Origin of the sequence: Streptomyces luomodiensis (genome assembly GCF_031679605.1) — a bacterium.
Lineage (GTDB): Bacteria > Actinomycetota > Actinomycetes > Streptomycetales > Streptomycetaceae > Streptomyces > Streptomyces luomodiensis.
Window position 1 is genome coordinate 7,281,174 of sequence record NZ_CP117522.1, and the last position, 57,418, is coordinate 7,338,591.

At 73.6% G+C, this 57,418-nt stretch carries 45 protein-coding genes and 1 pseudogene (2 of these 46 only partly in view); 21 read left to right on the forward strand and 25 right to left on the reverse strand.

Features of this window, described 5'->3' with window-relative positions; translation table 11 throughout:
- On the forward strand, window positions 1–1,464 hold the 3' portion of the coding sequence (locus PS467_RS30750) for an amino acid permease (RefSeq protein WP_311040002.1). Its footprint begins 9 nt before the window's first position; only the last 1,464 of its 1,473 coding nucleotides appear in the window; its start codon lies off the left edge, out of view; its stop codon occupies window positions 1,462–1,464.
- Window positions 1,465–1,641: 177 nt separating this feature from the next.
- Here the strand turns inward: PS467_RS30750 and PS467_RS30755 are convergent, their stop codons facing one another.
- A complete protein-coding gene (locus tag PS467_RS30755) occupies window positions 1,642–2,052 on the reverse strand; it encodes an NTP pyrophosphohydrolase (RefSeq protein ID WP_311037931.1) in 411 nt (136 codons plus the stop codon).
- A gap of 69 nt (window positions 2,053–2,121) precedes the next feature.
- On the opposite strand from PS467_RS30755, the gene PS467_RS30760 reads away from it, so the two are divergent.
- The gene (locus PS467_RS30760) at window positions 2,122–3,168 is read left to right on the forward strand and encodes a PLL family lectin (protein WP_311037932.1); all 1,047 of its coding nucleotides are present in this window, start codon (window positions 2,122–2,124) and stop codon (window positions 3,166–3,168) included.
- Between the two features lie 430 nt (window positions 3,169–3,598).
- On the opposite strand, the gene PS467_RS30765 is transcribed toward PS467_RS30760, so the two are convergent.
- The 5 genes from PS467_RS30765 to PS467_RS30785 all read right to left on the reverse strand — a co-directional run bounded on the left by PS467_RS30765 (window position 3,599) and on the right by PS467_RS30785 (window position 10,194).
- On the reverse strand, window positions 3,599–5,728 hold the full coding sequence (locus PS467_RS30765; RefSeq protein ID WP_311037933.1) for a 3-hydroxyacyl-CoA dehydrogenase NAD-binding domain-containing protein: 2,130 nt from the start codon (window positions 5,726–5,728) through the stop codon (window positions 3,599–3,601).
- On the reverse strand, window positions 5,725–6,942 hold the full coding sequence (locus PS467_RS30770) for a thiolase family protein (protein WP_268974930.1): 1,218 nt from the start codon (window positions 6,940–6,942) through the stop codon (window positions 5,725–5,727). Before PS467_RS30770 ends, PS467_RS30765 begins: the two co-directional genes overlap by 4 nt.
- Window positions 6,943–7,112: 170 nt before the next feature.
- On the reverse strand, window positions 7,113–8,390 hold the full coding sequence (locus tag PS467_RS30775; protein WP_311037934.1) for an HRDC domain-containing protein: 1,278 nt from the start codon (window positions 8,388–8,390) through the stop codon (window positions 7,113–7,115).
- A gap of 125 nt (window positions 8,391–8,515) precedes the next feature.
- A complete protein-coding gene (locus tag PS467_RS30780) occupies window positions 8,516–9,175 on the reverse strand; it encodes a LuxR C-terminal-related transcriptional regulator (protein WP_311037935.1) in 660 nt (219 codons plus the stop codon).
- A 287-nt stretch (window positions 9,176–9,462) separates the two neighbouring features.
- Window positions 9,463–10,194 (reverse strand): DUF3000 domain-containing protein, encoded by a 732-nt coding sequence (locus tag PS467_RS30785; RefSeq protein ID WP_311037936.1) that lies wholly within the window; start codon window positions 10,192–10,194, stop codon window positions 9,463–9,465.
- A 91-nt stretch (window positions 10,195–10,285) separates the two neighbouring features.
- Here PS467_RS30785 and hemE point away from each other — a divergent pair, with 91 nt between their 5' ends.
- Window positions 10,286–11,380 carry a uroporphyrinogen decarboxylase gene (gene hemE / locus PS467_RS30790; RefSeq protein ID WP_311037937.1) on the forward strand — a complete coding sequence of 365 codons (1,095 nt, stop codon included), beginning with the start codon at window positions 10,286–10,288 and terminating at the stop codon, window positions 11,378–11,380.
- A 71-nt stretch (window positions 11,381–11,451) separates the two neighbouring features.
- Here hemE and PS467_RS30795 read toward each other — a convergent pair whose 3' ends face one another.
- The 4 genes from PS467_RS30795 to PS467_RS30810 form a co-directional block, all read right to left on the reverse strand.
- Entirely contained in the window at window positions 11,452–12,843 is a 1,392-nt protein-coding gene (locus PS467_RS30795) for an FAD-dependent oxidoreductase (RefSeq protein WP_311037938.1), read from the reverse strand.
- A 63-nt stretch (window positions 12,844–12,906) separates the two neighbouring features.
- Window positions 12,907–14,358 (reverse strand): MFS transporter, encoded by a 1,452-nt coding sequence (locus tag PS467_RS30800; protein ID WP_311037939.1) that lies wholly within the window; start codon window positions 14,356–14,358, stop codon window positions 12,907–12,909.
- A gap of 322 nt (window positions 14,359–14,680) precedes the next feature.
- A complete protein-coding gene (locus tag PS467_RS30805; RefSeq protein ID WP_432280655.1) occupies window positions 14,681–15,481 on the reverse strand; it encodes an IclR family transcriptional regulator in 801 nt (266 codons plus the stop codon).
- Window positions 15,478–16,659 (reverse strand): 4-hydroxybenzoate 3-monooxygenase, encoded by a 1,182-nt coding sequence (locus PS467_RS30810; RefSeq protein WP_311037940.1) that lies wholly within the window; start codon window positions 16,657–16,659, stop codon window positions 15,478–15,480. The genes PS467_RS30805 and PS467_RS30810 overlap by 4 nt, the downstream gene beginning before the upstream one ends.
- Window positions 16,660–16,745: 86 nt before the next feature.
- On the opposite strand from PS467_RS30810, the gene PS467_RS30815 reads away from it, so the two are divergent.
- The 3 genes from PS467_RS30815 to hemQ all read left to right on the forward strand — a co-directional run bounded on the left by PS467_RS30815 (window position 16,746) and on the right by hemQ (window position 21,246).
- Entirely contained in the window at window positions 16,746–18,686 is a 1,941-nt protein-coding gene (locus tag PS467_RS30815) for an IclR family transcriptional regulator domain-containing protein (RefSeq protein WP_311040004.1), read from the forward strand.
- A gap of 366 nt (window positions 18,687–19,052) precedes the next feature.
- Window positions 19,053–20,525: a protoporphyrinogen oxidase gene (hemG, locus tag PS467_RS30820; RefSeq protein WP_311037941.1), complete on the forward strand. Its 1,473-nt coding sequence runs from the start codon at window positions 19,053–19,055 to the stop codon at window positions 20,523–20,525.
- 4 nt (window positions 20,526–20,529) lie between these two features.
- Window positions 20,530–21,246: a hydrogen peroxide-dependent heme synthase gene (gene hemQ, locus PS467_RS30825; RefSeq protein WP_268974943.1), complete on the forward strand. Its 717-nt coding sequence runs from the start codon at window positions 20,530–20,532 to the stop codon at window positions 21,244–21,246.
- Between the two features lie 67 nt (window positions 21,247–21,313).
- On the opposite strand, the gene PS467_RS30830 is transcribed toward hemQ, so the two are convergent.
- From PS467_RS30830 to PS467_RS30840, 3 genes are all read right to left on the reverse strand, one after another.
- On the reverse strand, window positions 21,314–23,158 hold the full coding sequence (locus tag PS467_RS30830; RefSeq protein WP_311037942.1) for an alpha/beta hydrolase: 1,845 nt from the start codon (window positions 23,156–23,158) through the stop codon (window positions 21,314–21,316).
- Window positions 23,159–23,873: 715 nt separating this feature from the next.
- Window positions 23,874–24,935, reverse strand: coding sequence for a TIGR04222 domain-containing membrane protein (locus PS467_RS30835; protein ID WP_311037943.1), 1,062 nt, complete (start codon window positions 24,933–24,935; stop codon window positions 23,874–23,876).
- Between the two features lie 5 nt (window positions 24,936–24,940).
- Entirely contained in the window at window positions 24,941–26,401 is a 1,461-nt protein-coding gene (locus PS467_RS30840; protein ID WP_311037944.1) for an MbnB/TglH/ChrH family RiPP precursor modification enzyme, read from the reverse strand.
- A gap of 300 nt (window positions 26,402–26,701) precedes the next feature.
- Between PS467_RS30840 and PS467_RS30845 the strand changes: the two genes are divergently transcribed.
- On the forward strand, window positions 26,702–28,753 hold the full coding sequence (locus PS467_RS30845) for a transglycosylase domain-containing protein (protein ID WP_432280656.1): 2,052 nt from the start codon (window positions 26,702–26,704) through the stop codon (window positions 28,751–28,753).
- Window positions 28,754–28,854: 101 nt separating this feature from the next.
- On the opposite strand, the gene PS467_RS30850 is transcribed toward PS467_RS30845, so the two are convergent.
- Both PS467_RS30850 and PS467_RS30855 read right to left on the reverse strand, forming a co-directional pair.
- On the reverse strand, window positions 28,855–30,153 hold the full coding sequence (locus PS467_RS30850) for a polysaccharide deacetylase family protein (RefSeq protein WP_311040006.1): 1,299 nt from the start codon (window positions 30,151–30,153) through the stop codon (window positions 28,855–28,857).
- Window positions 30,154–30,254: 101 nt separating this feature from the next.
- Complete coding sequence (locus tag PS467_RS30855) at window positions 30,255–31,652, reverse strand: hypothetical protein (protein ID WP_311037945.1); 1,398 nt, start codon at window positions 31,650–31,652, stop codon at window positions 30,255–30,257.
- Window positions 31,653–31,804: 152 nt separating this feature from the next.
- On the opposite strand from PS467_RS30855, the gene PS467_RS30860 reads away from it, so the two are divergent.
- The gene (locus PS467_RS30860; protein ID WP_311037946.1) at window positions 31,805–33,088 is read left to right on the forward strand and encodes a molybdopterin-dependent oxidoreductase; all 1,284 of its coding nucleotides are present in this window, start codon (window positions 31,805–31,807) and stop codon (window positions 33,086–33,088) included.
- Window positions 33,089–33,117: 29 nt separating this feature from the next.
- Window positions 33,118–33,684, forward strand: a complete 567-nt coding sequence (locus PS467_RS30865; RefSeq protein ID WP_432280764.1) for a hypothetical protein — start codon at window positions 33,118–33,120, stop codon at window positions 33,682–33,684.
- Window positions 33,685–34,119: 435 nt separating this feature from the next.
- Here PS467_RS30865 and PS467_RS30870 read toward each other — a convergent pair whose 3' ends face one another.
- From PS467_RS30870 to PS467_RS30880, 3 genes are all read right to left on the reverse strand, one after another.
- Window positions 34,120–34,878: a methyltransferase domain-containing protein gene (locus PS467_RS30870; RefSeq protein WP_311037948.1), complete on the reverse strand. Its 759-nt coding sequence runs from the start codon at window positions 34,876–34,878 to the stop codon at window positions 34,120–34,122.
- Window positions 34,875–35,498 carry a TIGR04282 family arsenosugar biosynthesis glycosyltransferase gene (locus PS467_RS30875; RefSeq protein WP_311040007.1) on the reverse strand — a complete coding sequence of 208 codons (624 nt, stop codon included), beginning with the start codon at window positions 35,496–35,498 and terminating at the stop codon, window positions 34,875–34,877. The genes PS467_RS30870 and PS467_RS30875 overlap by 4 nt, the downstream gene beginning before the upstream one ends.
- Window positions 35,499–35,707: 209 nt before the next feature.
- Entirely contained in the window at window positions 35,708–36,430 is a 723-nt protein-coding gene (locus tag PS467_RS30880; protein WP_311037949.1) for a glycosyltransferase family 2 protein, read from the reverse strand.
- A gap of 116 nt (window positions 36,431–36,546) precedes the next feature.
- On the opposite strand from PS467_RS30880, the gene PS467_RS30885 reads away from it, so the two are divergent.
- Together PS467_RS30885 and PS467_RS30890 are read left to right on the forward strand one after the other, a co-directional pair.
- Window positions 36,547–37,440, forward strand: a complete 894-nt coding sequence (locus tag PS467_RS30885) for a response regulator transcription factor (protein ID WP_311037950.1) — start codon at window positions 36,547–36,549, stop codon at window positions 37,438–37,440.
- The gene (locus PS467_RS30890; RefSeq protein WP_268974954.1) at window positions 37,433–38,548 is read left to right on the forward strand and encodes a sensor histidine kinase; all 1,116 of its coding nucleotides are present in this window, start codon (window positions 37,433–37,435) and stop codon (window positions 38,546–38,548) included. The genes PS467_RS30885 and PS467_RS30890 overlap by 8 nt, the downstream gene beginning before the upstream one ends.
- Before the next feature lie 824 nt (window positions 38,549–39,372).
- Here PS467_RS30890 and PS467_RS30895 read toward each other — a convergent pair.
- The gene (locus tag PS467_RS30895) at window positions 39,373–40,425 is read right to left on the reverse strand and encodes an NAD-dependent epimerase/dehydratase family protein (protein ID WP_311037951.1); all 1,053 of its coding nucleotides are present in this window, start codon (window positions 40,423–40,425) and stop codon (window positions 39,373–39,375) included.
- A gap of 309 nt (window positions 40,426–40,734) precedes the next feature.
- Between PS467_RS30895 and PS467_RS30900 the strand changes: the two genes are divergently transcribed.
- The 3 genes from PS467_RS30900 to PS467_RS30910 all read left to right on the forward strand — a co-directional run bounded on the left by PS467_RS30900 (window position 40,735) and on the right by PS467_RS30910 (window position 43,569).
- Complete coding sequence (locus tag PS467_RS30900) at window positions 40,735–41,649, forward strand: class I SAM-dependent methyltransferase (protein WP_311037952.1); 915 nt, start codon at window positions 40,735–40,737, stop codon at window positions 41,647–41,649.
- Window positions 41,650–41,878: 229 nt separating this feature from the next.
- Window positions 41,879–42,622: a glucose 1-dehydrogenase gene (locus PS467_RS30905; protein ID WP_311037953.1), complete on the forward strand. Its 744-nt coding sequence runs from the start codon at window positions 41,879–41,881 to the stop codon at window positions 42,620–42,622.
- A gap of 323 nt (window positions 42,623–42,945) precedes the next feature.
- A complete protein-coding gene (locus tag PS467_RS30910) occupies window positions 42,946–43,569 on the forward strand; it encodes a hypothetical protein (protein WP_311037954.1) in 624 nt (207 codons plus the stop codon).
- A 107-nt stretch (window positions 43,570–43,676) separates the two neighbouring features.
- Here PS467_RS30910 and PS467_RS30915 read toward each other — a convergent pair whose 3' ends face one another.
- Window positions 43,677–44,486: an aminoacyl-tRNA hydrolase gene (locus tag PS467_RS30915; RefSeq protein WP_311037955.1), complete on the reverse strand. Its 810-nt coding sequence runs from the start codon at window positions 44,484–44,486 to the stop codon at window positions 43,677–43,679.
- 104 nt (window positions 44,487–44,590) lie between these two features.
- Here PS467_RS30915 and PS467_RS30920 point away from each other — a divergent pair.
- The 3 genes and pseudogenes from PS467_RS30920 to PS467_RS30930 all read left to right on the forward strand — a co-directional run.
- Window positions 44,591–45,412 (forward strand): annotated as a pseudogene (locus tag PS467_RS30920) (ABC transporter ATP-binding protein); the annotation flags it as partial.
- A 554-nt stretch (window positions 45,413–45,966) separates the two neighbouring features.
- Window positions 45,967–46,635, forward strand: a complete 669-nt coding sequence (locus PS467_RS30925) for an ABC transporter (protein WP_311037956.1) — start codon at window positions 45,967–45,969, stop codon at window positions 46,633–46,635.
- A gap of 10 nt (window positions 46,636–46,645) precedes the next feature.
- Window positions 46,646–46,798 carry a hypothetical protein gene (locus tag PS467_RS30930; RefSeq protein ID WP_268974965.1) on the forward strand — a complete coding sequence of 51 codons (153 nt, stop codon included), beginning with the start codon at window positions 46,646–46,648 and terminating at the stop codon, window positions 46,796–46,798.
- 20 nt (window positions 46,799–46,818) lie between these two features.
- Here PS467_RS30930 and PS467_RS30935 read toward each other — a convergent pair whose 3' ends face one another.
- Window positions 46,819–48,225, reverse strand: a complete 1,407-nt coding sequence (locus tag PS467_RS30935; protein WP_311037957.1) for an alkaline phosphatase PhoX — start codon at window positions 48,223–48,225, stop codon at window positions 46,819–46,821.
- Window positions 48,226–48,838: 613 nt separating this feature from the next.
- Complete coding sequence (gene zapE / locus PS467_RS30940; protein WP_311037958.1) at window positions 48,839–49,966, reverse strand: cell division protein ZapE; 1,128 nt, start codon at window positions 49,964–49,966, stop codon at window positions 48,839–48,841.
- A gap of 67 nt (window positions 49,967–50,033) precedes the next feature.
- Here zapE and PS467_RS30945 point away from each other — a divergent pair, with 67 nt between their 5' ends.
- From PS467_RS30945 to msrB, 4 genes are all read left to right on the forward strand, one after another.
- The gene (locus PS467_RS30945; protein ID WP_311037959.1) at window positions 50,034–50,873 is read left to right on the forward strand and encodes a pyrimidine reductase family protein; all 840 of its coding nucleotides are present in this window, start codon (window positions 50,034–50,036) and stop codon (window positions 50,871–50,873) included.
- Between the two features lie 76 nt (window positions 50,874–50,949).
- Window positions 50,950–51,426 (forward strand): indole-3-glycerol phosphate synthase, encoded by a 477-nt coding sequence (locus PS467_RS30950; RefSeq protein WP_311037960.1) that lies wholly within the window; start codon window positions 50,950–50,952, stop codon window positions 51,424–51,426.
- A 263-nt stretch (window positions 51,427–51,689) separates the two neighbouring features.
- Window positions 51,690–53,111 (forward strand): UDP-N-acetylmuramate--L-alanine ligase, encoded by a 1,422-nt coding sequence (gene murC, locus PS467_RS30955; protein WP_311037961.1) that lies wholly within the window; start codon window positions 51,690–51,692, stop codon window positions 53,109–53,111.
- 14 nt (window positions 53,112–53,125) lie between these two features.
- Window positions 53,126–53,533 carry a peptide-methionine (R)-S-oxide reductase MsrB gene (gene msrB / locus PS467_RS30960; protein WP_311037962.1) on the forward strand — a complete coding sequence of 136 codons (408 nt, stop codon included), beginning with the start codon at window positions 53,126–53,128 and terminating at the stop codon, window positions 53,531–53,533.
- 167 nt (window positions 53,534–53,700) lie between these two features.
- Here the strand turns inward: msrB and treZ are convergent, their stop codons facing one another.
- From treZ to PS467_RS30975, 3 genes are all read right to left on the reverse strand, one after another.
- The gene (gene treZ / locus PS467_RS30965) at window positions 53,701–55,458 is read right to left on the reverse strand and encodes a malto-oligosyltrehalose trehalohydrolase (protein WP_311037963.1); all 1,758 of its coding nucleotides are present in this window, start codon (window positions 55,456–55,458) and stop codon (window positions 53,701–53,703) included.
- 144 nt (window positions 55,459–55,602) lie between these two features.
- A complete protein-coding gene (locus PS467_RS30970; protein WP_311037964.1) occupies window positions 55,603–56,511 on the reverse strand; it encodes a GNAT family N-acetyltransferase in 909 nt (302 codons plus the stop codon).
- 335 nt (window positions 56,512–56,846) lie between these two features.
- Window positions 56,847–57,418 carry the 3' portion of a lytic polysaccharide monooxygenase auxiliary activity family 9 protein gene (locus tag PS467_RS30975; RefSeq protein WP_311037965.1) on the reverse strand. It continues 538 nt past the right edge of the window, so 572 of the gene's 1,110 nt are visible here — the last part of the coding sequence; its start codon lies off the right edge, out of view — the gene reads right to left on this strand; its stop codon occupies window positions 56,847–56,849.

Consider the following 57,418-nt stretch of genomic DNA (forward strand, 5'->3'; position numbering starts at 1 on the left):
AAGTCGATCGAACAGTCCATCAGGGACACCGAGGAGCCCGAGCACGCCCTGACCCGGTCGCTGTCCGCCCTGGACCTCACGGTCTTCGGCGTCGGCGTGATCATCGGCACCGGCATCTTCGTCCTCACCGGAGCCGTCGCCAAGCAGCAGGCGGGCCCCGCGACCGCGCTCGCCTTCATCGTCGCGGGCATCGTCTGCGGGCTGGCCGCCCTCTGCTACGCCGAGTTCGCCTCGACCGTGCCGGTGGCCGGGTCCGCGTACACCTTCTCGTACGCCTCACTGGGCGAGCTGCCCGCCTGGATCATCGGCTGGGACCTGGTGCTGGAGTTCGCGCTCGGCACCGCCGTGGTCGCGGTCGGCTGGGCCGGCTACATCCGCTCCCTGCTGGCCAACGCCGACTGGCGGTTGCCCAGTGCGCTGTCCGGCCCCGACGTGGCACACGGCTTCTCCTTCGACGTGCTCGCCGCCGCGCTGGTGCTGGTGATCACCGCGATCCTCGTCCTCGGGATGAAGCTCTCCGCACGCGTCACCTCGGTGGTCGTCGCGATCAAGGTGGCCGTGGTGCTGCTCGTCATCATCGCGGGCTCCTTCTTCATCGACCCGGCCAACTACCACCCCTTCATCCCCGAGGCCAAGGGCACGATCTCGGGTTCCGGATTCGGCGCGCCCCTGATCCAGCTGATGTTCGGCTACCAGCCGACGACCTTCGGCGTCGAGGGCATCTTCACCGCCGCCGCCGTGGTCTTCTTCGCCTTCATCGGCTTCGACGTCGTGGCGACCGCGGCGGAGGAGACCAGGCACCCCCAGCGGGACATGCCCCGCGGCATCCTCGGCTCGCTCCTCATCTGCACCGCGCTCTACGTCGCCGTGTCCATCGTGGTCACCGGGATGCAGAAGTACACCCGGCTGTCCGTGGACGCCCCGCTCGCCGACGCCTTCAAGGCCACCGGACACCCCTTCTACGCGGGCGTCATCAGCTTCGGCGCGGCGGTCGGGCTCACCACGGTGTGCATGATCCTGCTGCTCGGCCAGAGCCGGGTGTTCTTCGCGATGAGCCGGGACGGGCTGCTGCCCAGGTTCTTCTCCCGGGTGCATCCGCGCTTCGGCACGCCGTACCGCTCGACGATCCTGCTCGGCGTGCTCATCGCCGTCGTCGCGGGGTTCACCAGCATCTCCCAGCTGGCGGCCCTGGTGAACATCGGCACGCTCTTCGCCTTCGTCGTGGTCGCGCTCGGTGTGCCCATCCTCCGCCGCACCCGGCCCGACCTGCCCCGCGCCTTCCGCACGCCCTGGGTGCCGGTGCTGCCGATGCTGTCGGTGGCCGCCTCGGTGTGGCTGATGCTCAATCTGCCCGCCGAGACCTGGCTGCGGTTCGCGGTGTGGATGGTCATCGGCCTGGTCGTCTACTTCCTGTACGGCCACCGCCACAGCCGGGTGAATGAGGTGGGTGCGCGTACGGAGTAGGGCGGTTCGCGAGACGCCGGGCAGGGGCTTGCGGCGAGACGTCCGGCGGGGGCTTGGGAGGGACCCATGACGAGACGTCCGGCTGGGGCCTGGCAGGGACCCATGACGAGACGTCCGGCAGGGGGGGGCCGGGCACGGGCCTACGACGACACGTCCGGCACGGGCCTGGGCAGGGCCCTATGACGAGACGTCCGGGCGGACCGTCCGGGGGCCCGTCACCTGCGCGCCCAGGTCCATGACCCGCGCCCGCAGCCCCCGGTCCGCCGTCACCACCAGGCAGTCGCGCCCCTTTTCGCGGGCGTCCGCCACCACCGCCACGATGTGGTCGTCGCCGCTGCCCGGCGCGTCCTCCACCCGTACGTCCCCCGCCGGCTCGACCCCGCGCGCCGCGCCCTCGACGACCATCACGATGTCCACCGGAGGGCGGGTGGCCCAGTCGGGCACGCCCGGACGGGGTGGGAGTCCGGCCCCGGGAAGGCCGGCCAGACGGTCGCGGAGCCGCTCGGCGGCGCCGCGGCGGTCGCGCCACCAGCCGTCGGGGACCGAGCCGATCACATTGGCGGCATCGACCACCACAAGGCCATCCATAGTCCGAGCAAATTACTATGGACATCGTTCATTCGGAGGTAACGGCTCGGGGAAGGTTGGCAGCGAGCCATGGCGTTGCGGTTGCTCCGCGGCAAGGACGGCAGGCTCACGGCCTACGCGCAGGTGGCGGGCGGTGTCGCCCGCTGGACCGAGGACCGCCCCGGCGGATCGTCCTGGACCGGACCGTGGCTGATCGAGGTCCCCGGGCTGTCTCAGGTGACGGTCGCTCAGGGCGCCGACGGCTACGCCCATCTGCTGGGGACGCGGCGTACGGAGGACAAGGACGGGCCGCGGGTCGACATCGTCCACGCCACCCAGTTCCAGACCGGGCGTCCCCTGACCGCGTGGCACTCCCTGGGCACCCCGCACCCCAAGGACCGCGCCAAGGCGCGGCGGATCGGCCCGCCGGCCGCGGCCCTGGACTCCACCGGCGCGCTCCGGGTCTTCGTCCGCAACGCCGGGGGCGGGGTGAGCGCGCGGCGGCAGGACCCCAAGGGGACATGGGAACGCTGGACCGACTGGAAGGGCACGCACCTGCTGGACGGCCTGTCGGCGGCCGCGACCGCCGACGGCCGTCTGGAACTGTTCGCACCGGCCGGGAAGGGCGCCGCGCTGCGCTGGTACCAGCCCAAGCCCGGCGCCGCCCCGCAGCGGGGCGAGGACATCCCCGCCGACGCCCAGCCGGATTCGGCGTCCGCGGTGGAGAGCAGCCCCGGCACCCTCACCCACTACTGGCGCGACGCCCACAGCGGTGAGGTCCTGGCCTGGCGGCCGGACGCCCCGGCCCCCGCACGGCTGGGCGGGGCGACGGGCACCGGCCCGGTCGCCGCGGTGCGCGCCGTGGTCGACGGCCACGACTGCACCGTCCTGGCCCACCGGGACACCGCGACCGGCGCGCTGGCGGTCGCCGCCTACCCCTGCGAGGACGAGGCGGCGGGGGTGTGGTGGACACCCTCGGGCGAGCCGGGCGCCCACACCCCGGCACTGGCGATCGACGGGCGGGGCCGGGTGGTGCTGGCCGCGCTGGGGCTGGACGGAGGTCTCCTGGTGGCCCGTCAGAAGACCGACGAGGCCGGACTGGCACTCGAGGCGTGGACCCGCGTGGGACGCGGCTGAGGGGACGCGGCGGCGTCGCCGGGTGCCGGGCTCGTTGGGGTGGGCGCCGGGGGCGGCTTCCGTGCTCGGTGGCAGAGGCTCCGCCGGACTGCGGGCAGGCCGCCCCTCCGGGTACCCCCTAAATAACGCTTGATCTGACGCAACTATTTTGTCAATCAGTTTCCAGAGGGGTGCCCTACCCCCTGCTGTCCGGCATTGGCCTCGGCCCCCGGACATGGAAGCCGCCACCGGCGCTCGCTCCCACCGGCCCAGCTCCCGGCGGCGAGCGCCCGGCCTGGCACCCGGCAGCAACGCCCTTGTACGAGGTCGGTCCGCTGGAGGGAGGGCCGCCGGAGCGGCACGGGTGCCGACGGTGTGAGCGCGGAACGCAGGGGCGCCGGGCGGGCCGATTTCTCGGGCTCACCCGGCGCTCCGTCGCACCGCTTTGTCGTTACGCCGGGACGCTCGCCACGCCCGGAGCCAGGAACGTCTTGCCGTTCACCCGCTCCGAGATGCCCTCGCGGTCCAGGTACGGCGTGATGCCGCCCAGGTGGAAGGGCCAGCCCGCGCCGGTGATCAGGCACAGGTCGATGTCCTGCGCCTCGGCGACGACGCCTTCCTCGAGCATCAGGCCGATCTCCTGAGCCACGGCGTCCAGCACCCGGGCGCGCACCTGCTCCTCGGTCAGGACGGTGTCGCCCTGCTGGAGCAGCGCGGCGACCTCCGGGTCCAGCTCCGGCTTTCCGGAGTCGTGCACGTAGAAGCCGCGCTTGCCCGCCTCGACCACGCGCTTGAGGTTCTCCGAGACCGTGAAGCGGTCCGGGAACGCGCCGTGCAGCGTCTCGGAGACGTGCAGCCCGATCGCCGGGCCGACCAGCTCCAGCAGCACCAGCGGGGACATCGGCAGCCCCAGCGGCTCCACCGCGCGCTCGGCGACCTCGACCGGGGTGCCCTCGTCGATGACGTTCTGGATCTCGCCCATGAAGCGGGTCAGGATCCGGTTGACCACGAACGCGGGGGCGTCCTTGACCAGGACGGCGGTCTTCTTCAGCTTCTTGGCCACGCCGAAGGCGGTGGCCAGCGCCGCGTCATCGGTCTTCTCACCGCGGACGATCTCCAGCAGCGGCAGGATCGCGACCGGGTTGAAGAAGTGGAAGCCCACGACCCGCTCGGGGTGCTTGAGCTGGGACGCCATCTCGGACACCGACAGCGAGGAGGTGTTGGTGGCGAGGATGGCGTGCTCCGGCACGACCGCCTCGACCTCGGCGAACACCTGCTGCTTGACGCCCATCTCCTCGAAGACGGCCTCGATGACGAAGTCGGCGTCACCGAAGGCGGCGGCCTTGTCCAGCGACCCGGTCACCGCGGCCTTGAGCCGGTTGGCCTTGTCCTGGTTGATCCGGCCCTTGAGCAGCAGCTTGTCGATCTCGCCGTGGACATAGCCCACGCCCTTGTCGACGCGCTCCTGGTCGATGTCGGTCAGCACGACCGGCACCTCCAGCCGCCGCGCGAACAGCAGCGCCAGCTGCGAGGCCATCAGGCCCGCGCCCACGACGCCCACCTTGGAGACCGGGCGCGCCAGCGACTTGTCCGGGGCGCCGGCCGGGCGCTTGCCGCGCTTCTGCACCAGGTTGAAGGCGTAGATGCCGCTGCGCAGCTCGCCGCCCATGATCAGATCGGCGAGCGCCTTCTCCTCGGCCTCGTAGCCGCGGGCGAGGTCGCCGTTGCGGGCGGCGTCGATGATCTCCAGCGCGCGGTAGGCGGCCGGGGCCGCCCCGTGCACCTTGCTGTCGGCGATGGCCCGGCCGCGCACGATGGCCTCGTGCCAGGCGTCACCGCGGTCGATCTCGGGCCGTACGACCTCGATCTCGCCCTTGAGGACGGAGGCGGTCCAGATCAGCGACTGCTCCAGGAAGTCCGCGCCCTCGAAGATCGCGTCCGCGATCCCGAGCTCGTAGACCTGCTCGCCCTTGAGCTGCTTGTTCTGGTTGAGGGAGTTCTCGATGATGACCGAGACCGCGCGGTCGGCGCCGATCAGGTTCGGCAGCAGGGTGCAACCGCCCCAGCCGGGGACCAGGCCCAGGAACACCTCGGGCAGCGAGAAGGCGGGCAGGGCCGCGGAGACGGTGCGGTAGGAGCAGTGCAGCCCGACCTCGACGCCACCGCCCATCGCCGCGCCGTTGTAGTACGCGAAGGTGGGCACGGCCAGGTTGGCCAGCCGCTTGAAGACGTCGTGGCCGCCCTTGGCGATGGCCAGCGCGTCCTCGTGGCGCTTCAGCAGCTCCACGCCCTTGAGGTCGGCGCCCACGGCGAAGATGAACGGCTTGCCGGTGATGCCGACACCGGTGATCTCGCCGTCCGCGGCCTCCTTCTCGACCTGGTCGATCGCCGTGTTGAGCTGGGCGAGCGAGGCCGGGCCGAAGGTGGTGGGCTTGGTGTGGTCCAGGCCGTTGTCCAGCGTGATGAGCGCGAACCGGCCCGCGCCCTGGGGGAGATCGAGGTGGCGGACGTGCGCCTGCGTCACGACCTCGCCCGGGAACAGCTCGGCCGCTCCCTTGAGAAGCTCTGCGGTGTTGGTCACTTGTTCCCCTCGAAGTGCGGGTTCTCCCAGATCACGGTGCCACCCATGCCGAAGCCGATGCACATGGTCGTGATGCCGTAACGGACCTGCGGCTGCTCTTCGAACTGCCGGGCCAGCTGCGTCATCAGCCGCACACCGGAGGAGGCCAGCGGATGGCCGAAGGCGATCGCGCCGCCGTACTGGTTGACGCGCGGATCGTCGTCCGCGATGCCGTAGTGGTCCAGGAACGACAGGACCTGGACCGCGAACGCCTCGTTGATCTCGAACAGGCCGATGTCCTCGATCGACAGACCGGCCTTGGCGAGGGCCTTCTTGGTGGCCGGGACCGGGCCGTAGCCCATCACCTCGGGCTCGACGCCCGCGAAGGCGAAGGAGACCAGGCGCATCCTCACCGGCAGCCCCAGCTCCCGGGCGACGTCCTCGGCGGCGATCAGCGAGGCGGTGGCGCCGTCGTTGAGCCCCGCGGAGTTACCGGCGGTGATCCGGCCGTGCGGGCGGAACGGGGTCTTCAGCGAGGCCAGGCCCTCCAGTGTGGTGCCCGGCCGCATCGGCTCGTCGGCGGTCGCCAGGCCCCAGCCCAGTTCCCCGCCCTCGGGGCTGGTCCGGCGCACCGAGACCGGCACCAGGTCCTGCTGGATCTTGCCATTGGCGTACGCCTTGGCGGCCTTCTCCTGGCTGCGCACCGCGAACTCGTCGGCGCGTTCCTTGGTGAGGTGCGGCAGCCGGTCGTGGAGGTTCTCCGCCGTCATGCCCATGAACAGGGCCGACTCGTCGACCAGCTTCTCGGAGACGAAGCGGGGGTTGGGGTCGACGGCCTCGCCCATGGGGTGGCGGCCCATGTGCTCCACACCGCCCGCGACGACGGCGTCGTACGCGCCGAAGGCGATGGACCCGGCGGTCGTCGTCACGGCCGTCATCGCACCGGCACACATCCGGTCGATGGCGTAGCCGGGGACCGACTGGGGCAGCCCGGCCAGGATGCCCGCGGTGCGGCCGATGGTCAGCCCCTGGTCGCCGATCTGCGTCGTCGCGGCGATGGCCACCTCGTCGATGCGCTCCGGCGGCAGGTCCGGGTTGCGGCGCAGCAGCTCCCGGATGCACTTGACGACCAGGTCGTCGGCGCGGGTCTCGTGGTAGATGCCCTTCGGGCCCGCCTTGCCGAATGGGGTCCGGACGCCGTCGACGAAGACGACGTCCCTAGCGGTACGAGGCACGTTGGCTCTCCTCCAGGTGCGGGATGGCACTGCTGCGGGCACGCCCGGGGGCGCGCCGTCACACCCTCATGCTACTTATGAGTAACCAAGCTGCCCAGTCCTCGCGACCGGAGGGTTGAAGGTCACAGCCGTGGACCGGCGGCGCCCGCCGCCGGTCCACGCGCGTCACATCACACCGGGGGCACCAGCAAGGCGGCCGTCAGCGCCGGGGTCACCTGGTCGATCTGCCAGGCGCGGGCGCCGTGACCAGCGAGAACGGAGGCGACCGCGTCCGCCGTCGGCTCGGCCGGCGGCTCCCAGCACAGCCGCCGGACGGTGTCCGGGGCGATCAGGTTCTCCTGGGGAAGATTCAGCTGTTCCGCCAGTTGGGTGACGGCCGCGCGCGCCGCGGCGAGCCGTGCCGCCGCGGCCGGGTCCTTGTCCGCCCACGCCCGGGGCGGGGGCGGCCCGGCCACCGGCTGGCCCGGCTGCGGAAGGTCGGCTTCCGGCAGGGCCCGCGCCCGGTCCACCGCGGCCTGCCACTGCTCCAGCTGACGCCGGCTCATCCGATGGCCGAAACCGCTCAGCGCGGCCAGCGCCCGGACGTTCGCGGGCAGGGCCAGCGCGGCCTCCACGATCGCCGCGTCGCCCAGCACCTTGCCCGGTGAGACATCGCGGCGCTGGGCGATCCGGTCCCGGGCCGTCCACAACTCGCGCACCACGGCCATCTGCCGGCGCCTTCGGATCTTGTGCATCCCCGACGTCCGCCGCCAGGGGTCCTTGCGCGGCGGGGCGGGCGGGGCCGCGGCGATGGCCGCGAACTCCTGGTGCGCCCACTCCAGCTTGCCCTGCCGGGTCAGCTCCTCCTCCAGCGCGTCGCGCAGGTCGACCAGCAGCTCGACATCGAGCGCGGCGTAGTGCAGCCAGGGCTCGGGCAGCGGACGGGTGGACCAGTCGACGGCGGAGTGGCCCTTCTCCAGGGCGTATCCGAGGATGTTCTCGACCATGGCGCCCAGCCCCACCCGGGCGAAACCGGCCAGCCGGCCCGCGAGTTCGGTGTCGAAGATCCGGGACGGGATCATGCCTATGTCACGCAGACACGGCAGATCCTGGGTCGCGGCATGCAGCACCCACTCGGCGTCGGCGATCGCGGCGCCCAGACCCGACAGGTCGGGGCAGCCGACGGGGTCGATCAGTGCGGTCCCCGCTCCGGCCCGGCGCAGCTGGACCAGATAGGCCCGCTGCCCGTAGCGGTAGCCGGAGGCGCGCTCGGCGTCGACGGCCACCGGGCCATGGCCCGCGGCGAAGGCCGCGACGACCTCGGCGAGCGCGTCCGCGTCGGCGGTGACGGGCGGGATGCCCTCACGCGGCTCCAGCAAGGGGACCGGCGCCGGGGGGAGGTCGTCCGGGGGGGCGCCCCCGGTGGTTCGCAGTGTCGTCTCTGCTGCGGTCTCTTGGGCGTCGGTCACCTGTCAAGGGTAGCTGTGTGCGGCGGTAACGCAGGGCGCCCGTCGACGGAACGTTCCGTCGACGGGCGCGGGGACCGCCCCTTCGGAGGCGAACCGGGCCGGTGAGGGGCGCCGGGCGGTACAGCTCAGTGGATGATCCCGGTGCGCAGCGCGACCGCGACCATTCCGGCCCGGTCGCCGGTGCCGAGCTTGCGGGCGATCCGGGCGAGGTGACTCTTCACGGTGAGTGCGGACAGGCCCATCGAGACGCCGATGGCCTTGTTGGACTGGCCCTCCGCAACCAGCCTCAGCACCTCGACCTCGCGGCCCGACAGCTCCCGGTAGCCGCCCGGGTGGCCGGGGGCGCCCGGCGGGCGACGGTGCATCCGGGCGGCGGCGCCGAGCGGGGTGGCGCCGGGACGGCCCGGGATGCCGAGGTTGGTGCGGGTGCCGGTGACGACGTAGCCCTTGACGCCACCGGCCAGCGCGTTCCGTACGGCGCCGATGTCATCGGCGGCGGACAGGGCCAGCCCGTTGGGCCAGCCCGCGGCGCGGGTCTCGGACAGCAGCGTCAGGCCGGAGCCGTCGGGGAGGTGGACGTCGGCGACGCAGATGTCGCGCGGGTTGGCGATACGGGGACGGGCCTCCGCGATGGACGACGCCTCGATGACGTCGCGCACCCCGAGGGCCCAGAGGTGACGGGTGACGGTGGAACGAACGCGGGGGTCGGCGACGACGACCATGGCCGTCGGCTTGTTCGGGCGGTAGGCGACCAGGCTGGACGGTTGCTCGAGGAGAACAGACACCAGGCCTCCTGGGAAGTTGTGGGACGGGTCACCACGTCCTTCGGCACCGATACGGTCCGGCTTTAGAGAATGATCACGATTTGGTGAGTAACAATTCGGGCAATTAGGACGACTGATCGATCAGGCTTGGTCTTTGGGGCTCGTTCTCCCCCAGCTACCGCTGGGAGGTGCCCCCGGCCTGAAGACCCGAGAACCCGGGGACTCCGCGGCGCCCTGCGGTTCAGCCAGTCACCGTAAGGAGGTGCCTCCCGGCCGGAAGGCCTCAGCGCCCGGGACCGCTACGGCACTCAGCGTGCCTGGGGGCCGCGTCGCTGGGGCAGGGAGACGACCCCCGCCTCGGTGGTCCCTGCCGGGGGCAGGCCGGCGATCTGGCACAGGAGGTCGCACCAGGCGGCCAGATGCGCCGCGGTGTCCGGCGCGCCCGGCGGTTCGGTGGTGCCCTCTGCCGTCGGCTCCGGGGGGCGCGGGCCGGGGTGGGCCGGTTCGGGGGCCGGGTGGTCGGACGGGGTCCAGGAGGCCCGGATCTCGATCCGGGTCGACGGCTCCCGCTCGCCCATCGCGCCGAAGTAGTGCGAGCTCGCCCGGGTGACCGTGCCGCTGGGCGCCCCGTAGGACAGGCCGCGTGCCTCCAGGGCGCCGGTGAGCCAGGACCAGCACACCTCGGGCAGCAGCGGATCCGCCGCGATCTCCGGCTCCAGGTCGGCGTGGACCAGCGTGACCAGGCGGAAGGTGCCGCGCCAGGCGTCGTGTCCGGCCGGGTCGTGCAGCAGGATCAGCCGCCCCTCGGCCAGCTCCTCGTCGTCGCCGGACGCGCCGGTGACCACCGCCTCCAGCGCGTACGAGTAGGGTGCGAGCCGACGCGGGGGTGGGGTCGGGTCGAGCTCCACCTCGGGCCGCACCCGCACGCCGCGCAGCGCGGCGACGGCATGCCGGAAGGCGGGCGGGGTGTCCGCACCGCCCGCGTCCGTGCCGTCAGGGCCGTCAGCACCGTTCGAGAGGTGTCCTTGAACCGCTGCCATGCCCGGAAGACTAGGCGCAGTGAGGGCCCCAACCGGGGAGGAACACCCGGGTTGGCGGGTCACTCGTTCGGCCCGTGCGAAGATTTGGGGCATGAGCGCCAATGAGGGGCCCTCGGGCCAGCAGCAGACCGGCCGCGCCGCGGCCCGTGCCACAGCCGATTCGGCTTTTCTGCGGGCGTGTCGCCGGGAACCGGTGCCCCACACGCCGGTGTGGTTCATGCGGCAGGCGGGGCGCTCGCTCCCGGAGTACCGCAAGCTCCGTGAGGGCATCGCGATGCTCGACTCCTGCATGCGGCCCGACCTGATCACCGAGATCACCCTGCAGCCGGTGCGCCGGCACCGGGTGGACGCGGCGGTCTACTTCAGCGACATCGTCGTACCGCTCAAGGCCATCGGCATCGACCTCGACATCAAGCCCGGTGTCGGGCCGGTCATCGCGCGGCCGATCCGCACCCGGGCCGATCTGGAGCGGCTGCGTCCGCTCGACCCGGACGATGTGAAGTACGTCACCGAGGCCGTCGGCGCGCTCGTCGGCGAACTCGGCGCGACCCCGCTCATCGGCTTCGCGGGCGCCCCCTTCACGCTCGCCAGCTATCTGATCGAGGGCGGCCCCTCGCGCAACCACGAGCACACCAAGGCGCTCATGTACGGCGACCCGGCGCTCTGGGCCGCCCTGCTCGACCGGCTCGCGGACATCACCTCCGCCTTCCTGAAGGTGCAGATCGAGGCGGGCGCCTCGGCGATCCAGCTCTTCGACTCCTGGGCGGGCGCCCTGGCCCCCGCCGACTACCGCCGCAGCGTGCTGCCCGCCTCCGCGAAGGTCTTCGAGGCCGTCGCCGGATACGGTGTGCCGCGCATCCACTTCGGTGTGGGCACCGGTGAGCTGCTCGGGCTGCTCGGCGAGGCGGGCGCGGACGTCGTCGGCGTCGACTGGCGGGTGCCGCTGGACGAGGCCGCCCGGCGGGTCGGCCCCGGCAAGGCGCTCCAGGGCAACCTCGACCCCGCCGTGCTCTTCGCCCCGCGCACGGCCGTCGAGGCCAAGGCGGACGAGGTGCTGGCGGCGGCCCGCGGGCTGGAGGGGCATATCTTCAACCTCGGCCACGGCGTTCTGCCCAGCACCGACCCGGACGCGCTGACCCGGCTCGTCGAATACGTGCACACCAGGAGCAAGGGCGGCGCGGACTGACCGGGGCCCCGAGCGGCTCCCGGGGCCGCTCCGGCTCCGGGCACGGCCTCGATACCGCCCGCGCGGCGGGCTCAGCGGCGCTCGGCCTGCCGTACCGTCGCCGCCGCCTTGCGCGCCGCCACCAGCACCGGGTCCCACACCGGGGAGAACGGCGGGGCGTAGCCCAGGTCCAGCGCGGTCATCTGCTCCACCGTCATCCCGGCGGTCAGCGCGACCGCCGCGATGTCGACCCGTTTGCCCGCGCCCTCGCGGCCGACGATCTGCGTGCCGAGCAGCCGTCCGGTGCGCCGCTCGGCGAGCATCTTCACCGTCATCGGCCGGGTGTCCGGGTAGTACCCGGCCCGGCTGGTCGACTCGATGGTGACCGTCTCGAACTTCAGCCCCACGGAGGTCGCTTCGGCCTCCAGCAGCCCGGTGCGGGCGATCTCCAGATCGCAGACCTTGCTGACGGCGGTGCCGACGACACCGGGGAAGGTCGCGTAGTCGCCGCCCACGTTGGAGCCGATGACCTGGCCGTGCTTGTTGGCGTGGGTGCCCAGCGGAATGTGCCGGGTGCGACCGGACACCAGATCGAGGACCTCGACACAGTCGCCGCCGGCCCAGATGTTGTCGTAACCGCGCACGCGCATGGCCAGATCGGTCAGCAGCCCGCCGTGGTCGCCCACTGGCAGCCCCGCCTCCTGGGCGAGCCCGGTCTCGGGGGCCACGCCGAGGCCCAGGATCACCAGATCGGCGGGGTATTCGTCGACCTTGGTGGCCACGGCCCGCACCCGGCCGTCCTCGCCCGTGACCACCTCGGTGACCTCGGCACCGGTCACGGTGTCGATGCCGAGCCCCGACATCGCCTCGCGCACCAGCCGCCCCATGTCGGGGTCGAGCGTGGACATGGGCTGCTCACCGCGTTCGAGGACGGTGACCCGGCAGCCGCGCCGCATGAGCGCCTCGGCCATCTCCACCCCGATGTATCCGGCGCCGATCACGACCGCCCGCTCGACCCGGGTCGACTCCAGGGTCTCCAGCAGCGCCCGCCCGTGCTCCAGGGTCTGCACCCCGTGCACGCCGGGCGCGTCGATCCCCGGCATGGCGGGGCGGCGCGGCCGCGCGCCGGTGGCGATGACCAGGTCGTCGAAGCCGTGCCAGCGCTCGCCCGTACCGCGCGGATCGAGGTCCCGCGCCAGGACCCGCTGCCCGGCGAGGTCGATCTCGACCACCTCGGTGTGCGTCCGTACGTCGATCCCGCGGCCCCGGTGCGCCTCGGGCGTACGGGCGACCAGCTCATCGGGGCCGTCCACCAGCTCGCCGACCCAGTAGGGGATGCCGCAGGCCGAGTACGAGGTGAACGGGCCCCGCTCGAAGGCGAGGATCTCCAGCTCGCTCCGGCTCCTGAGCCTGCGCGCCTGCGACGCGGCCGACATGCCCGCCGCGTCGCCCCCGATGACCACCATGCGCCGTGCCGCCGCCATGTTCGCCCCTCCACCACTGGATGTCCGGCTGTCGTGGGACCAACCTATGCGCGTGCGGCGTGCCTATGCGCGTACGGCGTGCTCCCGGATCAGCACGTACAGCACGGCGCTCAGGAGCATCAGCGCGCCGTCGATGTACACCGCGTGCGTCCAGCTGCCGTAAGTGTCGAAGAGGGTGCCGCTGAGCGCCGGGCTGATCACCGCGCCGATCTCCCCGACCAGGTTGAACAGGCCGAAGGCCGCGCCCCGTTCGGTGGCGCCGACCACATCGCTCAGCAGTGCGTGCGCCATCGGCTGGAGCGCGTTGAAGAACAGGCTGGTCACGAAGAGCAACACGGACATCACCCAGAGGGAGGGCTTGTCATGGGTCTGCAGATACGCGGCGAAGACCAGCACCAGCACCCCCTGGACCACGGTGAACGCGATCAGCAGCGGCCGCCGCCCCCACCCCCGGGCCTTCGCCCGGTCCGAGAGCCGGCCCCCGACGGGGAAGCCGAGGATGCCCGCGCCCGCGTTGAAGGTGGCCACCAGCGCGGCGTTCTGGAACGAGCTGTGGGCGGCGTCCGCGACGATCGACACCGACCAGAAGCTGAAGAACCACAGATTCCACATGACCGCGATGAAGGCGAAGCTGAGCAGCAGCACATTGCGGTTCCGCGAGACCGCGCCCAGCCGCGTGCTCCGCCGGGTGAAGATCGCCCCGATCAGCAGGAACGCCAGTACGCACTCCAGGACGGCCACGCCCCAGCTCGGCATCCCCGCCCCGTCGGCGATCAGGTAGACCACCATGACCGCGGCGCACAGCACCACCGAGATCCCCAGCAGCCGCAGGGTGGAGCCGGTGGCCTTGAGCGGGCCGCCGATACGGCGCATATAGACCGCGGTGGCCCAGCCGAACGCCAGCGTGGCCCCGCCCAGCACCAGGAACGGCATCCGCCAGGCGTCCTCCGCGCCGAACGCCGCCCCGCCCCAGTCGATCAGATACGGCGCGCTGATGGTCGCGACCGTCAGCCCGATGGACAGTCCGGTGATGGCGACGCCCATGCCCAGACCGGCCTTGGCGGGCGGGGTGCGCTGGGCGATCAGCGAACGGTCGTTGGAGTAGAAGACGCCCTCGCCGAGCCCGGTCAGCACCCGCAGCACGACGAAGGCGATCAGCCCGGTCATCATGCCGCTGGCCAGGGTCGTGACCCCCGCCCACAGCAGCGAGACCGCGAGCATCGTGCGGTGCCCGAAGCGGTCGCCGAGATAGCCGCCGGGGAACTGGGTCAGCATGTAGCCCGCGAAGAAGAGGCTGCCGATCAGACCGCCGAGCGCGTGCGGATGGCTCGCGGAGCCCAGCATGCCGTGGTCGTGGTCGATCAGCCAGGTGACGACCGGGCCGGTGATGGTGCGGTCGGCGTAGCTGAAGAGCCAGCCGCCCAGCAGCATGGCCCACAGGGTGTGGTACGGCTGCCAGCCGCCCCGGGAGGTCGCCCGCCCCTGCGCGGCGGGCTCGGCGGTCACTTCGGGCATGTCCCGGGGTCCCCCTTCGGGCGCGGGCTGCACGCTCGACGGCGCGGTGTGTGCCACACAGAATGTGGCCGGGCACCCGCCCCGGCAAGACGCGCTCCGGGTTCTTTCAGTGACCGGAAGCCTTGGTGACGAGGGGTTGACCCGGAGCCCACGGTCACTGTGGCCCGTCCGGCGCCGGGCGCCGGGCCTCTCGGCTCCGGTCTTCCGGCCGGTCTCAGCCTTCCTGCCGGCCCCGGCCGGGACGCTTTCGCTCCGAGAGCCCCGGCGGTGTCCGCGCATGCGTCCGGCCCACCGGACGTCATCGGGGCGGGCGGGAAAGACCCTAGGCGGCGAGGGTGCGGGAGATGCCGTGGGCCGCGACCCGTACGGCCGGGATCAGCCCCGGGGCCACCCCCTCCCCGGCCGGCACCACCACCGACAGCGAGGCCACCACCTCCCCGCCCGGCCCGCGCACCGGGGCGGCGATGGACAGCCCCTCCATGGTGATCTGCCGCTCGCTGACCGCGATCCCGGTGCGCCGCACCTCGGCGAGGACGGCCCGCAGCCGGTGCGGGTCCTGGATCGTCATCTCGGTGTAACGCCGCAGCGGGCGGGCGCACACCTGCTCGGCCAGCCGGGGCGGCCCGTAGGCGAGCAGCACCAGCCCGACACCGGTGGCGTGCAGCGGCCAGCGGCTGCCGACCCGGGTGCGCACCTGGACCGCGGAGCGCCCCGAGATCAGCTCCACGTACACCACCTCCAGGCCGTCCCGCACGGCCAGCTGGACGTTCTCGTGGGTGGCCTCGTACAGGTCCTCCATGAACGGCAGCGCCGCCTCGCGCACCCCGCCCCCGCGCGGTGAGAGCATCGCCACCTCCCACAGCCGCAGTCCGACGTGGTACGCCCCGGTGGCGTCGCGCTCCAGCGCGCCCCAGCGGGTGAGCGTGGCGACCAGCCGGTGCGCGGTGGCCAGCGGCAGTCCGGCGCGCCGGGCGAGGGCGGTGAGGGTCAGCGAGCGGTGCGAGGCGTCGAACGCGCCGAGGACCGCCAGCATCCGGCCCGCGACCGAGCGGCCGGTGTCCGGGCGGCGGGGGGCCGGGGAGCGCGGTGTGCCCATGGGGGCGCGCGGGCGTGGTGAGGTCATGACAGCGGGAGACCGACGTAGTTCTCGGCGAGTTCGGCGGAGGCGGTGGGGGAGGAGGCGATCCGCTCCAGCCGCGCGAGCCGCAGCCGGTCCTCGAACGGGCCGGCGTCCGGGTGCCGGTGGAGCGTGTCCGTCATGAAGTACGAGAACCGCTGGGCCTGCCAGACCCGGCGCAGACAGGTCCGCGAGTAGCCGTCCAGCAGCTCGGACGAGCCGGTCTCCTGCTGGTGGATCAGCGCACGGGCCAGGGTGATCACGTCGCTGACGGCCAGATTGAGCCCCTTGGCGCCGGTGGGCGGCACGATATGCGCCGCGTCGCCCGCCAGGAAGAGCCGGCCGTGGCGCATCGGCTCCTGGACGAAGCTGCGCATCGGGGTGACCGAGACGGCGGTGATCGGGCCGCGCTCCAGCGTCCAGTCCCCGTCGAGCGCGAAGCGGACCGACAGCTCGTCCCAGATCCGCTCATGGGACCAGTCCGCCGGGTCGGTGCCATTGGGCACTTGGAGGTAGAGCCGGGAGACCTGGGGGGAGCGCATGCTGTGCAGGGCGAAGCCGCGCTCGTGGCGAGCGTAGATCAGCTCCTCGCAGGACGGCGCCACATCGGCCAGCACACCGAGCCAGGAGTAGGGATAGCCGTGCTCGAAGGTGCGGACCCGGTCGGCGGGGACGGCGCGCCGGGCGATGCCGTGGAAGCCGTCGCAGCCCGCCACGTAGTCGCAGGTCAGGGTCTGTTCGCGGCCGTGGTGGCGGAAGCGGATCACGGGCGCGGCGGAGTCCGGCTTCTCGATGGCCAGCGCCTCGGCCTCGAACAGCAGCGGGGGACCGCCGGGCTCGTCCAGCTGGAGCGCGATCAGATCCTTGACGATCTCCGTCTGGGCGTAGACCATCACCGACTTGCCGCCGGTGGCGGAGGGGAAGTCCACGCGGTGGCCGCGGCCGTCGAAGCGCAGCTCGATGCCGTGGTGGGGCAGCCCCTCGCGGTCCAGGCGCTCGCCGGCGCCGCACTCCCGCAGCACGTCCACGGTGCCCTGCTCCAGGATTCCGGCCCGCTGGCGCCGCTCGACGTACGCCCGGTCCCGGCTCTCCAGCACCACGCAGTCGATCCCGGCGCGGTGCAGCAGCCGGGCGAGCAGCAGACCGGCGGGCCCGCCGCCGATGATGCCGACGGTCGTGCGCATCACATTGTCCCCTTGCTGTGGCTTGTCACTGTGGCTTGTTGCTGTGGTTGTTCGCGGAGTGAAACTTCGTTCATAATCGGCTGGTGATGAGTTTCAGCCCGGTGCCCCCGCATGTCAATGGCCCCGTCGGCCCCCTCGAGCGCGGTCTCGCCGTGCTGCGCGAGCTGACCCGGCTGGCCGCGCACGAGGGGCGGACCACGGTCCGTCCCGGCGATCTCGTCCGTGGCACGGGGCTCGCCCGGTCCGTGGTCGACCGGGTGGTGGGCACGCTCGAACAGCTCGGCTACGTGACGCTCGACGGGCGCGACATCGGCCTCGCGGTCCGGCTGATGGAGCTGGGCAACGCGTATCTGGCGGCGAGCGGACTGCCCGGTGCGCTCGGCCCGTTCGCGGAGCGGCTCGCGGACGGCCTCGACGAGTCGGTCTCGGTCGCCGTCCCCGACGGCGACGGAGTGCGCTTCGTCGTCCAGGCCACCCGCCGCCGCACCATGTCCCTCGCCTTCCGCATCGGCGATCTGCTCCCCGCCGAGCGCTGCGCCCCCGGCGCGCTCTTCGCCACCGAGTGGTCCGAGGCCGACTGGGCCGCCTGGCACGCCCGCCGCGCCGAGGACCCCCTGGACGCCACCTTCCCGGCGGTCCCGCCCCGCCCCCGGCCCGCATCCGACGCCGACGTCGAGGCCCACGTCACGGCCGACTTCCAGGCCCGCGTCAAGGAGACCGCGCGCGACGGCTGGGCCGCCGACGACCAGCTGATCGAACCGGGCCTGGTGGCGGTGTCCGTTCCGGTACGGGACGCGTCGGGCCGTATCGTCTGCGCGGTCAACGTGGTCAGCCACACCAGCCGCCATGACGTGGACTCGCTGCGGGCGATGGCGCTGGGCCCGCTGAGCGCCCAACTCCCGGCGATGGCGGCGGCGGTGGCGGCTCCGCCGCCGTACCCCGCCGCATCGGCTCCTTCGGCCGCTTCGGTCCCGGTGGCCCCTTCGGCCGCTTCGGTCACGGGCGCGTCCGCCCCGGCCCCGGACGGGGCGCCGACGGCCGTGGGCGAGGACCCCGCGCGGGTGGCCAAGCGGGAGCTGGGAGCGGGGTTCCTCCAGTCGCTCGCGCGGGGATTGACCGTGCTGCGGGCACTGGGCGGGACGGAGGGCGCCCCTCAGGACGAGGCCCACGCGGCCGGGGGCGCGGCGCGGGAAACCTCCGACAGCAGCGGCAGCCTGACGGGCGGTCAGGCCGAGGCGGGGCCGGGCCGGGGGCCGGCCGACGGGGTGCGGGGCCGGGCCGACGCGGGCCCGTACGGCGGCGCCCGGCGTGGCGGAATGACGCTCAGCGCGGTCGCGGAGGCCACCGGGCTGGCGCGGGCCACCGCCCGGCGCTCGCTGCTCACGCTGGTCGAGCGGGGGTACGCCGAGGCCGACGGCCGGTTCTTCCGGCCGCTGCCACGGGTGCTGGAGCTCGGCTACGCCCCCCTCGCGGACCTCGGCTTCACCGAGATCGCCCAGCCGCATATGCGCGAACTGGTCCGCACCGTCCACGAGTCGGCCTCCCTGGCCGTCCTCGACGGCGGCGACATCCGCTACATCGCACGCGTCCCCACCGTCCGCATCATGAGCGTCAACATCACCATCGGCACCCGCTTCCCCGCCTACGCGACCTCCATGGGCCGGGTGCTGCTCGCCGGCCTGGACGCCGACGCCCGTGCCGCCCATCTCGCCGGGGTGGAGCCCCGGCCGCTCACCCGGCACACCGTGACCTCCGTGCCCGAGCTGGCGCGCATCGTGGAGCGCGCGGCGGCGGACGGGCACGCCCTGGTCGACCAGGAGTTGGAGGAGGGGCTGCGGTCGCTCGCCGTGCCCGTACGGGACGCGCGCGGGCGCGTAGTGGCCGCACTCAACGTGGCGACCCACGCCGGTCGCGGCACCGCCGAGAGCGTTCGCCGGGACCTGCTCCCGGCGCTGTGCGCGGCCGCGGCCCGGATCGAGGCCGACCTGGCCACGGCCTCGGCCCAGCACCCCTTGAAGTCCTTCTGAACCCCGCCCCGGCGCAGCCCCGCCCCGGCGCGCCGGCGCAACCCTGCCCCCGGCGCAGCGCTGCCGCCGTCGCGGCCCGGCCCCAGCGGACCAGGAGCCCCCGCCCCGCCGCAGGACGAGGCGCCGCGCGAGGACCCTCCGCGGCCGGAGCCGCCTCCCACGGCGCCATGAACCGCCGTGTTTTCGCAGGCGTTCGCGGAGTTCAAGGGCCCGGCGGCGGCCGGTGAGCCGGCGGCACTCGCCACCGACGGGTCGTCGCGGCCTCGCGTCGCCCGCGCGGACCCCTCTCAAGGGACCTGCGGACCCCTCTCGAGGGACCTGCGGACCCCTCTCAAGGGCCCCGGGGGCGAGTGAGAGAGTGGGGGCATGAGAGCGGCGAACACCCCGGGGACGGAACGCACCGGCCATGTCGTGGTCATCGGCGGCGGCATCGCGGGGCTGGCGGCGGCCCACCGGCTGCTGGCCGGCGGGGCGCGGGTGACGGTCCTGGAGGCGTCGGGGCGGCTCGGCGGCAAGCTGCGCGCGGGGGAGATCGAGGGCGTACCGGTCGACCTCGGCGCCGAGTCGATGCTCGCCCGCCGCCCGGAGGCGGTCGAGCTGGCGCGCGCCGTGGGCCTCGGCGACCGGCTTCAGCCGCCCGCGACCGCGACCGCCTCCCTCTGGACGCGCGGCGGGCTGCGCCCGATGCCCAAGGGGCATGTGATGGGCGTCCCCGGCGATCTGGCGCCGCTGGCCGCGTCCGGGGTGATCTCGGAGGAGGGGCTGGCCCGGATCGCCCGTGACCGGGAGCTGCCGCCCACACCGGTGGGCGAGGACGTGGCGCTCGGCGAATTCATCGCGGCGCGGCTCGGCCGCGAGGTGGTGGACCGGCTGGTGGAACCGCTGCTGGGCGGGGTGTACGCGGGCGATGTGTACCGCACCTCGATGCGTGCGTCCGTCCCCACCCTCTTCGACGTGGCCCGCTCGGCCCGCCCGCTGACCGAGGGCGTCCGGGAGCTGACCGAGCGCGCCGCGCGACGGCAGGACGGCCCAGTGTTCATGGGCATCGACGGCGGGATCGGCCGGCTGCCGCTCGCGGTCGCCGACGCCGTACGGGCCGCCGGCGGGGAGATCCGCACCGAGGCGCCCGTGCGGGAGCTGCGGCGCACCGCCGACGGCTGGACCGTCGCCGTGGACGGCGCGGACGGCCCGCCGGTGGTGGCGGCCGACGCGGTGGTGCTGGCGGTTCCCGCGCCCGCCGCCGCCCGGCTGCTGACCGGCCTCTCCCCGGTCGCCTCCGCCGAGCTGGCCACCGTCGACTACGCCTCCATGGCACTGGTCACCATGGCCTTCCGCCGTGACGCGATCCTCGGCGTGGACGCGCTCGCCGAGCGCAGCGGCTTTCTGGTGCCGCCGGTGGACGGCCGGACGATCAAGGCGGCGACGTTCTCCAGCCGGAAGTGGGGCTGGCTGCGGGACGCCGACCCCGATCTCTTCGTGCTGCGTACCTCGATCGGGCGGTTTGACGACGAGGCGGATCTGAAGCGGGACGACGCCGACCTGGTAAGGATGTCGCTCGCCGATCTCGGCGAGGCCGTCGGCCTGACGGCCCGGCCCGTGGCGACCCGGGTGGACCGCTGGGACGGCGGGCTGCCCCAGTACCCGGTGGGCCATCTCGACCGGGTGGCCCGCATCCGCGCCGAGGTCGCCAAGGTGCCGGGGCTGGCCGTGTGCGGGGCGCTCTACGACGGCGTGGGCATCCCGGCGTGCGTCGGCAGCGGCCGTAAGGCGGCCGATGAACTGCTGGGCACCCTGGCGGCCACCCTGGAGCCGGGCTCCGGAGCCGGAGAGCGAGAATAGGGTCATGACTGCTGCTCCTGAGAAGACTCCCAACGCCGGTAAGAAGGCCAAGGACCTCAACGAGGTCATCCGCTACACCCTGTGGTCGGTGTTCCGGCTGCGCGATGTGCTGCCGGAGGACCGCACCGGCTACGCCGACGAGGTCGAGGAACTCTTCTCCCAGCTCGCCGCCAAGGACGTCACCGTGCGCGGCACCTACGACGTGTCCGGGCTGCGCGCCGACGCGGACGTCATGATCTGGTGGCACTCGGAGACCTCCGACGCCCTCCAGGAGGCGTACAACCTCTTCCGCCGCACCCGGCTGGGGCGGGCCCTGGAGCCGGTGTGGTCCAACATGGCGCTGCACCGCCCGGCCGAGTTCAACAAGTCCCACATCCCGGCGTTCCTCGCGGACGAGAACCCGCGCGACTACGTGAGCGTGTACCCGTTCGTCCGCTCCTACGACTGGTACCTGCTGCCCGACGAGGACCGCCGCCGGATGCTCGCGGACCACGGCAAGATGGCGCGCGGCTACCCCGATGTGCGCGCCAACACGGTCGCGTCCTTCTCGCTCGGCGACTACGAGTGGATCCTGGCCTTCGAGGCGGACGAGCTGCACCGGATCGTCGACCTCATGCGCCATCTGCGCGGTTCCGAGGCGCGTCGGCACGTGCGCGAGGAGGTGCCGTTCTTCACCGGGCGGCGCAAGGAGGTCTCCGAGCTCGTCGCCGGTCTGGCCTGACGGGTTCCCTGACGCTCACGGCGGGACGGCCGGACGGCCGTCCCGTCCCGGTTGTCCCGTACCCGCCTTACGGCGTGCCCGGGAGCGCGGCCGGCTGCTTGCCGGACTCGGGCAGCGGGGCCGGTTCCGGCAGCGGTTCGGGCTCCGGGCGCGGGGCGCAGAAGGCGGACCGGCCCGGGGTCCGCCCGGTCAGCAGATAGGTGTCCACATGGCGGTTGACGCAGTCGTTCGGGCCGCCCCACAGACCGTGGGTGCCCGCCTTCCGCTCGGTCACCAGCGAGGAGCCGGGCAGCCGGTGCCACAGTTCCTTCGCCCCCGCGTACGGCGTGGCCGCGTCCCGCTCCGCTGACAGCAGCAGCACCGGCGGCAGCGCCGCGCGTTCCTGCCGGGGACCCACGGCTTCCACGGACCCCACATCGACGGGGCGGCCGTGCTTCAGCGGCCAGAAGGCGCACGGCAGGTTCATCGCCACGTTGTTCCAGGTCTCGAAGGGCGCGCGGCGGGCGAGGGCGGTGTTGTCGCGGTTCCAGGTGGCCCAGGCGTGCGGCCAGGGCGCGTCGTTGCACTCCACGGCGGTGTAGACGGCGCTGCCGTTCTCGTCGGCGGCCGCCTGTGCCGGATCGGGCGCGGCGAGCGCGATCAGCGGCTCGGGGTCACCGAGCAGATAGGCGGCCAGCGCCCGTGCGGACGGATCCCAGTAGGCGTCGTTGTAGCCGGTCCGCAGGAACGCGTTCTGGAGCTGGGCGGTGCCGATGACCCCGCCCGCCGGTTTCCGCCCCAGCCGCCGCCGCGCCTTCTCGTAGGAGGCGAGCACCCGGTCCGCGGTGCGGCCCAGGTGGTAGACGGCGTGGTGCCGGGCGACCCAGCGGCGCCAGTCCCGCCAGCGCCGTTCGAAGGCGACCGACTGGTCGAGGTTGTCGCGGTACCAGATCTGCCGGGGGGCGGGGTTGACCACGCTGTCGAAGACCATCCGGCGCACCCGCCCGGGGAAGAGCGTGGCGTAGACGGCTCCGTAGTACGTGCCGTACGAGGCGCCCACGAACGTGAGCCGCCGCTGGCCCAGCGCCGCGCGCAGCACCTCCAGGTCACGGGCGTTGTTCAGCGTGGTGTAGTGCGCGAGGGCGCGCCCCGAGCGGCGCGTACAGCCCCGTACGTAGGCCCGTGCCCGCGCCACCAGCCGCCGTTTGAACGCGGCGGTGGGATGCGGCGGGGAGCTGGTCGGCGCCTTGGCGTGGGCCGACGGCCGCCGGCAGGACAGCGGGGCGGACCGGCCCACGCCGCGCGGGGCGTAGCCGACGAAGTCGTAGGCGGCGGCCAGGCGGCGGAAGGCGTCCTCGGCCGCGTACTCCGGGAACGCCATACCGGAGGCACCCGGTCCGCCGGGGTTGTAGATCAGCGCGCCCTGCCGCCGCGCCGTGGGGCCGGTGGCCCGGACCCGGCTGACGGTGAGGGCGATGTGCTTGCCGCGGGGACGGGTGTAGTCGAGCGGTACGGAGACCTTTCCGCAGGTGATGGGGGCGGCCAGCTGCTCGGCGCGGGGACAGCGGCGGAAGGTGACACCGCGCTGCGCCGCGCGCCGGGCGGCGAGCGCCACCCCACGGGCCGCGGCCGCGCCGCCGGGCGGGGCGGCTGAGGCGGCTGAGCCGGACCAGGCAGACCAGCCGGGCGCGGCAGGCGCGGTGGGGGCGGCGGGGGCCGAACGGGGCGCGGTGGCGGCCGGGGCGGTGAGGGGCACGCCCGCCGCACCGGCAGGGGCCGGGACGGACCAGGTGGTCGCGGCGGTGGCCGTCGTGGCGGCGCGGACGGCGGGCGCGGCGAGCGGGCGGCCGGTGGCGGGCGTCGCCAGCAGGGCGCTCATGGTCAGCGACAGGGACAGCGGTCCGAGGATGCCGTACAGCGGTGCTGCTCTCACCGGCCCCTCCCTTCGTGCATCGCGCCGGACCTCCGGGCATCGCGCAGACCTTCCCGCATCACGCAATGATTCGGGCATCACGCAATGAAAGGGATATTTGGTGCGGCGGATGGTCATGTAAAGCACCGGGCCGCGGTGTCGGGGTCAATGACCCCAATGCGCCTTCAGCGCCGCGCGCAGCGCCGGGTCGGGGAGGGCGGCCGGGCCGCGCAGTGCGAGGGCGGTGAGCAGCTCGCCGTCGGTGCCGTCGCCCGCACCGCCGCCGGAGCGCTGGGCGGCGGCCCGCCGCGGGGGCGTGCCGGGTCTGCTGGGTGTGCTGGGCCCGCCGGGCGTGCTGGGTCTGCTGGGCGTGCTGGGCCCGCCGGGCGTGCTGGGTCTGCTGGGTGTGCTGGGTGTGCTGGGCCCGCCGGGTGTGCCGGGGCCGCCGGGCCTGCTGGGCCCGCCGGGTGTGCCGGGGCCGCCGGGCCTGCTGGGCCCGCCGGGTGTGCCGGGGCCGCCGGGCCTGCCGGGCCCGCCGGGTGTGCCGGGGCCGCCGGGCCTGCCGGGCCCGCCGGGTGTGCCGGGGCCGCCGGGCCTGCCGGGCCCGCCGGGTGTGCCAGACCTGCCGGGCGTGCCGGGCTCGCCGGGCGTGCCAGACCTGCCGGGCCTGCCGGGCCTCTCTAACCCGCCGGGCCGGGGGGACCCGGACGGGGATGCGGCCCGTGGCTGCGGCGGCTCACCCTCCGCCGCAGCCGCCGCCCCCGCCGCCTCCGCCGCAGCCGCCTCCGCCGCCGCAGCCGCTGCCTCCACCGCCCCCACCGCACGAGGAGCCCCCGCCCCCGCCTCCGCCCCCGCCACAGGACGAGCCGCCGCACGAGGAGCCTCCGCAGCCGGAGCCGCCGCCACCGCACCACGATCCGCCGGCGGAGCAGGAGGAGGTGCCCGGGGAGGTCGAGGCCCCGCCGCCGGCCGGGGAGGCCACGGTGCTGGTCGCCTTCTGCGCCTCCAGCAGGTGGTCCCGCAGCGCCGGCTCGCCGACCAGCGCGGCCGCCCCGGTCAGCGCGACCACGACGGCCACGGGGACCGCCGCGCCCTGTCCGGCGGACAGGGCGTGCCGTCCGCGCTGTTCGAAGACCTCCCTCCGGTACGCCGAGACCCCCGACTCCTTCCGGTAGACCGCCAGCGCCCGCTTCCCGGCCGCGGTCAGCCGGCGCTTGCTCGCCTTGACGCAGGCGCCGCCGACGACGAAGCCGGCGAACAGCCCGGGGACGAGCTTGAAAATCAGCGGCACCCCGTGGCCGTCCGTGGCGGAGATGGTCATCACGAAGCCCAGGAACGTGGCCACGAAGCAGAGCCCGAGCTGGAGCTGTGCCAGTCCGTGCCAGAAGCGGAGGGCGTCCGGCGGCACCATCAGCCCGCGCCGGGCCAGCCGGTCACCGATCACCTGCACCGCCCGGCTGCGCATCAGCTCCCGGCGCAGCCAGTGCAGCGCGCCGTGCGGGGAGCGCGCGCACAGCCGCAGCACCTCCTCCTCGACCGGACCGCGGGCGACCTGCCGCCGTACCGAGAGGACGCCCGGCCCGCCGACCGCCAGCCGTCCGTCCGCGTACATCTCGCTGATCACGGTGTCGGCCACCCGGCCCGGACCCCCCGCCAGGAACGCCGCCTCCAGCAGGTCGTGCGCCCGGTCGCCCACCGGTTCCGTGGCCACCTTCCCCCGGGCCGTGGCCGTGCCCGCGATGAGCGCCGTCGAGAAGACGGCCACCGCCGCGTAGAACAGGATCACCGCCGTGTTCACGCCGCTCACCGCCCGCTCAGCGCGAGCCGGACCCGGCGGGCCAGCCGGGCCGCCGGATGGGCCGCCAGGGGCGCGGGGCCGGACCGCTCCCGCCACCAGAGCGTCAGCTCGCGCCGCGCCGCCGGGTCGTCGGGCCGGTCGTCCGCCAGCAGATGCTCGGCGAACGACAGCGCGTCGCGGCGGTAGCCGCCGGTCATCGGGCGGCCGTCGGCGTACCGCGCGAACGCCGTACGGTAGCCGCCGCCCAGGATCTCCGGCAGCTCCGGGGCCACCTTGGCGACCACGGACGCGCGCTTGGCGGTCAGCGCCGCGGTCTGCACCCGCAGCCGCCGCCGGTCGAAGCCCTCCGGCGCCGGGGTGCCCGCGACCAGCGCGGACAGCAGCGCGGTCTGGGCCAGCGCCAGCCGCTCACGGACGGCGTCCGGCACGGGGCCGCCGGGCGCGGGGGCGGTGACGGCGGAGCTGATGGCGGCGGTGGCGGCGGAGGTCCGCACCGGAGCGCGGCCTGCCGTCACCGCGCGGCCCGCTTCGGCGGCGCCCGCCGTCGTCACCGGGCGCGCCGCTTCCGGGGCGTCCGCCGTCGTCACCGGGCGCGCCGCATACGAGGCGCCCGCCGCATCCGAGGCGCGCGCCGCGTCCGAGGCGCCCGCCGTCGTCACCGCGCGGATCGCGTCCAGCTCGCCCGCCAGTTCCCCGGCCGCCGGGAAGTCCTCGTCGCGCTCCAGCAGCACGCCGGGCGGCGTCGTACGGGCGCACAGCTCGGCGAGGACGTCGAGGACCGGCTGGGTCACCGGATGGGCGTGGCTGTCGTGCCACACCCCGTCCCTCTCCACCCCGCCCGCCACATGGACGTAGGCGATCGCCGACGTGGGCAGCTCGTCCAGCGCCTTGGCCGGGTCCTCGCCCCGGTTGACGTGGTTGGTGTGCAGATTGGCCACGTCGATGAGCAGCCGCACCCCGGTGCGCTCCACCAGCTCGGCCAGGAACTGACCCTCGGTCATCTCCTCACCGGGCCAGGAGAACAGCGCCGCGATGTTCTCCACCGCCAGCGGCACCGGCAGCGCGTCCTGCGCGATGCGCACGTTCTCGCACAGCACGTCCAGCGCGTCACGGGTCCGCGGCACCGGCAGCAGATGCCCGGCCTCGATGACCGGTGACGCGGTCCGCGGCCCCCCGGCCCTGACGAACGCGATGTGCTCGGTGACCAGCGGCGAGCCCAGTGCCTCGGCCCGCTCGGCCAGTGCCCGGAGGCGGTCCGGGTCGGGCCGCTCGGCTCCCCCGAGGCCGAGCGACACCCCGTGCGGGACCACCGTGGTCCCGCGCTCGCGCAGCCGACGGAGCGCGTCCGGCACATGGTCGGGGCAGACGTTCTCCGCCACCACCTCCACCCAGTCGATGCCGGGCAGCCGCGCGATGTCTTCGGCGATCTCCGGGCGCCAGCCGATTCCGGTACCGAGGCGCACCATGGCTCCCCCTCCTCGTTCCGTACCGCGTCCCCCGCGGTGTGTTCTCGCGTGCCGGGGTGATGACCCCTCGGAGGGAGGACGAATCCCCCGGCCGTCCGGTTCAGAGGTTCATTTGAGCTTCAGGGCGTAACGCGGGAGGTCCCGGGTGGGCGGTGTCGCTGAATATGGCCACTGTTACAAAAATTTGGGGCCCTATGACGACAGACGTTCGGACGGGAAAATAGGATCGGTCTGGTCTGGGGGATGGAAGATCACACCTGTATGCCGCGCCCGCGCGCGGAGCGAGCGTGGGGGAAACACGTGCTGGGCAGCGACAACGCCATGGGGAAGCACCGCAAGCACCGCAGCAGGCCGCCTTCGAGGAGCCGGGGGAGGCGGCTGCGCCGCTGGGCGGCCGCGCACGTCCGGCTGGACTACCCCCGGGCGGGGCGGCGGGGGGTGCGGCGTTGGCTGCCGTCGTGGCGTCAGATAGCCCTGTTCTTCCTGTTCTGCCTCGGCAGTCTGACCGGTCTGCTGAGCTATCTCTACCTGCAGACCGACATCCCCAAGAACCTCAACGACTTCGCCACCCAGCAGGACAACGTCTACTACTGGGCCGACGGCACGGAGATGGCCCGCACCGGTCCGGTCAACCGGCAGGAGGTGCCGCTGGACAGGGTGCCGGAAAAGGTCCAGTGGGCGGTGCTCGCCGCCGAGAATGCCAGTTTCTACTCCGACAGCGGGGTGTCCCCGAGCGGGCTGATGCGGGCCGTGACCCGGATGGTGACGGGCGGTGAGACCCAGGGCGGCTCCACCATCACCCAGCAGTACGTGAAGAACGCCTACCTGAATCAGCGCCAGACCTTCTCCCGCAAGCTCACCGAGATGTTCATGGCCATCAAGCTGGACGACCGGATGAGCAAGCGGGAGATCCTCCAGCGCTATCTCAACACCAGCTGGTTCGGGCGCGGCAGTTACGGCATTCAGCGGGCCTCGTACGCGTACTACGGCAAGGACGTCTCGGAACTCAACGCGAGCGAGGGCGCGCTGCTCGCCTCGCTGCTCAAGGGCGCCGGCACATTCGATCCGACGCTCAGCGCCAAGAACCACAAGCGGGCGGTCGAACGCTGGAAGTGGGTGCTGGACCGGATGGTCGACATCGGCCGGCTCTCCAAGGCCGAGCGGGCGCGCTATACGACGTTCCCCGAGCCCCAGCCGGAGCCCAAACCGGTCGGACTCACCGGTCAGGTCGGCTATCTGGTGGAGACCGCCAAGGCGTATGTGAGCTCCCACACCGATGTCTCCGACGCCGATTTCGACCTGGGCGGCTATCAGATTCACACCACCTTCGAGAAGTCGAAGGTGGACGCGCTCACCAAGGCGGTGAACGAGACCCGGGGCAAGCTCGACCCCGAGCGGCGCCCGGAGGACCGCAATGTGCGCATCGGCGCCGGCTCGGTGGCTCCGGACGGTGCCATTCGCGCGCTCTACGGCGGCCCCGGCTACCTCAAACAGGGGTTCAACGACGCGAACGCCTCCAATGTCCCGGCCGGCACCTCCTTCACTCCCTTCGTCTACGCCGCCGCGCTGCGCGACGGGGTGCTGTTGGAACGCAACGGGGCTCGGACGCCTGTGACGCCCTCGACGCTCTACGACGGCGACAACAAGGTCGCCGTGCATACGCCCGAGGGGCCGTACTGGGACCGCAGCGGCAAGATCGTGCGGGCCACCAACGACGGTGACGTGTCCTATGGGCAGGTCACGCTGCGCCAGGCGATCGTGCAGTCCATCAACACCCCGATGATGCAGCTGGGCATGGACGTCGGCCTGGACGAGGTGCGGCGGGCGTCCATCGACGCGGGGCTGCTGCCCAGCAGCTTCGGCGAGCGGGTGCCCGCGTTCTCGCTCGGCACCGCGACCCCCAGCTCCATCCGTATGGCGAGCGCCTACGGGACCTTCGCCGCCGGCGGTACGCACAATCCGCCCTACTCGGTGAGCGGGCTCACCCACGGCGGGGAGAAGGTGGAACTGCGCAAGGACCGTGCCAAGCGGGCCTTCAGCGCCGAGGTCGCGGCGGAGGTGGACGACGCGCTGCGCGGTGCGGTCCAGAGCCCGTCGGGTGCGGCGCACGGGGCCGCCGTGGCCGGGGAAGAGGTGGCCGGTAAGGGGGGCACGGCGCAGGACGGCACCTCGGCCTGGTTCGTCGGCTACACCAAGGAGCTGTCGACGGCGGTCTCGCTGTCCCGGCTGGACCCGAAGACCCAGGAGCTGATGCCGCTGGAGGGGTTGGGCGGGGAAGGCGCCGCCGACTCGGGAGACACCTACCCCCTGGACATCTGGAAGAGCTATATGACGGACCGGACGGCGGAATAGGACCGGTCGGCGGAACAGGATCGAACGGCGGAATAGGACGAGGCGGCGGAACAGGACCGAAGGGCGGAACAGGGCCGGGCGGTTCGGGCCCGAGCGGAACGCTATTCGGTCTTGGTGTACGTCGACCAGTCCGGCGATTGCGCCGGGTCCAGCATCCGCAGCTTCTCCAGCACCTTCGGGTCCTGGGCGTCCAGCCAGTCGGCGAGCTGCTTGAACGACACGCACCGCACACCGTCGCGGCGGCATACGCTCCTCATCACGTCCTCGATGGCCTGCATATAGATGCCGCCGTTCCAGGTCTCGAAGTGATTTCCGATGAACAGCGGTGCCCGGCTGCCGTTGTAGACCCGCTCGAAGCCGTTGAGATAGCCCTGGCGGGTCAGCCGCTCCCACTCCGGGTATTTCGCCGGATCGCCCTCGGTGCTGTCACCGGACTGGTTGTAGAGGAAGTTGAAGTCCATCGACAGGACCTGCTTCTCGCTCTCCGGGTACGGCACCAGCTGTAGCGGGAAGTTCCAGATTCCGTCGACCTTGGACGGCCAGAGCTGGAAGTCGCCCGGGGAGCTCGCGTCATAGCGCCAGCCCATGGATTTGATGGCCGGGATCAGCGTCTTCTGACCCTCCAGGCACGGGGCGCGCCCGCCGACCAGTTCCACGTCGTAGTCGAACGGCAGCGGTTCGATGTCGGTGAAGCCGGTGTTGGTCTTCCAGTGCTTCACAAATGAGTACGCCTGTTCCGTCTCGCTCTTCCACTCCTGGGTGGACCAGTCCTCGCCGCCCTTGGCGTCGCAGAAATGGCCGTTGAAGTGGGAGCCGATCTCATTGCCGTCCAGCCAGGCCCCGCGCAACTGCTCCAGGGTCTCCCTGATGTGCTCGTCGGTGGGGAAGGAGATGGCGGCCGAGCCCCGCTTGTGCTGCGGCGGCTGGTAGAGGTCGCTCTTCGACTTGGGCAGCAGATACATGCCGCTCAGGAAGAACGTCATCGTGGCGTCGCTCTCCTTGGCGACCTGGCGGAAACGGGAGAAGAGGTGGTCGTCGTTCTCCAGCGCGCCGTCCCAGGAGAAGACCACGAACTGTGGCGGTTTCTCACCGGGTTTGAGCTTCTCCGGCTTGAGCTGGTGCGGCTGCGGCCCGGTGTAGGACGTGGAGGCGTCCCCGAGCACCTTGACCTTGCCGTCCCAGTCGGCGTACTTGTCCTTCTTCTTGGCCTCTTTGGGGACCCGGTCCGACTTGGGGGACGCCGCGACGGCCGGGAGATCCTCGCCCGGGGCCTCGCTCGTGTCCCCGCGCGAGGTGAGGGCTATCAGCAGCGCCACCACCACGGCCACGGCCGTCAGCGCGCCTATGGGCGCGGCAACGCCATAGGCGTTCTTCGCGTGTAAAGCCTTCAACGCCTTCATGATCTTCAGCGCCTTCACGGGTCCCGCCCCCTGGCAACAGTACAGATGTACGTCCCCCCTAGTATCACAGAAGTATCACGTGCTCTTCACACGGGTCTCCGTCACCAACCGGTCAACAGCAGATGATTGACGGCCAGTGCGAGACACGCCTGGGCCAGAAGCCATCGGCGTCGGTCGTCAGCGGGCAGCAGCGCGGTGGTGGGCAGCAGCCAGAGGAGGAAGGGAAGCCAGATGCGCTCCGTCTCGGCCTTGCTCATCCCGGACAGGTCGGCCACGGCGAGCGCGAGCAGCGCGGCGAAGGTCAGCACGACGAGCCCGTCCGGGGCGTTGGCCCCGCCCCGGCGCTGCCGCCGCAGGACATCGGGCACCGCCGCGAGCATACGCCGCACACCCGCGACCCCGGCCGGGCCGGCGACCACCGTCGCGACGGCCAGGTTGGCCCAGACCCAGTACCCGTAAGGTCGTTCCGAGGCGACGCCCTGGTAGTAGCGCGTCACCAGCAGGGAGTAGCCCTCCCACCACCGGAACCCGGCCGCGGTGAACGCGCCCGCCACCGCCGCCACCCCCGTCAGCGCGAAGGGCAGCGGCCGCGCGGTGCGGGCGAGCAGCAGCACGGCGACGGCGGGCAGCGCGAGCAGCGTCAGCCCGTAGGAGAGATAGACCGTCAGCCCCAGCAGCAGTCCGGAGCCGAACGCGACGGCCCGGGGCGCCCGGACCGTACGCGTCGCCGCGAGCGCCAGCAGGGCGAGCCCCCAGGCCGCGATGGCCGCGAACCAGCCATCGGCCGAGGCGCCCGCCCAGACCGCCCCGGGCGCCAGGACCAGGAACGGGGCGGCCGCGCGGGCGGCGTGCTCCCGCCCCAGCGCGCGCAGCGTGACCAGGACCGCGACCGCCGCCGAAGCGCCCACGGTGATACAGAAGGCCCCCGCCCAGCCACCCCCGCCCAGGCCGAACCGGTCCAGGGCCACGAAGGTGAGCACGGCGCCGGGTGGATGGCCGGCGATATGCGCGGGCCAGTGGTCGGGCTGAGTGAGCAGGATGTGGCCGGTGAAACCGCGCAGGGCGGCGCCGATGTCGTGGAACCGGTCGACACCGCGCAGATACTCGTGGCGCGTGGTCAGCCGCTCCGCCACCCCCCGGTGCCATCCGTCGACCAGCGCCAGGGACCAGGTCCAGGCCATGGCAGCGGCCCACACCGCCCCCAGCAGCCCGCGCCACGGCAGCCGCGCCGCGAGCCGCGGCCCGTGGACGACGACCGCGGCGGCGACGGCCAGAGCGGCGGGCGTGCCCGGACCCACGTGGGGGAGCCAGTCGGCGTACAGCGGCGCCCAGTCGACGTACAGGGAGTGATCGGCCCGCTGGATCAGGGTGCCGACGACGGCGGCGACGGCGAAGAGCACGGCGGCGGCGGAGGCGGCGAGCACGTCCCACCGGCGGCCGGTCCGTGCGGCGTCCTCGTCGGCCCGGGTGGCGCTGGCGCTGCGCAAGGGGAGTTTCACGACGTCACGCTACGTCGCGGAGCCCGCTGTCGGGCCGCCGCGCCATGCGCCGTCATCGAACCGTCAGATCCTCGTGGCCAGGCGGGCGACGTCACCGTTTCGTCATGGCGGCAAGGCCCCGGAACGCGGTTCGGCGGTCCTACGGTCAAGCCATGAGCCACCGCCCCCACACCGACCGCAACCGTCCCGCCCTATGGCGGAGCCCGCTCCGCGGCCCCTGGCTGACCTCCGTCTTCGGCCTGGTCCTGCTCGTCGGCATCCCCGTGCTCTTCGTGACCGGTCTGCTGTCGTACGCGGCCTACAACCCCGATCTGTCCCCGGTCAACGACGAGACCCCGGACAAGGGGCTGCTCGGCTTCTACCTCTTCTCCTGGCCGACCCGCCCCTCCTGGCTCTACCGCGTCACCCAGGGCGTGCACGTCACCCTCGGCATCGTGCTCGTGCCGGTGCTGCTGGCGAAGCTGTGGTCGGTCATCCCCAGACTCTTCGCCTGGCCGCCGGTGCGGTCGGTCGGGTACGCGCTGGAGCGGATCTCGCTGCTCGCGCTGGTCGGCGGCGGGCTGTTCGAGTTCGTGACCGGGGTGCTCAACGTCCAGCTGGACTACGTCTTCCCCGGGTCGTTCTACCCGCTCCACTTCTACGGGGCATGGATCTTCATGGCGGCCTTCGTGGTCCATGTGGCGCTGCGCCTGCCGCGTATGGCGCGGTCGCTGCGCGGCCGCGACCTGCGGGCGGAACTGCGCACGCCGGTGTCGGCCACCCGGCCGGAGCCGCCCGACGACACCGGCTTGGTCAGCCCGCGCCCGGCCGCGCCGACCATGTCCCGGCGGGGCGCGCTCGCGATGGTCGGCACCGGCTCGTTCGCGCTGCTGGTGGTGACGGCCGGGCAGAGCATCGGCGGCCCGCTGCGCACCAGCGCCCTGCTCGCCCCGCACGGGCGCGACCCGGGACGGGGGCCGAACGGCTTCCAGATCAACAAGACCGCCGTGGGGGTCGGCATCCGCGCCCGTGACATCGGGCCCGGCTGGCGGCTGGTGGTGCGGGGCGCGACCGGCCGCGAAACCGTCCTCACCCGGCAGCAGCTGCTGCGGCTGCCGGGACACGGCGCGGCGCTGCCCATCGCCTGTGTGGAGGGCTGGTCCACGTCCGACCAGCGGTGGGAGGGGGTACGGCTGACCGACCTCGCCGCGCTGGTGGGACATGCCGACCGGCCGCCGAAGGTCCTGGTGGAGTCGGTGCAGCGGCACGGTTCCTTCCGCAGCGTCGTCCTGAGCGACACCCAGGTCCGCGACCCGCGCTCACTGCTGGCCCTGAAGGTCAACGGCGCGGACCTGTCGCCGGACCACGGCTATCCGGCGCGGATCATCGTGCCGGGGGCGCCGGGGGTGCACAACATCAAGTGGGTCGGCCGGCTGACGTTCGGGGAGAGGGCATGAGGGGACTGGTGCGCGTTCTTATGCCTCTCATGCCGGGGCTGCGGCGGGGCCTTGGGCGGGGCCTGCGGGGTGGTCTCCGGGGCATCCGGTGGGGTGTGCGGCGGGGGCACGGCGGCGCGCCGCTGCGACTGCCGCTGCTGCTGGCCTCCTTCGCGCTGACCGCGTACGCGGGGATCAGGCTGCTGCGCGGCGACTGGTTCGGCATCCTGCTCTGGCTGGTGGGCGCGGCCGTCCTGCACGATCTGGTGCTGCTGCCGCTGTACGCGCTCGCGGACCGGGCCGTGCGCGCCGCGCTCCCGGCCCCGGCCTCGTGGATCAACCACGTACGGGTGCCGGCCTTCGTCTCCGGGCTGTTGCTGCTGGTGTGGTTCCCGCTGATCCTCGGCCGGGAGGAGCGCCGTTACGAGCACGCGACCGGGCTGACCGCCGGCGTCTTCTGGCCGCGCTGGCTGCTGATCACCGCGGGGCTGTTCGCCGTCTCGGCCCTGTGGCTGGCGATCCGGGTGTGGTGGCGCCGCCCGCGGCGCCGCCGTCGGGCCGGGGCGGAGGATCCGCGGAAGCCCGCCGCAGGCCCCGTACGGCCCCACCGGCCGTGACCGCGGCCACCGGCCACCGCGTACCCCAGCGTCCCGATCCACGTACCGGCCTCGCGGCCTGACGGGTGCCCAGGCGGCGGACCGTCCACGCGGCGGCGGCGAAGAGCGCCCAGGCGGTGGCGTACGTACCTGCCGGAAGGTCAGGATCAGGACGGCGACGAGCGAGCCGAGCGGCGCGGCGAGGACGAGCGGCGCGATCCACGGGTGGGCTCCGCGCGCCCGCGCGTCCGCGCGGGCGGGGCGGGGCGCGCCGCCGGGCGGCGCCCGGCCGGGCCTCGCGGTGGTGCGCCGCAGCGGTCGGCCGGTGGCTGAGGGGCCGGGCCGGTCCGCCGACCCATCAGCCATCGGCCACCGGCCGGTTCGCCGGGGCAGCTGGCCGGTGCGCCGAAGCAGCTGGCCGGGCGTCAGGAGACCGCGGGACCGTGTGGGCACGGCTCAGCGCTCCGTGGCGGATCGGGGTCCGGGCGGTGTGCGGCGGAGCGCCATGAAGCCGCGGTCCTGCGCGGTCCACTGCTCGGCCGGGGCCCAGCCGGCCGTGCGTGCGTGGTGCAGCAGGGCCGGGATGCCGACCCGGGCCCAGGGGAAGGCCGTGCCCACTCCGCCCCGCCCGTCGTCCACGCGTACGCGCACCCGCTCGTCCACATCGGCCGCGGCCGCCTCCACCAGCAGCAGCCCGCCGGGGACGATCAGCTGGGCGACGCGCGCCAGCAGGGCCCGCGGATCGCCGCCGATGCCGATGTTGCCGTCGATCAGCAGCGCCGTGCCCCAGCGTCCCTCCCCGGGCAGCGGTTCGAAGACCGAGCGGCACAGCGCGGGCCCGCCCGCACGGAGCGTACGGGCGACGGCCGCCTGGCTGACGTCGATACCCAGGCAGGGGCGGCCCAGCAGGGCCAGCGCGGCCACCAGCCGGCCGGGTCCGCAGCCGATGTCGAGCGTCGGGCTCTGACATCGCCGCAGCACGGTCCGGTCGGCCGCGTCGGGGTCGGCACACCAGCGTTCGACGTCCAGGGGCAGCATCCAGCCGTCGGCGCGGCGCAGGAACAGCGGTCCTCGGCCCGCGCGCAGCGCTCGGACGTAGGGGTCGGCGTGCCATGGGGCGCCCGCGCGGCGGGAGGGAGCCCGCTCGCGCACCGACGCTTCGCGCACCGGCTCTCCGCGCACCGATCCGTTGTGCACCGACTCGGCCGTGCTCATCGCGCAGAGGCCCGGGACAGCCGGGCGAGGGTCCGGGCGAACCGCCCGCCCGGGGCGTCGGCCGCCACGCGCTCGGCGTCCTCGGCCGTGTCCACGTCGCGCAGCACCGGCAGGTCGCCCACCCGCAGCCCCGCGTCGGTCAGCCGGCGCCGCTGTGCGGCACCGGTCGCGGCGGTGGACATCGGCACGCCCCGCAGCAGACCGGGGTCCGGTTCCGCCAGGCCCAGGGCCCAGAAGCCGCCGTCGGCGGCCGGGCCGAACCAGGCGTCGCGGTCCTGCCAGCCGTCCGTGCCCAGCGCGGGGGCGAGGAGAGCCGGGGTGACCTGCGGAGTGTCCATGCCGATCAGCAGGGTGGGGCCCTGGCAGGCGGCGAAGGCCGCGGCGAGCCGTTCGTCCAGACCGCCGTCGCACTGCCGCACCACCTCGAAGCCCGGCGGCAGCCACGGCCCGGGGTGTCCGTCGAGCACCAGCACCCTGCGGTGGGCGGGCATCGTGAGCGCGGCGTGCAGGGTGTCGGTGAGGGCCGCCTCGGCGAGCGAGGCGGCCTCGGCGAAGGTGTACGGGGGAGCGAGTCTGGTCTTCACCCGCCCTGGGATGGGTTCTTTGGCGATGACGAGCAGGGTCGTCCTGCCTGCGGGAGCCGCCGGGGAGGCGGAACCGACGGCGACGACGGGCCCGGAACCGGAAGCGGTATCAGGTCCGGCGCCGGGGCGGTCCGGTACCGGGGGAGCCGGGTCCGGTGCCGGGGGAGCCGGGTCCGGTGTCCTGGGTGCCGGGTCCGGTGCCGGGGGGACCTCCGCCGCGTGCGCGCCCTCGCGTGGCGCGGCGCTCACCGCGCGGCCCGAGGGGTGGCGGCCAGGTCGCGGACCACCGGCGGCTGGCGCAGCACGGCCCGCATATCGCGCACCGTCTGCCAGGTGCCCCGCCAGGTGCCGGTGACCTTCGACTTCCCGGTGCGCGGCCGGTACGGCACGTCCCGCTCCGCGATCCGCCAGCCCGCGTCCGCGGCGCGCACGACCATCTGCAGTGGGTAGCCGCTACGGCGATCGGTGAGGCCGAGGGCGAGCAGCGGTTCGCGCCGGGCGGCCCGCAGGGGGCCGAGGTCGCCCAGCGCGAGGCCGGTGCGCCGGCGCAGCATGCGGGTGAGCGCGATGTTGCCGAGCCGGGCGTGCACCGGCCAGGCCCCCCGCTCCCGGGGCCGTCGCCGTCCCAGCACGAGGTCGGCACCGCCCGCCTCGACGGTCCGCACGAAGGCGAGCAGCAGCCCGGGGTCGAGCGAGGCGTCGCAGTCGCAGAAGCAGACGATGTCGGCCTCGGCGGCGAGCAGTCCGGCGTGGCACGCGGCCCCGAAACCACGGCGGGGCTCGTGCACGACGGTGGCGCCATGGGCGCGGGCGATCGCGGCCGAGCCGTCCGTGGAGCCGTTGTCGACGACGATCGCGCGCCAGCCGTCGGGGATGCGGGCCAGCACCCAGGGCAGGGCGGCGGCCTCGTCCAGACACGGCAGGACGACGTCCGCGGAGGGGGTGGAGGAGTTCGTCACCCGCACCACACTACGAAGAAGAAAGCGACATTCCGGGCTTCAGGTTCTTACGAAACACGGACGTCGGCCAGGCCGCGGGTTCCCGACCGGCCCCGGCGACCGCTCCCGGTGCCACGCTGTACGGCATGGAACAGAACCCACCAGCCGGCCGGGTGCTCGTCGTGGACGACGACCCGACCGTGGCCGAGGTCGTCGCCGGATACCTCGGCCGGGCCGGTTTCGCCGTGGACCGGGCCGCCGACGGCCCCGGCGCGCTCGCCCGCGCCGCCGCCCGCCGGCCGGACCTGGTCGTCCTCGACCTGATGCTGCCCGGTATGGACGGGCTCGAGGTGTGCCGCGCGCTGCGGGACCAGGGCCCGGTGCCGGTCATCATGCTCACCGCCCGCGGCGACGAGGAGGACCGGATCCTCGGCCTGGAGATCGGCGCGGACGACTACGTCACCAAGCCGTTCAGCCCACGGGAGCTGGTGCTGCGGGTGGAGTCGGTGCTGCGCCGTGGCCGGACCGGTCCGCACGGCTCCGCCTCGTCCGCCACCGCCCGGGACGGTGTGGCGCACCGGGCCGGGATCACCCTCGACCCGCTGGCCCGGCGCGCCACCCGGGACGGCCGGGAACTCGCGCTGACCGTGCGCGAGTTCGACCTGCTGGCCTTTCTGGTGCGCCACCCGGGGGTGGCCTTCACCCGCGAGGAGCTGATGCGCGAGGTGTGGGGCTGGGACTTCGGTGATCTGTCCACCGTCACCGTCCATGTGCGGCGGCTGCGCGGAAAGGTCGAGGACGATCCCGCCGCGCCCCGGCTCATCCAGACCGTGTGGGGCGTCGGCTACCGCTTCGACACCCCGCCCGAGGCCGATGGCGACGGACACGACGAGCGACGGGGCGGTGGACGGGACGAGGGACGGGGCGGCGGACGGGACGAGGGACGGGGCGAGCGGCGGGGCGTCGGACGGGACGAGGGACGGGACGAGGGACGGGACGAGCGGCGGGGCGTCGGACCGGGGCGGGGCCGCGATGCGTGATGTGTTCCTGATGGCGGCGTTCGCCTTCCTCGGCGCCGCGGCGGCCGGTCTGCTGGGCGCGTTCGCGCTGCGGCTGGTGCGCGGCCGTTCGGTCGCGGTGTCCCTGACCGTCGTCGCCGCCGTCGCGGTCACGGCGATGCTCACCGGCACGCTGGCCGTCGCCTGGGCGATGTTCCTGTCCCCGCACGACCTGACGGTGGTCACCACCGTCTGCGCCATGGCCGCCGTGGTGTCCCTGGCGACCGCGCTGCTGCTGGGCCGCTGGGTGGTGGCGCGCAGCAACGCGCTGGCGCTCGCCGCCCGCTCCTTCGGGGACGGCGGAAGCTTCGCCGCCCCCGACGGCCAGGCCACCGCCGAACTCGCGGCGCTCGGCCGTGAACTGGCCGCCACCAGTGCCAAGCTCGCCGCCTCCCGTGAGCGTGAGCGAGCCCTGGAGTCCTCCCGCCGGGAGCTGGTCGCGTGGATCTCCCACGATCTGCGCACCCCGTTGGCGGGGCTGCGCGCGATGTCCGAGGCGCTGGAGGACGGGGTGGCCCCGGACCCGGCCCGCTACCTCCGCCGGATCCGCACCGAGGTGGACCGGCTGAACACGATGGTCGGCGACCTCTTCGAGCTCTCCCGCATCCACGCCGGAGCGCTGTCCCTCGCCCCCACCCGGATCTCCGTCTACGACCTGGTCGGCGACGCCCTGGCCGGGGTCGATCCGCTCGCCCGCGAGCTGGGCGTCCAGGTGATCGGCGGCCGTGTGGACCCCGTTCCGGTGGAGGTCGACGGCAAGGAGATGACCCGTGTGCTCGGCAATCTCCTGGTCAACGCCGTCCGCCGCACCCCGGCGGACGGCACGGTCGCGGTGGCCGCCGAGCGCGAGGCGGACACCGTCGTGCTGTCGGTCACCGACGGCTGCGGCGGGATACCGGAGGAGGACCTTCCGCGCGTCTTCGACACGGGCTGGCGCGGCAGCCACGCCCGCACACCCCCGGCGGGCGCCGGTCTGGGCCTCGCCATCGTCCGGGGCATCGTGGAGGCCCACGACGGACAGGCCGCGGTCCGCAACGTCGAGGGCGGCTGCCGCTTCGAGGTCCGCCTCCCCGCCGCCACCCCCACCTGAGCGCCTGCGAGAGGACCCGCCGTCCGGTGTGCCGCGTGGGGGTCTGCCGTCGGGTGTGCCACGGGAGGGTCTGTCGTCGGGTGCCCCGCGCGAGGGTCTGCCGTCGGGTGTGCCGGGTCAGGGTCTGCCGTCGGGTGTGCCGCGTGGGGGTCTGCCGTCGGGTGTGCCGCGCGAGGGTCTGCCGTCGGGTGTGCCGCGTCGGGGTCTGCCGTCGGGTGCCCCGCGCGAGGGCCGCCGTCCAGCGCCCCGCGTCAGGGTCTGCCGTCCAGCGTGCCGCGCGGGGGGTCTGCCGTCGGGTGCCCCGTGCGAGGGTCTGCCGTCCGGTGTGCCGCGTCGGGGTCTGTCGTCCGGTGTGCCGCGTGGGGGTCTGTCGTCCAGCGTTCGCGCGGGGGTCCGCCGTCGGGTGCCCCGTGCGAGGGTCCGCTGTCCAGCGCCCGCGTCTGGGTCTGCCGTCGGGTGCCCCCGCGCGAGGGTCCGCTGTCCAGCGTGCCGGGTCAGGGTCTGCCGTCGGGTGCCCCGTGCGAGGGCCGCCGTCCAGCGCCCCGCGCGGGGGCCGCCGTCCAGCGCCCCGCGTGAGGATCCGCCGTCCAGCGTGCCGCGCCAAGGCCCGCTGTCCAGCGCCCCGCGTCAGGGTCCGCCGCCGAAGGGGGCGCCCCTCCCGTCGCCTGCCACGGGGGCGCCCTGGGGCTCCGCGCCCCTGGCGCCCGCGCGGCCCCCGCTCAGACCCCCGCGCGCCGTGGGGCGTGAGGGGAACTCAGACTCCCGCGCCGTGGGGCGTGGGGGGGGGGACTCAGGCTCCCGCGTGTCGTGGGACGTGGGGGAACTCAGACTCCCGCGCGCTGTGGGGCGTGGGCGAACTCGGTCATGCCCTCGGTGAAGGGGACCGCCGCGTGCCAGCCCAGCGCCTCGCGGATCCGCCGCGACGACGCGGTGATGTGCCGTACGTCGCCCAGCCGGTATTCGCCCGTCACCACGGGCGCCGGGCCGCCGAACGCCGTGGCCAGGGCCGCGGCCATCTCGCCCACCGTATGGGGGTCGTCGCTGCCGGTGTTGTACGCGGTCAGCGCGGACGGGGCCACCGCCTCCGGCGCCGCCTCCAGGGCGGCGACGTTGGCCGCGGCCACGTCCCGGACATGGACGAAGTCGCGGCGCTGGCCGCCGTCCTCGAAGACCGTGGGTGCCTCGCCGCGCGCCAGGGCCGAGCGGAAGAAGGAGGCGACCCCCGCGTACGGGGTGTCGCGCGGCATCCCCGGCCCGTACACATTGTGGTAGCGCAGCGACACCGCACGGCCGCCCACCGACCGGGCCCAGACCGCCGCCAGATGCTCCTGGGCCAGCTTCGTGGTCGCGTACACATTGCGGGGATCGGCCGGTGCGTCCTCCGCCACCCGACCGGGCCGCAGCGGCGTGCCGCACTCCGGGCAGCCGGGTTCGAAGCGGCCCGCCGCGAGATCCGCCTCGGCGCGCGGACCGGGACGGACCCGGCCGTGCCGGGGGCAGTCGTAGCGCCCCTCCCCGTAGACGACCATCGACCCGGCCAGCACCAGCTCGCGCACCCCGCGCTCGGCCATCGCCGCCAGCAGCACCGCCGTGCCCAGGTCGTTGCAGCCCACGTAGGCCGGGGCGTCCGCGAAGTCCTTGCCGAGTCCGACCATCGCCGCCTGATGGCATACGGCGTCCACCCCGCCCAGCGCCGCGGTCACCGCCTCCCGGTCCCGCACATCGGCGTGGAGCCACTCCCCGTCCACGGGAGGCGGCGCCGGATGGGCGGCCGGCAGCAGGGCGTCGAGGACGACCGGCTCATGGCCGTGATCGATGAGGGCGGTGACGATGTGCGAGCCGATGAAGCCCGCACCTCCGGTGACCAGTACGCGCATGGGGAGGACGCTAGGCCCGAGCGGGCGGCGGGGCATGCGTCCGCGCCGGGCCGTCACCGCTCCGTAAGACCTTATGGCGGAGGCGTGGTCACAGAATGGTCACAAGAGGGACGGCCCGGCGTTGCCTTCCACTGCGACCGTGGCGCCCGTTCGCGTCTCCCGGGACCTCGTTCGCGTCCCCGGGGCACCGGACACGTCCACCGACGCGTCCACCCGACGCATCCACCGGACAGGTCCACCGACACATCCACCCGACACATCCACCGACACGTCTCTCCCGACCGCCGCCACCGACGAACAGAGAGCCACATGACGGTCACCACCGCCCCCGCGGCCCAGCGTCCCCGCAGCCTCAACGACGTCAAGGGCTGGTTCCCCAGCCTCGACCAAGTGCTGTTCGACCGCTTCCTGAGCCGTCAGGAGCGCCTCGGACAGCACGGGGACCTGATGGAGATGGGCGTCTACATGGGCAAGAGCGCCATCTTCACCGCCGCCTATCTGCGGTCGCACGAGCGGTTCACGGTCTGCGACCTCTTCGACGGGGAGGCGCCGGACGAGAAGAACGCGGCGGAGGCGCGCAAGTCGTACTCCACCCTGACCCGCACCGCCTTCGAGCAGAACTACCTGGCGTTCTGGAACGAGCTGCCGTACGTCATCCAGGGCCCGACCTCCGTCGTGCCCGACCACGTCGGCGCGGACACCTGCCGCTTCATCCACGTGGACGCCTCGCATCTGTACGAGCACGTGGCGGGCGACATCGACACCGCGCACACCGCGCTGGTGCCCGACGGGCTCGTCGTCCTCGACGACTTCCGCTCCGAGCACACCCCCGGGGTGGCCGCCGCGGCCTGGGAGGCGGTGTTCACCCGGGGCCTGCGGCCCATCTGCCTGTCCACGCAGAAGCTCTACGGCACCTGGGGCGACCCGGAGCCGATCCAGGACGAGCTGCTCGCGGACGAGCAGTGGCGCAAGGGGATGCACACCAGCGTGCAGGAGATCGCGGGCCGGAGGGTGCTGCGGTTCTCCGGGAAACCCGCGAACCCGGCCGCGCCCCCGTCCCGCTACGCCCATGAGCCGCGCGACCCCGCCCCGGCGCCGCGCCCCGCCTCCACCGCACCGGGGCCCGCCGGCCCCGCCACGCGCCGTCCCACCACGGTCCGGCGGATCGCCGCCGACGTCCTCCCGCCGGTCGTCACCCGTGCGATCCGCCGCCGCAGGGGGTAGGGGGTAGGACCGCCCCCGGACCGGACTGTCGCACCGGGCCGCACCGGGCGGCACCGGGCGGCACCGGGCCGCACCGGGGCCCGTTCGTTATGCGATTCCTGTATGGCGGGGTGCGAAACAGGTCTTGGACGCCCCAGCCGGGACGGCTGTTGACTCGATGGTGTCCGGCCGGGACCGCCCGGCCGGGACGAGCATCACGAGCCGATTCCACAGATGGGGTGTGTCCGCCATGGGCAAGTACGACGGTAAGCATGTCGTGATCACGGGAGGCAGCAGCGGTTTTGGTCTGGCCACCGCCCAGCTGCTCGTGGACGAAGGGGCGCGCGTCCTGATCACCGGGCGAAACCAGGCCACGCTGGACGCCGCCCGCGACCAGCTCGGCGACAACGCGATCGCGGTCCGCAGCGACGCGGCGTCGCTGCCCGACATCGACGCGCTGGCCGACCGGGTGAAGGCCGAATTCGGCACGGTGGACGCCCTGTTCGCCAATGCCGGGGTCAACGGTTTCGCACCGTTCGAGGAGACCAGCGAGGAGCTCTTCGACCAGCTGCTGACCATCAACGCCAAGGGCCCCTACTTCACGGTGCAGAAGCTGGTTCCGCTGCTGGCCGAAGGCAGCGGCGTGGTGCTCACCACCTCGGTCGCGAACGTGCTGGGCCTGCCCGCGCTCAGCGCGTACGCGGCCAGCAAGGCGGCGCTGCGCTCCATGACCCGCGGCCTGGCCCGGGAGCTGCTCCCGCGGAAGATCCGCGTCAACGCGGTCAGCCCCGGCCCGATCGACTCCGGAATCCTGGAGAAGTCGATGCCCAAGGAGGCGGCCGAGCAGACGAAGGCCCAGATGGCCGCGGACAACCCGATGCTGCGCATGGGCACCCCCGCCGAGGTCGCCAGGGCGGTCGCGTTCCTCGCGTTCGACGCCACCTTCACCACGGGCGCCGAACTCGCCGTGGACGGCGGCGGCTCCCAGATCTGACCGCCCGTCCACCGTCCTTACCGCCGCCGCAGCGCCGGGTGGTCCGCCACCACCGTGCACGCGCGGCGGCGGTGGCGGAGTCGGAGACCGCGCATGCGACCTCTTCGGCGCGGCACGTGGACTGTCCGGCGCGGCACGTGGACTGTCCGGTGCGGCACCTGGACTGTCCGGCCCGGCGTCGTAGCCGTGCCCGTCACCCCCCCCGGCCCCGACCTGATCCACTGCCCATACCGTGTCTCCGTAAATCGATGCGGCATCTCGACGAGAGATGCCTCCGGGGGACATTGGGGCATGAGGGTCTGTACTTGGAAAGGATGGCCGTAATGGTGTCAAAGCGCTCTGCGGAGAGGACCGTCGGCTGGATCGCCGGGGCCGCGGTGGTGGCGGTGGTCACGGGTGTCACAGGGTGCTCGAACAACACGAGCTCCAGCACCGAGAAGAAGCCGACCGCGGACAGCTCGGCCACGGCCGACGCGAAGAAGACGGATGAGGGGAAGAAGGAGGCCGCACAGCCCGCGGCCGCCCGCCAGTCCGCGGAGGGCGCGGTTGCCGAGTGGGTCACCGCGATCATCAAGAATCAGCCGACGCGGGCGTGCCTGGTGATGGCGGATACCGATGCGTCCCCGGTGCGGGTCGGCAGCGCCTCGATGTGCAACAGCGACCAGCCCGATGTGCGGAAAATGAAGGAGAGCATCGGGAGGCTCCGCGAGTCGTTCACGCCCAAGCCCGCCCCGAGTGACCCGAAGGTGGAGGTCGCGCAGGCCCCGGTCACCGGCGACAAGGCGGTGGTTCCCGCCAACAAGGTCACCATCGACGGGCAGACCCTCGACAAGGTCATCCTGTCCAACTCCACCGGGCTGACGTCAGGACAGCTGGACGTCAAGGTGAAGGCGTCCGAGATCAACAACGCCTGGTACGTGACCGATTTCGATCTCAGCGTCGGATAGTGGCGTAACCGGGAGTCCCGCCGGGCTGGGGGCCAGGCTGCTGTTCGTAGCGGCCTGCCACCCCGGCGCATGGACGCGGTCGCGCCGCCGGCAGCCGCTCGGCTCGCTTACCGGCGCGGCTTGCGCGGCAGGGGGCAGAACCGGGAGCCTCCTTCGACCGCAACGGTCAGCCCGGGGGCGATCTCGGTGAACCCCGCGTCGCGCACCACCGGCAGCCCGCTCCTGGTGAGTTCGTCCCACCGCTCGGCCGACGCCGTACGCACCGCCAGCGGGAACCCGGCCCCGCGCCAGGCCGCCCGCGCCGCGTCGTCCAGCTCCCACCAGGCCAGCTGCGCGCCGTGCCCGGCCTGGGCCATGGCCTTGCCCGCCGACATCCGCACATGGGGGCTCAGCCACAGCACCGGACCGGTGAGATCGGGGGCGGCCGGCGGCTCGGGGTCGTCCAGGTCGGTGCCGGAGACCTGGAGCTTGGCCAGCTCCTTGGGCCAGCCGTCCAGCGGCACCGGCGGGAACACCCGCACCTCGGCGGCCGACGGGGCCCCGTCCCCGTCCCCGTCCCCGTTCTCGGCCGTGGCCGTGGCGGGGGTCCGGCCCGTGACCGTGATGCCCGGCAGCCCGGCCGCGCGCCGCCAGTCCGCGCCGCGCGCCCGCCGTACGACCTTGCGGATGCGGGCGTCCTGCCAGTCCCGTACGGCCTGGGTCCACTCGCCGCCCTCGGCCGTCGCCCGCTCGTCCGACAGCAGCACCAGCACCGCCCGCGCCGCCGTCTCCAGGGCGTCCGTACGGGTCGGGGGCGCGGCCTTCTCGATCCGGACCACCATGGGCAGGACGAACTGCGGCGCGGCGTCCCGGTCGGACTCGGCGTGCCGGAAGGGGCTGGTGCGGGGGCTGGGGGTACCGGTCTCGGTGCTGGTCACGCGCCCAGTCTGCCAGGACCACGGGAGGGGCCGCCGGAGAGGCCGCGGGAGAGGCCGCGGGAGGGGGCCGCTGGGCCCGGGGGAGAGGCCTATGCTCAACCGGCATGAGACTGCGAGGAGTCGGCCGGCGCTACGGCCTGGGCGGGCCCTGGGTGCTGCGCGGTGTCGATCTCGACGTACCGCCGGGTTCGCTGACCCGCATCGAGGGGAGCAACGGCAGCGGCAAGTCCACGCTGCTGCGGCTGCTCGCCGGGATCGACGCCCCCAGCGCGGGCCGGATCACCGGCCGCCCGCCCACCGCGTACGTCCCCGAGCGGTTCCCGGCCGAGCTGCCCTTCTCCGCCCTCGGCTACCTCACCCACCTGGGCCGGATCCACGGGCTGTCGCGCGCCGCGGCGGTGCGCGGGGCGGGGGAGTGGCTGGAGCGGTTCGGGGCGGACGGATACGCCGGCACCCCGCTCGCCGAGCTGTCCAAGGGCACCAGCCAGAAGATCGCCGTGGCGCAGGCGCTGCTGGCCGCCCCCGGGCTGCTGGTGCTGGACGAGGCATGGACCGGCCTCGACCAGGCGGCGCGCGGGGTGCTGGACACGGCGGTCGCCGAGCGCGTCGCCGACGGCGGCGCGGTCGTCTTCGTCGACCACGACCCGCGCCGCCTCGCCGGCGCCCCGGACCGGGTCCTGCGCCTCGCCGAGACCCGGCTGGTGCCGGTGGCCGGGGGTACTGACGAGGCCCCGGGGGCCGAGTCCCCGCCCGGCCGGGAACCCGCGCCACCGGGCGGGCCCGCTCCCCGGGCCGTGCTCGGCCCGCCCGCTTCGCCCGGGGCCCGGCCGTCCCCGGACGGTGAGCGGCCGTCTCCGGCCGGGACCCGGCCGGGGCAGTCCACGGAGCCGACGGCCCCGGCCGACGTATGGGTCCGGGTGGAAGCCGAGGGAGCGCCCGGGGCCAGACTGCCCACCGGGCTGCCGGGGGCGCCGGTGCGCGAGGTGCGGGGCATCGATGCGTACGGGGCGCCGGACGCGGCGGTACGCGAACGAGGCCCCGCGCCCGTGCGGAGGAGCCTGCCCGCGTACAGCGACATGCCCGGGTACGGCAGCCCGTCCCCGCATGACAACGCGTCCGCGCAGGGGAACCCGCTCGCGCAGGGGAGCCCGCTCGCGCAGGGGAGCCCGCTCGCGCAGGGGAGCCCGCTCGCGCAGGGGAGCCCGCTCGCGCAGGGGAGCCCGGCCGCGCAGGGGAGTCCGTCCGCGCACGACAGTCCGTCCGCGCATGACAACGCGTCCGCGTACGACAACCTGCCCGCGTACGGCAGCCCGTCCGCCAACCCGGCGGGCCAGGTCGTACGGCTGGCGGTCCGGTCCGCGTCCTCCGATGCCCTGCTCCGGGCCCTCCTGGCCGCCGATCCGCCCTGGCACATCCGCGCTGTGACGACCATCAGCGATCCCCGGGAGCCCGCCGATGGGCCAGGGCGGAAGGAGACGGCGTGATCGCGCTGCTGCGCTACCAGGCGGCCCTGCTGGTCCGTTCCCACCGCTGGCTGCCACCGCTGCTGCTGTACGGCGCGTTCCTGGGGATCGGGGTGCGGTCCGGGCAGCCGATCCTCGACTCGCTCGGCTACGCGGCCGCCGCCCTGCTGCCCGTCGCCGCCTGGCTGGTGCGGGTGTGCGTCACCAACGAGCCCGCCGCGGCGCGCTCCTGCGCCGCGGCGGCGGTGGGGCCGGGCCGGGTGCACCTCGCCTCCGTGCTGACCGCGCTGGGCGCCGCGCTGGTGCTCGGCACCGCCGGGACGCTGTTCGTCGCGGCCGTCAGCGATCCGCACGGCGCGGACCACCGGCACCGGGTCCCCGTGCCGGAGGCGACCGTCGCCGGGCTGCTCGCCGCGGTCGCGTGCGCCCTGCTCGGCGCGGCCGTCGGCGCGCTGTGCAACCGGCCGCTGCTGCGCCGCCCCGGCTGGGCGATCCCCTCCACCATGGGCGCCGCGCTGCTGGTGTCGGTGGCCGGCGCCTCGCCCGCGAACGCCGCCGTGTCGGGGCTGGTCGACGGCTCGCACAGCGGCACCGTGCCGATGCCGCTGCTGCCCCTGGCCCTGACCGGCGCGGCCGCCGCCGGGGCGACCGCGCTGGCCTGCGCGCTCAGCTCCCGCCGGTCGTAGAGTTCGGGTCATGGACGACCGTACGGACCTTCCCGAGGGCCCGCCGTACGCCGACTGCGTGCGGTGCGGCGAGCCCACCGAGTACCCCGCCTCGCGCCCCGGAGCGACGCTGTGTCCCGTCTGCGAATGGCAGGAGGCCCAGCGCACCGCCTGCTCCGGCTAGGCGTAGGCGACGGGCAGACCCTAGTGGCGCCAGGGCCCGGTCACCGCGAAGGTGGTGCCCGGGGTGTAGCAGTTCACGTACATCGTGCGGCGGTCCGGCGCGAAGGTGACGCCCGCGAACTCACCCCACTCGGGGTCCTCCGGTGTGCCGACGTTCTGCCGTCCACGTGCCATCGGGTAGACCTCGCCGTGCCGGGTCAGCCCGAAGACGTGCTGGGCGCCGTTGCCGTCCTCACAGACCATCAGACCGCCGCTGGGCGCCAGCGTGATGTTGTCCGGGGACTCACCGGGCAGCTGGACATCCGTCTCGGGGCCGAAGACGATCACCAGCGTGAGGCGCCGCCGGTCGGGGTCGTACCGCCAGATCTGGCCGAAGTGGTCGGCCGCCGAGCCGTCCGCGCTCTTGGCGAAGCTGGAGACGAAGTAGACCGACGAGCCGCCCCAGTAGCACCCCTCCAGCTTCTGGGCGTGGGTGATGCCTCCGGGGCCGAAGTCCTGGAAGCGGATGGGGGTCTGCTGGGCGAGCGGATCGGGCACGTCCACCCATTCGACGCGGTCGAAGGCGGTGCCCGGCTCCTGGATGGTGGACAGATCGGGCACCCCCGGCACGCGCAGCGCCTGGAGTTCCCCGCCGGCCCGCAGCGAGCCGATGCCGCCGAGCGGCTTCTTGGGCCGGAAGCGGTAGAAGAGCCCGAAGGGTCTCTCGAAGGCGTCCTCGGTCTCGTAGACGACGCCGCTGCGCGGATCGACGGCGATGGCCTCGTGCTGGAAGCGGCCCATGGCGGTGAGCGGCACGGCGCCGGTGCGGCGCGGATCGTAGGGGTCGACCTCGAAGATGAAGCCGTGGTCCTTGGTGTAGCCGTTGGTGCCCGCCCGGTCCTCGGTCTCCTCGCAGGTCAGCCAGGTGTGCCAGGGGGTGGGGCCGCCCGCGCAGTTGACCGCGGTGCCCGCGATGGCCACCCGCTCGGACAGTACGCGGTTGCCGGAGCCGAGCTCCAGGGCGGTGCAGCCGCCCAGTCCCATCGGGTCGTAGGTGAGGCCCTCCACGGCCGGGACGCGGAACGCGGCGCCCGGACGGTTCTCGTGGTTGCGGACCAGATGCGTCGTACGCCCCTGGCGGCCGTCGGCGCGGCCGGGGAAGGCGGCCATGCCGTCGCAGTGGCTGGGGACCTTGCCCTCGCCGGAGCGGAGTTCGTCGCCCTCGCGGGAGAGCACCCGGTAGCGGAACCCCTCGGGGAGGTCCAGCAGACCGTCGGGGTCGGGGACGAGGGGGCCGTAGCCGCCCTGGCCGAGCGGCCGGGGGTCCGGTGTGGCGGCCGCGGCGGTGCCGGCGAACAGTTCGGGGATGCTGCCGGTGAAGGCGATGGAGGCAATGGAGGCGCCCAGCGCGCCGGTGCGGCCGAGAACCTGACGTCGTGTCGCTGACATGCGGTAACTCCCTGCTGGCGGACAGAGAATATGACCGCATGTGTGTATCACGCCCGCAGGCGCGCGGGAACCACGTGCGCGCGTCACGCGCGTGACGGCGGGTACGCCCGCGCTATGCGTGCCGACGCGTGGGAGCCTCTGCGTCACGCGTGCCGAGGTATGGGAGCCCCTGCCTCATGCGTGCCGAGGTATGGGAGCCCCTGCCTCATGCGTGCCGACGCATGGGAACTCCTGCGTTACGCGTGCCGGCGCACGGGAGCCCCTGCGTCACGCGTGCCGACGCATGGGAACTCCTGCGTCATGCGTGCCGACGCACGGGAGCCTCCGCCTCATGCGCGTCGAAGCACGGGGACCCGTGCGTTACGCGTTCCGGCGCACGGGAGCCCCTGCGTCATGCGCGTCGCCGCATGCAAACCCGTGCGTTACGCGTTCTGACACACGCGAACCCCTGCCTCATGCGCGTCGCCGCACGCAAACCCCTGCGTCACGCGTTCCGGCGCACGGGAACTCCCGCGTCATGCGCGCCGACGCATGGGAACCCCTGCGTCATGCGCGCCGACCTACCGGAACCACGTGTGTCACGCGCAACCGGTGCGGCGGGGGAGCCACCCGCTCAGCTGCTCTCCGGTGCGTCGGCCAGTTCCTTCGCGTCCCGGGCGAGCGCCGTGAGCCGGGAGATCGCCCGGAAGTACTTCTTCCGGTAGCCGCCGTTCAGCATCTCCTCGCTGAAGAGCCGGTCGAACGGCACCCCGGAGGCCAGCACCGGCACCTCGCGGTCGTAGAGCCGGTCGGCCAGCACCACCAGCCGCAGCGCGGTCGACTGGTCGGGGACCGGGCCGACCCCGGTCAGGCAGACGGCCTGGATGCCGTCGCACATCGCGCCGTAGCGGCTCGGATGCACCCGGGACAGGTGCTCCAGCAGGGCGGGGAAGGCGTCCAGCGAGGCGCCCGGGACGCGGTGCGCCGCCCGGGTGACCGTGTCGTCGGAGTGCGGGGCGGGGGCCGCGGGCAGACCGCGGTGGCGGTAGTCCTCGCCGTCGATGCGCAGCGTCCGGAAGTGGGCGGACAGCCCCTGGATCTCGCGCAGGAAGTCGGCCGCGGCGAACCGGCCCTCGCCGAGCTTGCCGGGCAGCGTGTTGGACGTCGCGGCGAGCGCCACGCCCGCCTCGACCAGCTTGCCCAGCAGCGTGGAGACCAGAACGGTGTCGCCCGGGTCGTCCAGCTCGAACTCGTCGATGCACAGCAGCCGGTGATCGCTCAGGGTGCGCACGGTCTGCTGGAAGCCCAGCGCGCCGACCAGGTTCGTCAGCTCCACGAAGGTGCCGAACGCCTTCAGCTCGGGGGCGGCCGGGGTGGCGTGCCACAGGGAGGCCAGCAGATGGGTCTTGCCGACGCCGTAGCCGCCGTCGAGGTACATCCCGCGCGGACCGTCGGCCGCGGCGGCGGGCTTGGTCTCCCGGCGGAACCAGTGCCTGCGGCGACCGCCCTTCGTGTCCCGCCCGCCGTCCAGCCGTGCGGCGAAGGCGCGCAGTGCCTCGACCGCCTCGGCCTGGCTGGGCTGGTCGCGGTCGGTGATGTAGTTGTCGAAGCTCACGGTGGCGAAGCGGGGCGGCGGCACCATCTCGGCGACCAGGCGCTCCGCCGGAACCTGCGGCGCACGGGCGGTGAGGGCGACTGGGGCGGCTGGAGCTTCGGCGGCTATGGGGCCTGCCGAGCCCGTTGAGGTGGTTGGTGCGGACACGGATATCCAGGGTAGTCGCTCTTCACCCGAGCGCCGTCCGAGAGGGAGGCATGTCACACTGCGGCCTATGCGACGCCTGTTCCCACCGCCTACCGCAACGCCCGCCGAAACCTCTGCCGAAACCTCTGCCGACACCTCTGTGTTTACCGATGTGTTTGCCGAAGACCGTGAATGGGGCCTCGACGAACTGGCGGACGCCTATGCGTATCCGGACCCGCCGTACGGCCCCTCCGGCGTCTGTCTGCGCGCCAACATGGTGTCCTCGCTGGACGGGGCGGCCCATCACGGCGGCCGGTCGAAGCCCCTGTCCTCCGACGCGGACATGCGGATCTTCGGGGTGCTGCGCGGACTCGCCGACGCCGTGGTGGTGGGCGCGGAAACCGTGCGCCGCGAGGGCTATCGGCCGGCGCGCGCCCGTAAGGCGTTCGCCGAGCGCCGGGCGGCGCTCGGCCAGGGACCCGTGCCCGCGATCGCCGTGGTGAGCGCGAGCCTGGACCTGGACTTCTCGCGGCCGCTGTTCACCGAGCCGCTGGTCCCCACGATCGTGATCACGGGCGCGGCGGCCTCGCAGGAGCGGGTCAAGCAGGCCCGTGCGGCGGGGGCCGAGGTGGTGCTCGCCGGGGCGGGGCCGTCCGGGCGGGTCGACGCGGCGGCGGTCGTGACCGCGCTCAAGGAGCTCGGCCACACCCGGCTGCTCACCGAGGGCGGCCCCACGCTGCTGGGGCAGTTCACCGCGGCCGGGGTACTGGACGAACTGTGCCTGGCGGTGGCTCCCCTGATCGCCGCGGGAGACGCCAAGCGGATCGTGGACGGACCCGGGCTGGCGGAACCGGAGCAGTTCGCTCTCGCTTCCGTCCTGGAGGAAGCCGGATTTCTTTTCACCCGCTACCGTCGGATTTACCAATAACTTATACAAAACGCCTGTTAACCCGTGAAAAGCAGTGCGAAGGAGAAGGGCATCCGCCGTGTTCACGAGCGTATTGATGATTGAGAAGCCCCTGACCCCCGCCGACGTGGAATTCGTCACCACCCTGCACGGCGACGATCCGGTCTCCTTCGTCGTCCTGATGCAGCCCCGGGGCAGCAAGGACCGGCTGCTGCGCGCGATCGACGACATCGCGCTCGGCGAGCTGGAGCAGGCCGCCCAGGAGGGGGACGAGCCGGAGGGCGCGGAGGCGCTGGAGCCCGCCGAGCGGGCGCTGAACCACTCCGTGGCGGCGCTCGAGGCGGCCGGGAGCCGGGCCCGGGGTCATGTCGTCCAGCGCCGTCCGCTGGAGGTGCTGCGCGGCGTCGTGGAGGAGACCCACGCCGATGAGGTGATCGTGCTCACCGCACCGCATTTCGTGGAGGAGTTCTTCCACCGGGACTGGGCCTCCCGGGCGCGCCACAAGGTGGGGGTGCCGGTGCTCAAGCTCTTCGCGCACGCGGTGGACGAGGACCAGCCCACGGCCGGCGGCTGAGTCAGGACCGAGCCGGGGCTGAGCCGGGACCGAGCCATGGCCCTGGTCTCCGCGGCCGTCGGCGGGGCGGGTGGCCGGGGGCGTGGGAGTTGGGCTCTTCGCGCACGCGGTGGACGAGGACCAGCCCACGGCCGGCGGCTGAGCCATGACCGAGCCGGGGCTGAGCCACGGCCCCGGTCTCCGCGGCCATCGGCGGGGGCGGGCCGCCGGGGGTGCGAGAATCGGGCCGACAGCACACACCGAGAACCAGGGGAGACCCGTACATGGCACCGGCCGGCACCGCCTCCGACGCGCTGGATCGACCGCACTTCATCGGCATCGGCGGCGCCGGGATGTCGGGCGTGGCGAAGGTTCTCGCCATGCGGGGCGCGCGGGTCTCGGGGAGCGACAGCAAGGACTCGCCGATCGTCGGGGCGCTGCGTGAGCTCGGCGCGACCGTGCACATCGGCCACGCCGCCGGGAACATCGCCGCCGACACCACCGGCGTCGTCATCTCCAGCGCCATCCGCGCCGACAACCTCGAACTGGTCACGGCGCGTGAGCGCGGCATCCCGGTGGTGCACCGCTCCGACGCGCTCGCCGCGCTGATGGACGGCTCCCGGCCGATCGCGGTCGCGGGCACCCACGGCAAGACGACCACGACCTCGATGCTGGCCGTCTCGCTGCGCACCCTCGGCCTGGACCCGTCGTACGTCATCGGCGGCGATCTGGACGCCCCCGGCTCCAGCGCCCACCACGGCGACGGCGACATCTTCGTCGCCGAGGCCGACGAGAGCGACCGCAGCTTCCACAAGTACGCGCCCGAGGTCGCGATCATCCTCAATGTGGAGCTCGACCACCACGCCAACTACGCCTCGATGGACGAGATCTACGAGTCGTTCCAGACCTTCGTCGGCCGCATCCGGCCGGGCGGCGCGCTGGTGATCTTCGCCGACCACCCCGGCGCCCGTGAGCTGACCGCCCGGATCACCGGCGGCGAGGGCCCGCGGGTGCTCACCTACGGCGAGGACGAGGACGCCGAGGTACGGGTGACGGCCATCGAGCCGCACGGGCTGACCAGCGAGGTCACCGTCCGGCTCGCGGACTCCCTGGGCGGTGCGGAGATCACCTTCACCGTCTCCGTCCCCGGCCGCCACTACGCGCTCAACGCCGTCGCCGCCCTCACCGCGGGCGCCGCCCTCGGCGTTCCGGCCGGGGAACTGGCCCCCGCCCTCGGCTCGTACACGGGCGTCAAGCGGCGGCTCCAGCTCAAGGGCACCGCCGCCGGGGTGCAGGTCATCGACTCCTACGCGCACCACCCCACCGAGATCGCGGCGGACCTCGAGGCGATCCGCGGCGGCGCCGGGGAGGGCCGGGTCCTGGTGGTCTTCCAGCCGCATCTGTTCAGCCGCACCCAGGAGCTGGGCACCGAGATGGGCGAGGCGCTCGCGCTCGCCGACGCCTCCGTCGTCCTCGACATCTACCCCGCCCGTGAGGACCCGGTCCCCGGGGTCACCAGCGCCTTGGTCATCGACGCCGCCGCCCGCCGCGGGGCGGACGTGACCGCCGAGCACGACCGGACCGCGATCCCCGAGCTGATCGCCGGAATGGCCAAGCCGGGTGACCTTGTTCTCACCATGGGCGCGGGCGATGTGACCGATCTCGGTCCGGAGATTCTCGCCCGTCTCCAGAGCCCGGAGAACTGAGGAGGTCCGTCCCCATGGCGTATGAGATCGACAAGCCGGAGGAGCAGTGGCGTGCGGAGTTGACCCCGCAGGAGTACCACGTGCTGCGGGAGGCCGGCACCGAGCGCGCCTTCACCGGTGAGTACACCGATACCAAGACGGTCGGCGTCTACTCCTGCCGGGCGTGCGGGGCGGAGCTCTTCCGCTCGGAGACGAAGTTCGAGAGCCACTGCGGCTGGCCGTCGTTCTACGACCCGGCGGACAGCTCGGCCGTCGAGCTGATCGAGGACCGGTCGCACGGCATGGTCCGTACCGAGGTGCGGTGCACCCGCTGCGGTTCGCACCTGGGCCATGTCTTCTCGGGCGAGGGCTATCCCACCCCGACCGACCAGCGGTACTGCATCAACTCCATCTCGCTGCGGCTGACCCCCGAGGAGAGCTGACCCCCGAGGAGAGCTGACCCCCGAGGAGAGCTGACCCCCGAGGAGAGCTGACCCCCGAGGAGAGCTGACCCCCGAGGAGAGCTGACCCAGAGGACAGCTGACCCGGGTCGCCGCCACCCAGCCGCCCGCCACCGTGCCGTGTGAGCACTGGCTACCGCGCGATCACATCACCGGCTGCCGCAGCGCAGCACGGCGGCGGTCTCGGGCGGCAGCCGCAGCATGCCGTCCGGGCCCGGCCGCTCGATCCGCCGCCAGGCGGCGACCACCTCGGTGACCTCGCCGGTCCGGGGCCCCAGCCAGGTCTCGGCCGGCCGGTCGCCCGGGTTGAGCAGAATCCGCAGCGGGCCGCGCTGAAAGCTGAAGCAGCCGTCCGAGCCGGTGGACAGGCCCGTGTACGACCAGGTGGGGTCGGTGAGGGCCGGTTCGGCGCGGCGCAGCGCGATCAGCCGGCGGTACCAGTCGAGCAGCGCCCGGTGCGGCTCCCGCTCCGGCTCCCGCCAGTCGAGGCAGGACCGCAGCCGGGTGGCCGGGTCCTGCGGGTCGGGGACGTCCGTCTCCGCCCAGCCGTGGGCGGCGAACTCCCGGCGGCGGCCGGAGCGCACCGCCTCGGCCAGCCGCGGGTCCTGGTGGTCGGTGAAGTACTGCCAGGGCGTGCGGGCGCCCCACTCCTCGCCCATGAAGAGCATCGGGGTGAACGGCGCGCACAGCACCACGGTCGCCGCGCAGGCCAGCAGCCCGGGGGAGAGCAGGGCGGAGAGCCGGTCACCGACCGCGCGATTGCCCACCTGGTCATGCGTCTGGGCATAGCCGAGCAGCCGGTGCGCGGGGGTGGTGTGGGTGTTCAGCGGACTGCCGTGGCGGCGGCCCCGGAACGTCGAAGGGGTGCCGTCGTGGAAGAAGCCGCCCATCAGCGTCTTGACCAGGGCCCCGGCCCCCTCGGCGGCGAAGTCGGCGTAGTAGCCCTGCCGTTCCCCGGTGAGGAAGGTGTGCAGGGCGTGGTGGAAGTCGTCGTTCCACTGTGCGTGCAGACCGTGGCCGCCCGCCTCGCGCGGGGTGGTGGTGCGCGGATCGTTGAGGTCCGACTCGCCGATGAGGAACAGCGGGCGGCCGGTGCGGGCGGCCAGCGCGTCCACGGCGGCCGACAGCTCGGCCAGGAAGTGCCGGGCCCGGGTGTCGCGCAGCGCGTGCACCGCGTCCAGCCGCAGCCCGTCCAGCCGGAAGTCGCGCAGCCAGGCCAGCGCGCTGCCGATGAAGTACGCGCGGACCTCGTCGGAGCCGGGCGCGTCGAGGTTGACCGCCGCGCCCCAGGGGGTGTGGTGGGTCTCGGTGAAGTACGGCCCGAAGGCCGGGAGGTGGTTGCCGGAGGGGCCCAGGTGGTTGTGGACCACGTCGAGGACCACGCCGAGGCCGTGCCGGTGCGCGGCGGCCACGAAGCGCGCCAGCCCCTCCGGCCCGCCGTACGGCTCGTGCACCGCCCAGGGCGCCACACCGTCGTACCCCCAGCCGTGGGTCCCGGGGAACGGGCAGACGGGCATCAGCTGCACATGCGTGACGCCCAACTCGGCCAGGTGCGGCAGCCGTTCGGCCGCCGCGTCGAAGGTGCCCTCATGGGTGAAGGTGCCGATGTGCAGCTCGTACAGGACCGCGCCGGGCAGCGGCCGCCCGAACCACTCCCGCTCCCAGGGGAAGCGGGAGTGGTCCACCACCGCGCTCAGCCCCTCGGGGCCGTCCGGCTGGCGGCGGGAGCGCGGATCGGGCAGCGGCGGGCCGTCGTCGAGCGCGAAGCCGTACCGCGCCCCGGGTCCGGCCTCGGCCTCGGCCCGCCACCACCCCTCCCGGTCCGGATCGGGCTCCATGGGGCGATCGCGCCCCTCCAGATGGAGCCCGACCCGCCCGGCGTGCGGCGCCCACACCTCGAACAGCACTGGCGTCTCCTCACCTCGGCCCGTCCACGGTCCCGACCATGCTGCGGGACACGGCGCGCACGGCGCAGCAGTACGACACCGGCCGGACGAGGATCAACGCCGGCCGGACCAGGGCGGACGCCGTCAGGTCAGGGCGGACGCCGGTCAGACCAGGTCGATGCGCTCCTGCGTGACGGGGTAACCCGCCGTGGCGAAGTGCGCGGCCATCGGGAGGTTGGGCTGGTCCGTCGCCGCCGCGATCTTCGTGGCCCCCCGTTCCACCAGATCGTGCGTGCACTCCACGAGCAGGTCGTACGCATAGCCGTGGCCGCGCTGCTCCGCGACGACCCCGATGAAGCCCACGCACGGGCCGGACGGGTTGTGCGCGGGCACCTGAATGCCCACCAGCTCGCCCTCGGGCGTCCAGGCGAGCCGCCACCACTCGCGCGGCGAGGGGCACCAGGAGAAGAAGTCCATCAGCTCCCGCACCGCGGCCTCGACGCCTCCCCGGGCGATGGCCCGCGCGTCGTGCGCGTCGAGCGAGCCCGGCATGATGCGCCGCAGCACCTCCTCGATCACCGCGTCCTCGGGCTCCGGCCGGAACTCCAGCCGCCCCGGGCGCTCGGGCAGCCCGCACTCCGGCGTCCACTCATAGCGGTAGCGCTCGACCAGGAACTCGAGCCCGCCCGCCACGGCGGCGTCGACACGGGCGCGGGCGGCGGCCCGCACCTCGGGCTGGTCGCGCCAGCCGGGCGGGGCCAGCAGGCTGTACTCGGCGCGCAGCGGTGCGGTGCGCAGCAGTTCGGCGGCGGCGTCGGCCTCGCCCTCGGCGAAGTCGAACCAGTCCAGGGCGACGGGCGCGGAGTCCTTCGGCCCGGCCCACCAGGCGGCGCGGGCCACGACCCGCCCCTCGCGCAGCGCCACCCAGGTCCACTCGGGGCGGTACTCGCCGCCCTGGCCGACGGTGGCGTAGGTGTGGCTGAAGCGGCCCCGGCCGACGAGCGCGGGGACCCGCAGGTCGTTGAAGAGATGGGCGTCGCCCTCGGTGAGCGCGCGGATGACCAGATCGGTCATGGGATTCCTTCCAGGAGGGTGGTGCGCTCCCGGTCGGATGCCTGATCAGGCGATGCGCGCTTCAGACGATGCGTGATCAGACGCGGATACGCCCGGCGGACAGGGGGCGGGAGCGCGGAATGGTCGTGATGTCCATGGCTCTCGCCTCCTTCCTCGGTCAAGGGCGTGGCCGCACTCTACGGGCGCCGATCTCTCCCTGTCCACGCCTTTCCCGGGCGGAGCCGGTCTGCCGCCCACGAGGGGGAAGGAGCGGCAGACCGGCGCGCGGGATGAGGTGCACCTGACAGATCACTGAGCGGGCCGGCGCACCTGCGTGGTCCGGTGTGGGAGGCAGACTAGTGCACCATGCAGATCGGCGCGGCCGCCGTGTCCGGAGAGCCGCCGCCGGCCGTGAAGCCGAAGGTCGTCGAGGCCCCCGTGGCCAGTGAACCGTTCCAGCCGGCGTTGGTGACCGACGCCCCCGAGCCGGTGGTGGTCAGCTTGCCGTTCCAGACGCTGTCGATCCGCTGCCCGGACGGCACCGTCCAGTCGACCATCCACGCGGAGATGGGCGTGACACCGGTGTTGGTGACCGTCACCTCGGCCTGGTAGCCGCCGTTCCAGGTGCTGGTCACCTTCTGGGCGGCGGAGCAGGAGGCCGTCGGCGGGTCGGCGGGGTCGCTGCCGTCGTCGTCGCCGTTGCTGGTGGTGCCGGGGACCGTCACCTCGCCGTTGCCGCCGTCGAAGACCACGTCGGAGCAGCTGTAGAAGGTCTCCTGGCTGTCCGAGCGCGTCCACACGGTGTAGATGATGTGCCGTCCGCTCTTGCCGGAGGGCAGGTTGGCGGTCCAGGTGTACTTGCCGTCGACCGTGCCGACCTGGCCGGACAGCGGCGGGTTCGTCACCGTGCTGAACGGCTGGTCCTCCA

What these genes read in the sequence shown, in the direction of transcription:
- PS467_RS30755 (WP_311037931.1), bottom strand. Translation starts at nt 2,052, where the DNA reads ATGGATGGCCTTGTGGTGGTCGATGCCGCCAATGTGATCGGCTCGGTC.
- PS467_RS30760 (WP_311037932.1), top strand. Translation starts at nt 2,122, where the DNA reads ATGGCGTTGCGGTTGCTCCGCGGCAAGGACGGCAGGCTCACGGCCTAC.
- PS467_RS30785 (WP_311037936.1), bottom strand. Translation starts at nt 10,194, where the DNA reads ATGGCAGCGGTTCAAGGACACCTCTCGAACGGTGCTGACGGCCCTGAC.
- hemE (WP_311037937.1), top strand. Translation starts at nt 10,286, where the DNA reads ATGAGCGCCAATGAGGGGCCCTCGGGCCAGCAGCAGACCGGCCGCGCC.
- PS467_RS30795 (WP_311037938.1), bottom strand. Translation starts at nt 12,843, where the DNA reads ATGGCGGCGGCACGGCGCATGGTGGTCATCGGGGGCGACGCGGCGGGC.
- PS467_RS30800 (WP_311037939.1), bottom strand. Translation starts at nt 14,358, where the DNA reads ATGCCCGAAGTGACCGCCGAGCCCGCCGCGCAGGGGCGGGCGACCTCC.
- PS467_RS30805 (WP_432280655.1), bottom strand. Translation starts at nt 15,481, where the DNA reads ATGACCTCACCACGCCCGCGCGCCCCCATGGGCACACCGCGCTCCCCG.
- PS467_RS30810 (WP_311037940.1), bottom strand. Translation starts at nt 16,659, where the DNA reads ATGCGCACGACCGTCGGCATCATCGGCGGCGGGCCCGCCGGTCTGCTG.
- PS467_RS30815 (WP_311040004.1), top strand. Translation starts at nt 16,746, where the DNA reads ATGAGTTTCAGCCCGGTGCCCCCGCATGTCAATGGCCCCGTCGGCCCC.
- hemG (WP_311037941.1), top strand. Translation starts at nt 19,053, where the DNA reads ATGAGAGCGGCGAACACCCCGGGGACGGAACGCACCGGCCATGTCGTG.
- hemQ (WP_268974943.1), top strand. Translation starts at nt 20,530, where the DNA reads ATGACTGCTGCTCCTGAGAAGACTCCCAACGCCGGTAAGAAGGCCAAG.
- PS467_RS30840 (WP_311037944.1), bottom strand. Translation starts at nt 26,401, where the DNA reads ATGGTGCGCCTCGGTACCGGAATCGGCTGGCGCCCGGAGATCGCCGAA.
- PS467_RS30850 (WP_311040006.1), bottom strand. Translation starts at nt 30,153, where the DNA reads ATGAAGGCGTTGAAGGCTTTACACGCGAAGAACGCCTATGGCGTTGCC.
- PS467_RS30860 (WP_311037946.1), top strand. Translation starts at nt 31,805, where the DNA reads ATGAGCCACCGCCCCCACACCGACCGCAACCGTCCCGCCCTATGGCGG.
- PS467_RS30865 (WP_432280764.1), top strand. Translation starts at nt 33,118, where the DNA reads ATGCCGGGGCTGCGGCGGGGCCTTGGGCGGGGCCTGCGGGGTGGTCTC.
- PS467_RS30870 (WP_311037948.1), bottom strand. Translation starts at nt 34,878, where the DNA reads ATGAGCACGGCCGAGTCGGTGCACAACGGATCGGTGCGCGGAGAGCCG.
- PS467_RS30885 (WP_311037950.1), top strand. Translation starts at nt 36,547, where the DNA reads ATGGAACAGAACCCACCAGCCGGCCGGGTGCTCGTCGTGGACGACGAC.
- PS467_RS30890 (WP_268974954.1), top strand. Translation starts at nt 37,433, where the DNA reads ATGCGTGATGTGTTCCTGATGGCGGCGTTCGCCTTCCTCGGCGCCGCG.
- PS467_RS30895 (WP_311037951.1), bottom strand. Translation starts at nt 40,425, where the DNA reads ATGCGCGTACTGGTCACCGGAGGTGCGGGCTTCATCGGCTCGCACATC.
- PS467_RS30900 (WP_311037952.1), top strand. Translation starts at nt 40,735, where the DNA reads ATGACGGTCACCACCGCCCCCGCGGCCCAGCGTCCCCGCAGCCTCAAC.
- PS467_RS30905 (WP_311037953.1), top strand. Translation starts at nt 41,879, where the DNA reads ATGGGCAAGTACGACGGTAAGCATGTCGTGATCACGGGAGGCAGCAGC.
- PS467_RS30910 (WP_311037954.1), top strand. Translation starts at nt 42,946, where the DNA reads ATGGTGTCAAAGCGCTCTGCGGAGAGGACCGTCGGCTGGATCGCCGGG.
- PS467_RS30930 (WP_268974965.1), top strand. Translation starts at nt 46,646, where the DNA reads ATGGACGACCGTACGGACCTTCCCGAGGGCCCGCCGTACGCCGACTGC.
- PS467_RS30935 (WP_311037957.1), bottom strand. Translation starts at nt 48,225, where the DNA reads ATGTCAGCGACACGACGTCAGGTTCTCGGCCGCACCGGCGCGCTGGGC.
- PS467_RS30945 (WP_311037959.1), top strand. Translation starts at nt 50,034, where the DNA reads ATGCGACGCCTGTTCCCACCGCCTACCGCAACGCCCGCCGAAACCTCT.
- PS467_RS30950 (WP_311037960.1), top strand. Translation starts at nt 50,950, where the DNA reads ATGATTGAGAAGCCCCTGACCCCCGCCGACGTGGAATTCGTCACCACC.
- murC (WP_311037961.1), top strand. Translation starts at nt 51,690, where the DNA reads ATGGCACCGGCCGGCACCGCCTCCGACGCGCTGGATCGACCGCACTTC.
- msrB (WP_311037962.1), top strand. Translation starts at nt 53,126, where the DNA reads ATGGCGTATGAGATCGACAAGCCGGAGGAGCAGTGGCGTGCGGAGTTG.
- PS467_RS30970 (WP_311037964.1), bottom strand. Translation starts at nt 56,511, where the DNA reads ATGACCGATCTGGTCATCCGCGCGCTCACCGAGGGCGACGCCCATCTC.